The sequence below is a fragment of the Pseudomonas sp. SDO5271_S396 genome (assembly GCF_054071795.1).
Window position 1 is genome coordinate 1 of record NZ_JBSVWB010000025.1, and the last position, 57,271, is coordinate 57,271.

Annotated in this window: 51 protein-coding genes (1 of these 51 cut by a window edge); 16 read left to right on the plus strand and 35 right to left on the minus strand. The window is 61.9% G+C overall.

The annotated features are described in order from the left end of the window. Positions 1-71 precede the first annotated feature (71 nt). On the minus strand, positions 72-1,040 hold the full coding sequence (locus ACW9IN_RS17430) for a LysR family transcriptional regulator (RefSeq protein ID WP_457367049.1): 969 nt from the start codon (positions 1,038-1,040) through the stop codon (positions 72-74). 181 nt (positions 1,041-1,221) lie between these two features. Here ACW9IN_RS17430 and ACW9IN_RS17435 point away from each other — a divergent pair, with 181 nt between their 5' ends. From ACW9IN_RS17435 to ACW9IN_RS17450, 4 genes are read left to right on the plus strand one after another with little or no spacing between them, the layout of a single operon-like run. Beyond that, entirely contained in the window at positions 1,222-2,733 is a 1,512-nt protein-coding gene (locus tag ACW9IN_RS17435; RefSeq protein ID WP_457367050.1) for an efflux transporter outer membrane subunit, read from the plus strand. A gap of 10 nt (positions 2,734-2,743) precedes the next feature. Then, positions 2,744-4,921: an FUSC family protein gene (locus ACW9IN_RS17440; RefSeq protein WP_457367051.1), complete on the plus strand. Its 2,178-nt coding sequence runs from the start codon at positions 2,744-2,746 to the stop codon at positions 4,919-4,921. Next, positions 4,911-5,111, plus strand: a complete 201-nt coding sequence (locus ACW9IN_RS17445) for a DUF1656 domain-containing protein (RefSeq protein ID WP_457367052.1) — start codon at positions 4,911-4,913, stop codon at positions 5,109-5,111. The genes ACW9IN_RS17440 and ACW9IN_RS17445 overlap by 11 nt, the downstream gene beginning before the upstream one ends. 10 nt (positions 5,112-5,121) lie before the next feature. Beyond that, positions 5,122-5,982 (plus strand): efflux RND transporter periplasmic adaptor subunit, encoded by an 861-nt coding sequence (locus tag ACW9IN_RS17450; RefSeq protein ID WP_457367053.1) that lies wholly within the window; start codon positions 5,122-5,124, stop codon positions 5,980-5,982. 151 nt (positions 5,983-6,133) lie between these two features. Here the strand turns inward: ACW9IN_RS17450 and ACW9IN_RS17455 are convergent, their stop codons facing one another. The 15 genes from ACW9IN_RS17455 to yaaA form a co-directional block, all read right to left on the minus strand. After that, positions 6,134-6,949, minus strand: coding sequence for an SDR family oxidoreductase (locus ACW9IN_RS17455; protein ID WP_457367054.1), 816 nt, complete (start codon positions 6,947-6,949; stop codon positions 6,134-6,136). Between the two features lie 14 nt (positions 6,950-6,963). Then, on the minus strand, positions 6,964-7,428 hold the full coding sequence (locus tag ACW9IN_RS17460) for a multidrug transporter (protein WP_457367055.1): 465 nt from the start codon (positions 7,426-7,428) through the stop codon (positions 6,964-6,966). Between the two features lie 274 nt (positions 7,429-7,702). Further along, positions 7,703-9,154, minus strand: coding sequence for a mannose-1-phosphate guanylyltransferase/mannose-6-phosphate isomerase (locus tag ACW9IN_RS17465; protein ID WP_176995007.1), 1,452 nt, complete (start codon positions 9,152-9,154; stop codon positions 7,703-7,705). Positions 9,155-9,364: 210 nt separating this feature from the next. After that, a complete protein-coding gene (locus tag ACW9IN_RS17470; RefSeq protein WP_457367056.1) occupies positions 9,365-10,021 on the minus strand; it encodes an alginate O-acetyltransferase AlgF in 657 nt (218 codons plus the stop codon). Positions 10,022-10,037: 16 nt separating this feature from the next. Next, positions 10,038-11,210 carry an alginate O-acetyltransferase gene (locus ACW9IN_RS17475; protein WP_457367057.1) on the minus strand — a complete coding sequence of 391 codons (1,173 nt, stop codon included), beginning with the start codon at positions 11,208-11,210 and terminating at the stop codon, positions 10,038-10,040. Between the two features lie 11 nt (positions 11,211-11,221). Further along, a complete protein-coding gene (locus tag ACW9IN_RS17480; RefSeq protein WP_457367058.1) occupies positions 11,222-12,754 on the minus strand; it encodes an MBOAT family O-acyltransferase in 1,533 nt (510 codons plus the stop codon). 251 nt (positions 12,755-13,005) lie between these two features. After that, entirely contained in the window at positions 13,006-14,115 is a 1,110-nt protein-coding gene (locus tag ACW9IN_RS17485; protein WP_457367059.1) for a mannuronate-specific alginate lyase, read from the minus strand. Positions 14,116-14,123: 8 nt separating this feature from the next. Then, a complete protein-coding gene (locus ACW9IN_RS17490; protein WP_457367060.1) occupies positions 14,124-15,572 on the minus strand; it encodes an alginate O-acetyltransferase in 1,449 nt (482 codons plus the stop codon). An 11-nt stretch (positions 15,573-15,583) separates the two neighbouring features. Beyond that, a complete protein-coding gene (gene algG / locus ACW9IN_RS17495) occupies positions 15,584-17,173 on the minus strand; it encodes a mannuronan 5-epimerase AlgG (RefSeq protein ID WP_457367061.1) in 1,590 nt (529 codons plus the stop codon). After that, on the minus strand, positions 17,173-18,660 hold the full coding sequence (locus ACW9IN_RS17500) for an alginate export family protein (protein ID WP_457367062.1): 1,488 nt from the start codon (positions 18,658-18,660) through the stop codon (positions 17,173-17,175). Before ACW9IN_RS17500 ends, algG begins: the two co-directional genes overlap by 1 nt. Continuing rightward, on the minus strand, positions 18,657-20,171 hold the full coding sequence (algK, locus tag ACW9IN_RS17505) for an alginate biosynthesis TPR repeat lipoprotein AlgK (protein WP_457367063.1): 1,515 nt from the start codon (positions 20,169-20,171) through the stop codon (positions 18,657-18,659). The genes ACW9IN_RS17500 and algK overlap by 4 nt, the downstream gene beginning before the upstream one ends. A gap of 18 nt (positions 20,172-20,189) precedes the next feature. After that, positions 20,190-21,356, minus strand: coding sequence for a PilZ domain-containing protein (locus tag ACW9IN_RS17510; protein WP_457367123.1), 1,167 nt, complete (start codon positions 21,354-21,356; stop codon positions 20,190-20,192). A 48-nt stretch (positions 21,357-21,404) separates the two neighbouring features. Beyond that, the gene (alg8, locus tag ACW9IN_RS17515; RefSeq protein WP_457367064.1) at positions 21,405-22,886 is read right to left on the minus strand and encodes a mannuronan synthase; all 1,482 of its coding nucleotides are present in this window, start codon (positions 22,884-22,886) and stop codon (positions 21,405-21,407) included. A gap of 81 nt (positions 22,887-22,967) precedes the next feature. Continuing rightward, the gene (locus ACW9IN_RS17520; RefSeq protein ID WP_457367065.1) at positions 22,968-24,284 is read right to left on the minus strand and encodes a nucleotide sugar dehydrogenase; all 1,317 of its coding nucleotides are present in this window, start codon (positions 24,282-24,284) and stop codon (positions 22,968-22,970) included. 890 nt (positions 24,285-25,174) lie between these two features. After that, positions 25,175-25,954, minus strand: coding sequence for a peroxide stress protein YaaA (yaaA, locus tag ACW9IN_RS17525; protein WP_457367066.1), 780 nt, complete (start codon positions 25,952-25,954; stop codon positions 25,175-25,177). A 119-nt stretch (positions 25,955-26,073) separates the two neighbouring features. On the opposite strand from yaaA, the gene ACW9IN_RS17530 reads away from it, so the two are divergent. Then, a complete protein-coding gene (locus ACW9IN_RS17530; protein WP_457367067.1) occupies positions 26,074-27,198 on the plus strand; it encodes a polysaccharide deacetylase family protein in 1,125 nt (374 codons plus the stop codon). Positions 27,199-27,546: 348 nt separating this feature from the next. Then, positions 27,547-28,941 carry a PhoH family protein gene (locus ACW9IN_RS17535; protein WP_457367068.1) on the plus strand — a complete coding sequence of 465 codons (1,395 nt, stop codon included), beginning with the start codon at positions 27,547-27,549 and terminating at the stop codon, positions 28,939-28,941. A gap of 54 nt (positions 28,942-28,995) precedes the next feature. Here the strand turns inward: ACW9IN_RS17535 and ACW9IN_RS17540 are convergent, their stop codons facing one another. Genes ACW9IN_RS17540 through ACW9IN_RS17550 form a run of 3 tightly spaced genes read right to left on the minus strand, consistent with a single transcriptional unit; the run spans position 28,996 to position 33,641 of the window. After that, on the minus strand, positions 28,996-32,058 hold the full coding sequence (locus ACW9IN_RS17540) for a MexW/MexI family multidrug efflux RND transporter permease subunit (RefSeq protein WP_457367069.1): 3,063 nt from the start codon (positions 32,056-32,058) through the stop codon (positions 28,996-28,998). Next, positions 32,055-33,206 (minus strand): efflux RND transporter periplasmic adaptor subunit, encoded by a 1,152-nt coding sequence (locus ACW9IN_RS17545; RefSeq protein WP_457367070.1) that lies wholly within the window; start codon positions 33,204-33,206, stop codon positions 32,055-32,057. Before ACW9IN_RS17545 ends, ACW9IN_RS17540 begins: the two co-directional genes overlap by 4 nt. A gap of 21 nt (positions 33,207-33,227) precedes the next feature. After that, positions 33,228-33,641 carry a VOC family protein gene (locus ACW9IN_RS17550; RefSeq protein ID WP_457367071.1) on the minus strand — a complete coding sequence of 138 codons (414 nt, stop codon included), beginning with the start codon at positions 33,639-33,641 and terminating at the stop codon, positions 33,228-33,230. Between the two features lie 47 nt (positions 33,642-33,688). Between ACW9IN_RS17550 and ACW9IN_RS17555 the strand changes: the two genes are divergently transcribed. Then, positions 33,689-34,615, plus strand: a complete 927-nt coding sequence (locus tag ACW9IN_RS17555) for a LysR family transcriptional regulator (protein WP_457367072.1) — start codon at positions 33,689-33,691, stop codon at positions 34,613-34,615. On the opposite strand, the gene ribD is transcribed toward ACW9IN_RS17555, so the two are convergent. From ribD to ACW9IN_RS17585, 6 genes are all read right to left on the minus strand, one after another. Continuing rightward, on the minus strand, positions 34,594-35,700 hold the full coding sequence (gene ribD, locus ACW9IN_RS17560; RefSeq protein ID WP_457367073.1) for a bifunctional diaminohydroxyphosphoribosylaminopyrimidine deaminase/5-amino-6-(5-phosphoribosylamino)uracil reductase RibD: 1,107 nt from the start codon (positions 35,698-35,700) through the stop codon (positions 34,594-34,596). The two genes, ACW9IN_RS17555 and ribD, sit on opposite strands and share 22 nt — an antisense overlap. Then, complete coding sequence (locus ACW9IN_RS17565; protein ID WP_457367074.1) at positions 35,697-37,400, minus strand: WD40 repeat domain-containing protein; 1,704 nt, start codon at positions 37,398-37,400, stop codon at positions 35,697-35,699. Before ACW9IN_RS17565 ends, ribD begins: the two co-directional genes overlap by 4 nt. A 55-nt stretch (positions 37,401-37,455) precedes the next feature. Beyond that, complete coding sequence (locus ACW9IN_RS17570) at positions 37,456-38,055, minus strand: GTP cyclohydrolase II (RefSeq protein WP_457367075.1); 600 nt, start codon at positions 38,053-38,055, stop codon at positions 37,456-37,458. 62 nt (positions 38,056-38,117) lie between these two features. Continuing rightward, positions 38,118-39,125, minus strand: coding sequence for a formylglycine-generating enzyme family protein (locus ACW9IN_RS17575; protein WP_457367076.1), 1,008 nt, complete (start codon positions 39,123-39,125; stop codon positions 38,118-38,120). A 60-nt stretch (positions 39,126-39,185) separates the two neighbouring features. Then, entirely contained in the window at positions 39,186-39,926 is a 741-nt protein-coding gene (locus tag ACW9IN_RS17580; RefSeq protein WP_457367077.1) for a class I SAM-dependent methyltransferase, read from the minus strand. Positions 39,927-40,013: 87 nt separating this feature from the next. Next, the gene (locus tag ACW9IN_RS17585) at positions 40,014-40,460 is read right to left on the minus strand and encodes a DMT family transporter (protein ID WP_457367078.1); all 447 of its coding nucleotides are present in this window, start codon (positions 40,458-40,460) and stop codon (positions 40,014-40,016) included. 197 nt (positions 40,461-40,657) lie between these two features. Between ACW9IN_RS17585 and moaC the strand changes: the two genes are divergently transcribed. Genes moaC through moaE form a run of 3 tightly spaced genes read left to right on the plus strand, consistent with a single transcriptional unit; the run spans position 40,658 to position 41,822 of the window. After that, complete coding sequence (gene moaC, locus ACW9IN_RS17590; RefSeq protein WP_457367079.1) at positions 40,658-41,131, plus strand: cyclic pyranopterin monophosphate synthase MoaC; 474 nt, start codon at positions 40,658-40,660, stop codon at positions 41,129-41,131. Next, the gene (locus ACW9IN_RS17595; RefSeq protein WP_457367080.1) at positions 41,128-41,370 is read left to right on the plus strand and encodes a MoaD/ThiS family protein; all 243 of its coding nucleotides are present in this window, start codon (positions 41,128-41,130) and stop codon (positions 41,368-41,370) included. Before moaC ends, ACW9IN_RS17595 begins: the two co-directional genes overlap by 4 nt. A gap of 2 nt (positions 41,371-41,372) precedes the next feature. Next, entirely contained in the window at positions 41,373-41,822 is a 450-nt protein-coding gene (gene moaE / locus ACW9IN_RS17600; protein WP_457367081.1) for a molybdopterin synthase catalytic subunit MoaE, read from the plus strand. On the opposite strand, the gene ACW9IN_RS17605 is transcribed toward moaE, so the two are convergent. The 3 genes from ACW9IN_RS17605 to ACW9IN_RS17615 form a co-directional block, all read right to left on the minus strand. Then, positions 41,823-42,950 carry an NAD(P)/FAD-dependent oxidoreductase gene (locus ACW9IN_RS17605; protein ID WP_457367082.1) on the minus strand — a complete coding sequence of 376 codons (1,128 nt, stop codon included), beginning with the start codon at positions 42,948-42,950 and terminating at the stop codon, positions 41,823-41,825. 624 nt (positions 42,951-43,574) lie between these two features. Beyond that, positions 43,575-45,047, minus strand: a complete 1,473-nt coding sequence (rhlB, locus tag ACW9IN_RS17610) for an ATP-dependent RNA helicase RhlB (RefSeq protein ID WP_457367124.1) — start codon at positions 45,045-45,047, stop codon at positions 43,575-43,577. A 95-nt stretch (positions 45,048-45,142) separates the two neighbouring features. Beyond that, entirely contained in the window at positions 45,143-45,799 is a 657-nt protein-coding gene (locus tag ACW9IN_RS17615; RefSeq protein ID WP_457367083.1) for an alpha/beta hydrolase, read from the minus strand. Positions 45,800-46,144: 345 nt separating this feature from the next. On the opposite strand from ACW9IN_RS17615, the gene ACW9IN_RS17620 reads away from it, so the two are divergent. The 4 genes from ACW9IN_RS17620 to ACW9IN_RS17635 all read left to right on the plus strand — a co-directional run bounded on the left by ACW9IN_RS17620 (position 46,145) and on the right by ACW9IN_RS17635 (position 50,313). After that, the gene (locus ACW9IN_RS17620) at positions 46,145-47,176 is read left to right on the plus strand and encodes an amino acid ABC transporter substrate-binding protein (protein WP_457367084.1); all 1,032 of its coding nucleotides are present in this window, start codon (positions 46,145-46,147) and stop codon (positions 47,174-47,176) included. Positions 47,177-47,247: 71 nt separating this feature from the next. Continuing rightward, entirely contained in the window at positions 47,248-48,429 is a 1,182-nt protein-coding gene (locus tag ACW9IN_RS17625) for an amino acid ABC transporter permease (RefSeq protein ID WP_457367085.1), read from the plus strand. 10 nt (positions 48,430-48,439) lie between these two features. Next, positions 48,440-49,537: an amino acid ABC transporter permease gene (locus ACW9IN_RS17630; protein WP_457367086.1), complete on the plus strand. Its 1,098-nt coding sequence runs from the start codon at positions 48,440-48,442 to the stop codon at positions 49,535-49,537. Positions 49,538-49,548: 11 nt separating this feature from the next. Then, entirely contained in the window at positions 49,549-50,313 is a 765-nt protein-coding gene (locus tag ACW9IN_RS17635) for an amino acid ABC transporter ATP-binding protein (RefSeq protein ID WP_003221897.1), read from the plus strand. 57 nt (positions 50,314-50,370) lie between these two features. Here ACW9IN_RS17635 and ACW9IN_RS17640 read toward each other — a convergent pair whose 3' ends face one another. Together ACW9IN_RS17640 and ACW9IN_RS17645 are read right to left on the minus strand one after the other, a co-directional pair. Continuing rightward, positions 50,371-50,859, minus strand: coding sequence for a type II toxin-antitoxin system MqsA family antitoxin (locus ACW9IN_RS17640; protein ID WP_457367087.1), 489 nt, complete (start codon positions 50,857-50,859; stop codon positions 50,371-50,373). Next, positions 50,856-51,167: a type II toxin-antitoxin system MqsR family toxin gene (locus ACW9IN_RS17645; RefSeq protein ID WP_457367088.1), complete on the minus strand. Its 312-nt coding sequence runs from the start codon at positions 51,165-51,167 to the stop codon at positions 50,856-50,858. Before ACW9IN_RS17645 ends, ACW9IN_RS17640 begins: the two co-directional genes overlap by 4 nt. Before the next feature lie 159 nt (positions 51,168-51,326). Here ACW9IN_RS17645 and ACW9IN_RS17650 point away from each other — a divergent pair, with 159 nt between their 5' ends. Both ACW9IN_RS17650 and ACW9IN_RS17655 read left to right on the plus strand, forming a co-directional pair. Further along, positions 51,327-51,986 (plus strand): FadR/GntR family transcriptional regulator, encoded by a 660-nt coding sequence (locus tag ACW9IN_RS17650; protein ID WP_457367089.1) that lies wholly within the window; start codon positions 51,327-51,329, stop codon positions 51,984-51,986. After that, entirely contained in the window at positions 51,976-53,229 is a 1,254-nt protein-coding gene (locus ACW9IN_RS17655) for a CynX/NimT family MFS transporter (RefSeq protein WP_457367090.1), read from the plus strand. Before ACW9IN_RS17650 ends, ACW9IN_RS17655 begins: the two co-directional genes overlap by 11 nt. Here ACW9IN_RS17655 and ACW9IN_RS17660 read toward each other — a convergent pair. The 5 genes from ACW9IN_RS17660 to ACW9IN_RS17680 form a co-directional block, all read right to left on the minus strand. Continuing rightward, on the minus strand, positions 53,226-53,849 hold the full coding sequence (locus ACW9IN_RS17660) for a DUF1120 domain-containing protein (RefSeq protein ID WP_457367091.1): 624 nt from the start codon (positions 53,847-53,849) through the stop codon (positions 53,226-53,228). The genes ACW9IN_RS17655 and ACW9IN_RS17660 overlap by 4 nt on opposite strands. Positions 53,850-54,021: 172 nt before the next feature. Beyond that, positions 54,022-54,642 carry a DUF1120 domain-containing protein gene (locus ACW9IN_RS17665; protein WP_457367092.1) on the minus strand — a complete coding sequence of 207 codons (621 nt, stop codon included), beginning with the start codon at positions 54,640-54,642 and terminating at the stop codon, positions 54,022-54,024. 35 nt (positions 54,643-54,677) lie between these two features. Further along, positions 54,678-55,313: a DUF1120 domain-containing protein gene (locus tag ACW9IN_RS17670; RefSeq protein WP_176994980.1), complete on the minus strand. Its 636-nt coding sequence runs from the start codon at positions 55,311-55,313 to the stop codon at positions 54,678-54,680. A gap of 10 nt (positions 55,314-55,323) precedes the next feature. Next, positions 55,324-56,451 carry a DUF1120 domain-containing protein gene (locus tag ACW9IN_RS17675; RefSeq protein ID WP_457367093.1) on the minus strand — a complete coding sequence of 376 codons (1,128 nt, stop codon included), beginning with the start codon at positions 56,449-56,451 and terminating at the stop codon, positions 55,324-55,326. A gap of 11 nt (positions 56,452-56,462) precedes the next feature. Beyond that, positions 56,463-57,271, minus strand: the 3' end of a protein-coding gene (locus tag ACW9IN_RS17680; RefSeq protein WP_457367094.1) for a fimbria/pilus outer membrane usher protein. Its footprint extends 1,627 nt past the window's final position; the window shows 809 of its 2,436 coding nt (coding positions 1,628-2,436); its start codon lies off the right edge, out of view; its stop codon occupies positions 56,463-56,465.

Here is a 57,271-nt window from a genome sequence, read left to right on the forward strand (position 1 = left end):
GCGGTTTGCCTGATACACCGCTATCGCAGGCAAGCCAGCTCCCACAGTTGATCTCGGTTGTCTGGCAGGAATCAGTTCGCCAGACGCACGCCGCCGACGCTTCCGCTCAGTTCATACGCCGCCAACTCCGCCTGGTGCGCCGCGAGGATTTCCGGCAGCGAACCGCGCAGGTATTCCACCCAGGTCTTGATCTTCGCATCCAGGTATTGGCGCGAGGGGTAGATGGCGTACAGGTTCAGCTCCTGGGAACGGTAGGTCGGCATCACCCGCACCAGCGTGCCGTTGCGCAGGCCTTCGATGGCCGCATACACCGGCAACAGGCCGACGCCCATGCCGCTGGTGATCGCGGTTTTCATCGCATCGGCGGAGTTCACCAGGAACGGCGAGGTGTTGATGGCCACGCTTTCCTGGCCTTCAGGGCCGTTGAAGGTCCACTTGTCCAACTGGATCACCGGGCTGACCAAGCGCAGGCAGGCGTGGTTGAGCAAGTCCTGCGGGCGTTGCGCGCAGCCCTTGGCCTTGACGTAGTCCGGTGAGGCACAGGCGATGCTGTAGGTGATGCCCAGGCGCTGGGACACGAAACCCGAGTCCGGCAGTTCGCTGGCCAGCACGATGGACACATCGTAGCCCTCATCCAGCAGGTCGGGCACGCGGTTGGCCAGGGTCAGGTCGAAGGTCACGTCCGGGTGGGTGCGGCGGTAGCGGGCGATGGCGTCGATAACGAAATGCTGGCCGATACCGGTCATGGTGTGCACTTTCAACTGCCCGGCGGGTCGGGCATGGGCGTCGCTGGCTTCGGCCTCGGCTTCTTCGACGTAGGCCAGGATCTGTTCGCAGCGCAGCAAATAGCGTTTGCCGGCTTCGGTCAGCGCGATGCGTCGGGTGGTACGGTTGAGCAGGCGGGTTTGCAGGTGGGCCTCGAGGTTGGAGACCGCGCGCGAGACGTTGGCGGTGGTAGTGTCCAGTTGCACGGCGGCGGCGGTGAAACTGCCGGCTTCGGCCACGCAACTGAAGGCGCGCATGTTTTGCAAAGTGTCCATGGAGTGTTCTCAGGGGAGATAGCAAATTGTGACAGAAAGTTACGCCGTCCAGTGATCCCTACCAACGGATTATCGCCTGAACGGTAACAAAGATTCACAGGAATGCCAGCTTATCGTCCTCCCTGCCGCCACCTAGAATTGCGCCACCTTTCCCGCTCCACCTCTCAGGAATACGCGTGCCGTGCCGCTTCGCATCAGCAGAGAGCTAAAGACTCTCAGTGTTTTGGCCTTATTGTCAGCAATCAGCGGCTGCATCGGAACCGGAGGAATCGCCCCCCAAGGCCAGGCCCTCAGCGCCAATACCCTCGCCACCGACGAAGCGATCCAGAGCGCCGCCCGTGATGCCCGTTGGCCCACCGCGCAATGGTGGCAAGCCTACGGCGACCCGCAACTGAACCGCTGGGTCGACCTCGCCACGCAAAACAGCCCGAGCCTGGCCATGGCCGCCGCACGAGTACGTGAAGCGCAGGCCATGGCCGGGGTGGCGGAGTCCGCCGAGTCGTTGCAGATCAACGGCGAAACCAGTCTCAAGCGCCACAACTGGCCGAAGGATCAGTTCTACGGCCCCGGCGAGCTGAGCGGTGCCAACACCTGGGACAACAGTGCGTCCCTGGGCCTGAGCTACGCGCTGGATCTGTGGGGCCGCGAAAGTAACACCACCGAGCGCGCCGTGGACCTGGCGCACATGAGCGTCGCCGAAGCGCGCCAGGCCCGGCTCGAACTGCAGAACAACGTGGTGCGCGCCTATATCCAGCTGTCGTTGCACTACGCCAATCGCGACATCGTTGCCGCCACCCTGGCCCAGCAACAGCAGATTCTGGACTTGGCCAACAAACGCCTGAACGCCGGGATCGGCACCCACTTCGACGTCAGCCAGGCCGAAACGCCGCTGCCGGAAACCCATCGCCAACTGGACGCCCTCGACGAAGCCATCGCCCTGAGTCGCAACCAGTTGGCGGCATTGGCCGGCAAAGGTCCGGGGGAGGGCGCGCAGTTGCAGCGCCCGACACTGGCCCTGGCCGCCCCCCTAAAATTGCCGTCGAGCCTGCCCGCGCAATTGCTCGGCCAGCGCCCGGACGTGGTCGCCCGCCGCTGGCAGATCGCGGCCCAGGCCCGTGGCGTCGACGTAGCCCACGCCGGCTTCTATCCCAACGTCGACCTGGCGGGCAGCCTCGGCTACATGGCCACCGGCGGCGGCATGCTGGAGTTTCTGGCCGGCAGGAAATTCAACTACAACGTCGGCCCGGCGATCACCTTGCCGATCTTCGACGGCGGCCGCCTGCGCGCGCAGTTGGGCGAGGCCAGCGCGGGTTATGACATTGCCGTGGCCAAGTACAACCAGACTTTGATCAATGCGCTCAAAGGCATCAGCGACCAATTGATCCGCCGCGAGTCGATGGACAAGCAATCCGTCTTCGCCGCGCAATCAGTGGCCTCGGCGCAGAAAACCTACGACATCGCGATGATCGCCTATCAGCGTGGCCTGACCGATTACCTCAACGTGCTCAACGCCCAGACCTTGCTGTTTCATCAGCAACAGATCGAGCAGCACGTACAAGCCGCGCGCCTGAGTGCCCATGCCGAACTGGTCACCGCCCTGGGCGGCGGCCTGGGTGCTGGCGACGATGTCCCGCGGCCTGCCAAGACCCTCCCGAGCAAGACCCCGGCGGCGCTGGCCGTGTTTGATCACTGAGCAGGTTTCGATGACTCACTTGTCTGCACCGCTGCGCTGGCTGCACGCCCTTGAGTGGCGCCGCGGTTTTTTCGACTGGGCCCGCAGTGACGGCGTGACCTGGGTGTATATCTTCAAAGTGCTGATCGCCGCGTTTCTCACGCTGTGGCTGGCCATGCGCCTGGAGTTGCCGCAACCACGCACGGCGATGATCACCGTGTTTATCGTGATGCAACCCCAGAGCGGACAAGTATTCGCCAAGAGCTTCTATCGCTTCCTCGGCACCCTGGCAGGGTCGACAGTGATGGTGTTGTTGATCGCCTTGTTTGCGCAGAACACCGAATTGTTCCTCGGCGTGTTGGCGATCTGGGTGGGGCTCTGCACGGCTGGCGCCACGCGCAACCGCAACTTCCGCGCCTATGGTTTTGTGCTGGCAGGCTACACGGCGGCAATGGTCGGCTTGCCGGCGCTGGCCCATCCGGACGGTGCCTTTATGGCGGCGGTGTGGCGCGTGCTGGAAATTTCCCTGGGGATTCTGTGCGCCACGCTGGTCAGCGCCGCGATCCTGCCGCAAACCTCCAGCGCCGCGATGCGCAACGCGCTGTACCAGCGTTTTGGCGTGTTCGCGCTGTTCGTCACCGACGGACTGCGTGGCCGCAGTCAGCGCGAGGGTTTCGAGGCCAGCAACGTGCGCTTCATCGCTGAAGCCGTGGGGCTGGAAGGGCTGCGCAGCGTCACGGTGTTCGAAGACCCGCACATGCGTCGGCGCAATGGCCGGCTCAGCCGCTTGAACAGCGAATTCATGAGCATCACCACACGCTTCAATGCCTTGCACCAGTTGCTCGAACGCCTGCGAGCCGATGCCGCGGACCACGTGGTCGCCGCGATCAAGCCTGGCCTGCAGGACCTGGCCGAAAGGCTCGATGGTTTCTCTGGGCGGGCCCTCACCAGTCCCGATGCTGCAAGGCTGGTGGCGCAGCTCACCACCTACAAAGACGGCCTGCCCGCCAAGGTCCGTGCCTTGCGCGCGACCTTCCAGGAAGGCGACCCCAGCGAAGCCGAGCAGTTGGATTTCCACACCGCTTACGAGCTGCTTTACCGCTTTGTCGACGACTTGCACAACTACGCGCAAACCCACGCATCACTGGCCGATCACAGCCACGAACGCGAGCGGTGGGACGAAACCTTTATCCCCAAGACCAACTGGCTGGCCTGCGCTGCGTCGGGCATTCGCGCGTCCTTCATTCTTGTTGTGCTCGGCAGTTATTGGGTGGCCACGGCCTGGCCCAGCGGCGCAACCATGACCCTGATCGCCGCCGCGACTGTAGGGCTTTCCGCCGCCACGCCCAACCCGAAACGCATGGCCTTCCAGATGGCCTGCGGCACGTTGATCGGGGCGCTGGTGGGCTTTGTCGAAATGTTCTTCGTGTTCCCCTGGATCGATGGCTTCCCGCTGCTGTGTGTGATGCTTGCGCCGGTGATCATCTTCGGTGCGTTCCTGGCGTCGCGTCCGCAATACGCGGGCGTGGGCATCGGCCTGCTGATTTTTTTCAGCACCGGCTCGGTGCCCGACAACCTCACGGTCTACAACCCTTACACCTTCATCAACGACTACATCGCCATGGTCCTCGGCATGCTGGTATGCGCGGCGGCGGGGGCGATCATCCTGCCGCCGAACAGCCGCTGGCTGTGGCGCCGGTTGGAGCAGGACCTGCGTGAGCAGGTGGTGTATGCGATCAGCGGCAGGCTCAAGGGCCTGGCGTCAAGCTTCGAAAGCCGCACCCGCGACCTGTTGCACCAGGCTTATGGCCTGGCGGTCGGCCAGCCGCAGGTGCAACGCGACCTGCTGTGCTGGATGTTCGTGGTGCTGGAAGTCGGTCACGCAATCATCGAGTTGCGCAAGGAACAGGCGATGCTGCCGGTGCATCCAGCGTATGCAGAGTCCCAGCCGTGGCGCCAGGCGATCCGCGCGATGGGCCGCTCGCTGGTGCGGTTGTTCCTGCAACCCAGCGCCAGCAACCTGGAGCGCGGCCTGATTGCCGTGGACCACGCCATCAGCCGTGTGCAAGCCACCGACGAACCCTTCGCCCCGCACTTCGATACCTCGGCCCTGCGCCGGGTGAAGAGCTACCTGCACTTTATCCGCACCTCGTTGCTCGACCCGCAATCGCCACTGGCGGCCCTCAAAGGAGCCCCGCATGCCCCGTGAAATCGCCTTCCACGGCGTGTACATGCCGACCATGACCCTGATGTTTCTGATCGCAGCCGGGCTTGCCTGGGCGCTGGACCGCTTCCTGGCCGGGTACGACCTGTACCGTTTTTTCTGGCACCCGGCGCTGTTGCGCCTGAGCCTGTTCGTTTGTCTGTTCGGCGCGCTGGCGCTGACCGTCTACCGTTGAGAATGCCGCGATGAAAAAGTTTTTCAGCCTGCTCGCCACCTTGCTGGTCCTGGCGTTGGCGATCTGGATTGGCCGTACGCTGTGGGTGCACTACATGGATACCCCGTGGACCCGCGATGGCCGCGTGCGCGCCGACATCATCAACGTCGCCGCCGACGTCACCGGTGAGGTGGTGGACGTGCCGGTGCGCGATAACCAGTTGGTCAAGAAGGGCGACCTGCTGATGCAGATCGACCCCGAGCATTACCGCATCGCGGTCAAGCAAGCCCAGTCACTGGTGGCTTCACGCAAAGCCACCTGGGAAATGCGCAAGGTCAACGCCCACCGCCGCGCCGACCTCGACGCCCTGGTGATCTCCAGGGAAAACCGCGACGACGCCAGCAACATCGCCGACTCGGCCCTGGCCGATTACCAGCACGCGCTGGCGCAACTGGAAGCGGCTGAGTTGAACCTCAAGCGCACCCAAGTGGTGGCGGCGGTGGACGGTTATGTCACCAACCTGAATGTGCATCGCGGTGACTACGCCCGTATCGGCGAAGCCAAGATGGCCGTGGTGGATATGAACTCGTTCTGGGTGTATGGCTTCTTCGAAGAAACCAAGTTGCCCCATGTGAAGGTGGGCGATAAAGCGGACATGCAGCTGATGAGCGGCGAGACCTTGAAGGGCCATGTGGAAAGTATCTCGCGGGGCATCTACGACCGCGACAACCCCGAGAGCCGCGAGCTGGTGGCCGATGTGAACCCGACTTTCAACTGGGTGCGGTTGGCCCAGCGCGTGCCGGTGCGGATTCGCATTGATGAAGTGCCGGAGGGCGTGTTGTTGGCGGCCGGTATCACCTGCACCGTTATCGTCAATCCATCACAAAACTAGCGGGTGAGCACCGATTTGTGTGGGAGCGGGCTTGCCTGCGATAGCGGACTGTCCGTCGAACGCTGTGTTGCTGACCCAACGCCATCGCAGGCAAGCCAGCTCCCACATTTTTGGGCGCGTCAGGCCTTGATGAAGTATTCGTTGCAGTCGGTCATTGCAAATCCCTGTTCAGCCCGAAGCGCTTCTTCAACACCCTCTCCAGCAACCCTTTGGGCAACAGCGCCGCCATCAGCGGCAACGCCCGGCTGCCATTGCCCGCGCGCAGCAGGCGCGGTGGGGTGGATTGTTGGACGGCCTTGAGCACCTCGGCGGCAAATACCGCTGCCGGGGTCGGTTTGTCCTGGGAGGCCTGGCTGCGTGCGCGGATGCCGTCGCGCAACGGCCACCAGGGTGATTGTTCGTTGATCAGCAATTCGGCCTGGGCGCCGGCGTTTTTCGCGAAGCTCGTGTTAATCGCGCCGGGCTGCACTTCCATGACCCGCACGCCAAACGGCGCCAGTTCCATGCGCAGCGCGTCGCTCAAGGCGTGCACGGCGGCTTTCGAGGCGCAGTAGGCGCCGGCGAACGGCGTGACCAATACGCCGGAAACACTGCCGATATTCACCACCAGCCCTTTGCTGCGGCGCAGGGCGGGGAACAGCGCCTGGGTCACGCCGACGAGGGAAAATACATTGGTTTCGAATTGGCGCTGCATCGCCTCGGTGCCGCCGTCGAGCAACGGGCCCATGGCGCCGTAGCCGGCGTTGTTGATCAGCACGTCCAGTTCGTCGATGTGAGCGGCCAGGGTTTGCAGCGCGGCGCTGTCGTTCACATCCAGCAGCACGGCGTGGAAACCGGCGTCGTTGAGGGCGATCACATCCGCTTCGCGGCGGGCGCTGGTCAGCACGTGATAGCCGGCCGTCTTGAAGGCATCCGCGAGGGCGCGGCCAATGCCGCTGGAGCAGCCGGTGATAAGCACATTAGGCATGGATCAATCCTTTGTCAGTCCGAGAAACTGCCTTGCAGGTGTTCGGCACGAAATTCCAGGGTTTGCGGGCGATAACCGGGGCGCAGCGGGGGCGCGGGCAGGCAGTCATCCCAGGTAGCGCCGGCCTGCAGCTCGCCGGGGCCGCGGTAGCGCGGGGCGGCGTAGACATTGTCGGCGAGGTTGACCGTGTCGCCCGGCGCATAGGCGGCGACGCGCCAGCGCAGTTCGGTGAGAGGCACGTCGTTGCCGTTGTTCAGGGTCAGCTTCAGCGGGCGGTCGGCGGGGCAGTCTTCGGGGGCATAGCTGATGCGCAGTTCCAGGCGCGCCAGTTGCGAGGCTTCACGGTTATCCAGCCACACCACCCAGACCGCCACGAAGCCCAGGCCCACGGCGGCGGCCAGCGACACCGGCAATGCCCTGGCCGGGTAGCGCAGCAGCAGGATCAGCCAGGTGATGATCAGGAGAACGCCGAAGAACATGGAGGCCACCTCGAGTTGGGAACGAGCATCCTAACTCAAGCTTGGGTGGGATTGGTCAGCTTGAGATAAGTGTTGATTCGTCGGGCCTCATCGCAGGCAAGCCAGCTCCCACAGTTAACCGCATTCCAAAGGATGTACTCGGTCAACTGTGGGAGCTGGCTTGCCTGCGATGGGGCCTTCAGCGTCACTGCAAAACCCAAGGAAAAAGCCCCCGCCCAACCGGCTGCGGATAGGGGACGCAGTCGGCTGGGCGAGGGCTTCTTGTACGACTGTTTTACTGCGCGATAGTTTTCACCGACACGCCACGTTCAACCGGCGTGGAACGACCGTAGATATCTTCGAAACGCTCGATATCGTCTTCGCCCAGGTAGCTGCCCGATTGCACTTCGATGATCTCCAGCGGGATCTTGCCCGGGTTGCGCAGGCGGTGCACCGAGGCGATCGGGATGTAGGTGGACTGGTTTTCGGTGAGCAGAAACACGTTCTCGTCACAGGTGACTTCGGCGGTGCCGCTGACCACGATCCAGTGTTCCGCGCGGTGGTGGTGCATCTGCAACGACAGGCAGGCGCCCGGCTTGACCGAAATGTGCTTGACCTGGAAGCGGCCGCCCATGTCCACCGAGTCGTAGGAGCCCCATGGGCGATAGACTTCGCAGTGGTTCTGGGTTTCGCTGCGGCCTTGTTCGTTGAGGGTGTTGACCATCTGCTTGACGCCCTGGACCTTGTCCTTGTGGGCAATCATCATCGCGTCCTTGGTTTCCACCACCACGATGTTTTCCAGGCCGATCACCGACACCAGCTTGCCGTTGCCGTGGATCATGCAGTTCTTGCTGTCCTGGATCACCACGTCGCCCTTGCTCACGTTGCCGTTGGCGTCTTTATCGTTGACGGCCCACAGCGATGCCCAGCAACCCACGTCGCTCCAGCCGGCGCTCAGCGGCACCACGCAGGCGCGCTGGGTCTTTTCCATCACGGCGTAGTCGATGGAGTTGTCGGGGCAGCAGGCAAAGGTGGCTTCGTCGAACGACACGGTGTCGGCGGTCTGCTCACTGCGCTCCAGGGTCAGCAGGCAGGTGTCGTAGATGTCCGGATCATGCTTTTTCAGCTCTTCGAGGAAGCGGCTGGCGCGGAACAGGAACATGCCGCTGTTCCAGAAGTAACCGCCGCTTTTGACGAACTCGACGGCGCGTTTTTCATTGGGTTTTTCCACGAACTGTTCGACACGGCTCACGCCTTCGGGCAGCAGCGAATCGTTGGTGGACTTGATGTAGCCATAACCGGTTTCCGGGCGGGTCGCCGGCACGCCGAACAGCACCATCTCGCCGCGCTCGGCGGCCACGGTGGCCAGGGCCAGGGCGCGTTGCAGGGCTTTCTGGTCGTCGATCACGTGGTCGGCGGGCAGCACCAGCATCAGCTCGTCGCGGCCTTCGTTGACCAGCATCATCGCGGTCAGGGCCACGGCGGGCGCGGTGTTGCGGCCGAATGGCTCCATCAGGATGCGCTGGCTTTCCAGCTTGCGCGCGCTCAGTTGCTCGTTGACGATGAAACGATGGTCCTTGTTGCAGACCACGATCGGGGTGTCCATGCCTTCGAACACCAGGCGCTCCAGGGTTTGCTGGAACAGCGTGTGCTCGCCGGTCAGGGCCAGGAATTGTTTCGGGAACTGTTTACGGGAAAGCGGCCAAAGACGTGAGCCGCTACCACCGGAAAGGATTACTGGGATCATGGGTGTTTCTCCTTGAATCGATATGGGTCAGAGCTACGAAGGTTTGTCGTTTCACTCTTGTTTTTGTCTCGGTCCGACCGGACTCCTCGGTCCCTGTGGGAGCCGGGCTTGCCCGCGATGCAGACGACTCGGTTTGTCAGGGACACCGAGGTGATGCCATCGCAGGCAAGCCAGCTCCCACAGGGGAGCGGAGCCAGGCCGAAAATCTAATCAGCGGGTCGACACGGGGCGTTTCACCCAGACTGGCGAGAGGCTCGAACCGGAGCCCGTCACATACAGCACCGCCGCTTCACCACGTTCCAGGGCCACCGGCTTCACATCGCCGACTTTCTTGTCACCGTCATACAACGCCAGGCTTACCTTCACCGGGTTGATTTCACGCTCGCCACGGCCCTTGGCCGCCACCGACTTGACCACATCGGTCTTGCCATCGGCGGTTTTCAGGGTCAGGGCCTTGTCGCTGAGGTTCTGCACGCGCACCAGGGATTTCTGTTTGTTCTTGAACGGTGGCTCTTCAATCAGTTGTGGCTGGCCGCTGCCGCTGCTGACCAGGGTGTAGTAGTGGTCGGCGGCGAGTTTGACCGGCACGGTCTGGCTGCCGATCTTGGCGCTGTAGTCACCGCCGGGCATGAAGCTGAAATCGCTGCTGGCCAGTGGCGCAACTTCGCTCAGGTTGGTGTTGCCCACGGTGGCGCTGACTTCCTGGTTGCCGGCGTTGTACACCCGCACGAAGGTCGAGCCTTTGGGGGCGGTCGGGCCGTAGAGGGCGGCGTCGCCACCGGCGAAGGCGGACATCGATACGAGGCTCATGCCGGCAGCCAGGGCCAGGGTCTTGGCGAGACGACGCGGAGTTGTAGTGAAAGTCATGTGAGTTACCTCTCTTTCAGTTTTGCGCCCGGTCGGGCGTCTCGGATTTTGGGGAGTTGATAGCCATGTTCTGTTGGCGCGAACCGGCTTGTTTAAGCTGCGCAACCCACTGCGGGTCGGCATCACCGATTTCGTTGTTCACGGGCAGATAACGTTCAGGGAATTCCCAGATCAGCACCTGGGGCGGGTTGTTCTTGAAGTCGTCGCTTTTCAGGTAGCTGAGCATCGGCAGGATCGGGCCGTGGCCGTCCTCGGCGTAGCTCACCACGTCGCTGCCCAGGGCTTGCTTGAGGGCGCCGACGAAGTTCCAGTTGGGGTTGGCGCTGTAGCTGGTGCCTACCAGGGCGACCGGGGTTTCGCTGTCGGTGAACAGCGCGTCGTCGCCGGCTTCCTGCGCCAGGTGTGTCACGCGTTTTTCCAGCGGTTCCTTGGGGGGCATCAGGTTTTCGAACAGCGGGTCCAGGGGCAGGAACAGACGCAGGTCGCCTTTGTGCGGCTCGGTCTTCTCGGCCTCGGTGACGAAGCGCTGCGGCTCGCCGCTCAGTGGCGTCTGGTCGGCAATGGTCCGGGCCAGTTGCCTGGCGGCGATTTCGGCACCGTCCGGCGTCCAGTGAGTATCGGTGCGCAGGAACACTTGGGTGCCGCCCAACTTGGCTTGTTGCAGCGGGCCGAGCAGGTCCGGGGCGATGATCTTGTCGGCGGCGACACGGGCGTGGAAATCCTGGTACAGGTTGGCGTGGATGCTCGCCGGCTTCACTTCACCCAGATGCTCCGGGTACAGGCGCACTTTGGCCGGCACGATCGCCATCACCAGCTGAATGCCCTGGGCCTTGAGCTTCTGACGCACGCCTTCGACCAGTGCGTAGTTGCCTTCCAGGTTCTGGTCTTCGTTGACGGCGGGGTTGAACTCCTCGTCGCTGTACAACCAGTGATCGCGGCCCAGCACCACGCCCGGGCGGCCTTCGTTGAACAGCTTGTAATCCAGCGCGGCCCAGAGGTTGGTGCCCAGGCGCTTGATCGGGAACTCGTCGTCGTAGTGGGTCTCGACGGCTTTGGTCCAGCGGCCATTGAGCACAGTGGCGTCGGCGTTGGTGCTGAAGCCGAAGAAACTGCGCATCGACCAGGCGCCCAGGGCCAGCAGCAGCACCAGGAACAGCCCGATATAGAGGACGCGTAATGAACGGGTCATGGTCGGCTCCCTCAGAATTGGAAGTAAAGGAACGGCGAGAAACTCTGCGCCGACAGTTTGAGAATCGACGCCACGAACAGCAGCAGCACCGCCGCGCGCATGGCGTAGCGTGGCCAGTCCGCGGTCCAGTAGGCCGGTTGCACGGCGGCGTCCCGGCCCACGGTGAAACCGGGCTGGTGGATGCTGCCGGGGTTGTCGCCAGGCACGGCCTTGATCAGGCTCGGGTCGGCCGGCTTGGTTTTGTCCGCAGGGCGGTTGGTGTAGAAGTCGCGCAGGCCGAAGAACGCCAGGGTTGCGTACGCCACCACCAGGGTCGCCACTTGCAGGCCGGTGAGGCTGGCGCGGTTGAGTTCCGACAGCGACCACTCGCCAAAGCTGAACATGGCACCGTACATACGCCCGGCCACATGCAGGTTTTCGGCGCGGAAGATCACCCAGCCCATCACCACCAGCAGGAAAGTGAACGCCCAGCGCACCACGTTGAAACTGCGTGGCGAGGTGTTGAGGCCGATGGCTTTTTCAATCGCCAGCCACATACCGTGCCAGGCACCCCAGACGATGTAGGTGATGTTCGCGCCGTGCCACAGGCCACCGAGCAGCATGGTCAGGAACAGGTTGCGGTAGGTGATCAGCGTGCCTTTGCGATTGCCGCCCAGGGTGATGTAGAGGTAGTCGCGCAGCCAGGTGGAGAGGCTGATGTGCCAGCGGCGCCAGAACTCGGTGATCGACTGGCTGATATACGGTTGCTTGAAGTTTTCCATGAAGCGGAAACCCATCATCAAGCCCAGGCCGATGGCCATGTCGCTGTAGCCGGAGAAGTCGAAGTACAGCTGCGCGGTGTAGGCCAGTGCGCCGAGCCAGGCATCGCCCGTGGTGGGGTTTTGCAGGGCGAAGCAATGGTCGGCCACCACCGCGAGGGTGTCGGCGATAAACACCTTCTTGATGAAACCCTGCATGAACCGCGTGCAGCCCTCGGAGAATTTATCGAGGGTGTGCGTGCGGTTGTTGAACTGATCGGCCAGGTCGCGAAAGCGCAGCACGGGGCCGGCGATCAAGTGCGGGAAGATCGCCACGAACGCCGCGAAGTCGATCAGGTTGCGCGTGGCCGGGGTGTCGCCACGGTATACGTCGATGATGTAGCTGATGGACTCGAAAATGTAGAACGAGATACCAATCGGCAGCAGCACGTGGGTCAGGATGAACGGCTCAAGCCCCATGGACTTCATCATCACGTTGATGCTGTCGACGCCGAAGTTGGCGTACTTGAAGTAGCCGAGGATGCACAGGTCGACTGCCACGCCCAACAGAAGCCAGCGCTGGGCCGGCTTGGTGCGCACACCGGCGGCCCCTACCTTGAGGCCAATCCAGTAGTTCCACAGCGTCACCGCAGCGAACAGTGCCAGGAAGTCCACTCGCCACCAGGCGTAGAACACATAGCTGGCAATCAGCAGCAGCAGGTTGCGATAGCGTTGCCCGCTCAAGTAGTACAAGCCGAGAAAGATCGGCAAGAACAGAAACAGGAACACATTGGACGAGAAAACCATCCCGATCTCTCCATGTTTAACCAACAGTCAAGGGCCGGAGCCCCCCCAAACCCCCCCACGGAAATTCGGGGGAGGGCGGTACAACATTCATGCTGACGAAACCGGCTCAAACTGTGGGAGCGGGCTTGTGTGGGAGCCGGGCTTGCCCGCGATTGGATCAACTCGGTGTGTCTTAAGCACCGAGGTGTCTGCATCGCAGGCAAGCCAGCTCCCACACAAGCCAGCTCCCAAACTTGGACCGAGTCCAACCATCAGGAACCTTTGTTGCCTTTTTCATGCGCCGGGTCGTAGACCTTGGTCAGGTCGCCCCCCAGGCGGAATGTCTTGAACGGCTGCATGCCGTGCTTGCGTTCCACCACATCCGGTGCGCAGGTGTAGAGGGTGCAGAACGGTTCGAGCCAGGCGAATTTCATGTCCTCCTTGAGGTCCTTCATGTCCTGTTCCTTGCCGTTCTTCTGTTCGAAGATCTCCGGGTCCTTGACCCCGGCCAGCACCTTGTCGCCCAGGCGCTTGAGCGCGCCGTTGTTTTCCTGGCGCAGGTCCACGCCATTGACCAGGGCAAAACTGGCGATCATCGACAGCGGCGGCAGCGCGTAGTTGTGGTACGACAGGGCGCGTTGCTGACGCTTCAATTCGTTCGGCAAAAAGCCCTGAGCGTCGACCTGGTTCGCGCCGACCTTGTATTCCTTCACCGCCCAATCGAACAGGTCGCGGCGGTTGGTGGCGATGGACGTGGCCATCACCGACCAGGCGGCCCAGTACGAGTGGTTGTTGGTTTTCTCCAGCGGCAGGTTGTCCCAGTCGCTCACCACCTGGTCGGCCAGTTTGTTGAACCAGGCCTCGATCAACTGCGATTCCTGCTGGTGGTTGGCCAGCGGGTGCGAGTCGGAAAACTTCAAGCGCACATAGGCCGACGCCATGCTGCCCAGCGCCCATTTGCGCATGGACTTGCCGGTGTGGTTGAAGTCCTTGGACATCAATGCATCTGCCTTGGCCCAGCTGGTCAGCCAATTCAATGTGCATTCCAGCTGCTCCGGACGCCCGTCGCGCATGAACTGCATCACGCGCTTGCTGGTGTCTTTTTCCAGCTTGGTGATGTCGGCGGTGCTGTCGCGAAAGGCTTTTTCGGATTGCACATTCAGGGTGGCGCGGGCTTTGTCCGAGCCTTCGTACTTGCTGCGAAATTGCAGCGAGCCGGTGTACGGCGCCGGCATGGCGTCGCAGTCATTCTTGAAGTCGCCGGTCTTGAACGCCTCGATCGGGGCGAAATAGCCCTGGGGCGGACGCAATGGTGCGGCGGCGTTGGCTGCGCCGGCGAAGATCGCCAGGCCCAGCAACGATGGAATCAATAACTTCTGCATAGGTAACCTCATTGCCCAAGTTGGGCGGTCTGCTGACCACCGCTTGGGAATACGTTGCGTGTGCAAATTTTCGCTTCAACCTTCTGCGCGGCCTGGCCCGCTTCGGGGCCTTGCACTTCCACGGCCAGCAAGTTCTGCGAGGCCCAGTCTTCATCGGTGCGCAGTTCGAAGGCGAAACGCCCGTCTGTATCGGATGTCTCGGGTTTTTCGATCTTCAGGTCCTCGTGGCGCCCGTTCATGTACCAGAGGGTGGCTTGCAAGGTTTTCACCGACGGGTCGGCGAAGCGGATGTCTATCTGGTGACTGCTGTTGCGCAGGTCTTTGTTCGAACTGTTCACCAGCAATTCGTTCTTGCCGGTTTTCAGTGTGGTGCTGGTGGTCATCTGCGCGGTCTTGCCTTCGCAGCCGTTGTCCAGCAACGCCATCATCTGGCGGTAGATGGTTTCCTGGTCCAGGCGGTACAGCGGCGAGAATTCCCAGATCAGGATTTTCGGCGGGCTCTTCTGGAACTCATCGCTGCCCAGGTACTGGATCATCGAGCCTTCCAGGCCGCCGCCGGGGAAGGCCACGTTGAGGATGTCGGCACCGATTTCCTGCTCCAGGAACCCGGCGAAGTTGTAGTTCTTGCCGCTGTGGCTGGTGCCGACGAGGGTGATCTGCGGGTTGCCCGAGTCACCGAACAGGTCGCCGTCACCGGCTTCGCCCTTGGGCTCGGTGGTGAACTGGTCCATGTACTGGATCGCGTAGCTGGTGCCGCAGAGCTGGCCGGCCATGTTGTGCAGGGTGCCGGTCTTGCCCATGCGCCCGGAGCGCTTGGTCTCGAATTCACGCTTGGGAATGTCGGCGAACTCGGGCATGGCGCGCACTTTCTCGGCGACGATCTTCGCGGTGCGCTGGGCGCCGTACGGGGTCCAGTGCTGGTCGCCACGGAAGTAGAAGTCGTGGGCCGGCAGCTCATCGGGCAGTTGCTCGTTGGTCAGCGGCGACAGGTCCGGCACCACATAGCCCATCTTGGCGAAACGCCCGAGCATGGTTTTGTAGTTGGCCAGAGCCTTGTCGAAATCGAACTTGGCCTTTTCTTCGGGGTTGAGCTTGTTGCGGTTCACCAGGCCACGGGTCGGCTGGTAGACCACCACCAATTCCACGCCCTTGGCCTTGAACGCATCGTGCAGTTGTTGCATGCGTTTGTAGCCGGCCGGGGTGGTGTCGAACTCGGTGCGCAAGTCTTCCTGGGTACGGAACAGCCAGTCGCCCTGGGCCTGCACCAGGGTGGTGAAGTTCTGCTGGTAGCGCGTGGTGTAGTTGCGCGCGTCATGGGCGGCGGGGCACAGGCTGCAGCAGGGCTCGGCGGTGAAGGTCGGCGCCTTGATGTCGTCGGCGCGCACGCCCTGGCTGGCCGCCAGCAGGCCGAGGGTCAGACCCGAGAGGCTCAGCAATTTGATCATGTGTGGGTGCATAAGGGTCATCCTCAGTCCTGCATTTCGGTCTGGCGTTCGACAGGGTCGATCAGCACGGCTTTCTGCTGGCGCACCAGCAGGTCGAGAATCTCTTCCTGGCGATCACCAAGGACGCCGGAGAAGCTGATACCGCTGGATTTGGTCGGTGCCAGCATCGACACGCGGTACAGCTCGATGCTCAAGGGCGAGTCGATGGACAGCGGGCCGCTGCCGTTGCCGGCCAGCTCGCCGCCCACCAGGATCAGCGAGACCTTGGCGTCGAACGGGTCGAGCGCGATGTCGCGGTCGGTGTCGGTCAAGTCCTTGATGTGGCCGTACACGCCGGTCAGGCCGTTGGCCATGGCGGTGTTCTCATACAGCTTGATGTTCACGCTGTTACGCACCCGGATGCCGTGGCGACGGTTGCTGATCACCTTGTTGCCCCACAGCAGGTTGTCGGCACTCTCGTAGAGGGTGATGCCGTCGGTGTGGTTGCGGTAGATCTCGTTGTCGGCGATCAGGTTGTTCACGCTGTTCCGGTCGATCACCAAGCCCGACAGGTGGTTGTCGTAGCTGCGGTTGTTGAAGATGAAGCTGTCGTTCACTTCCCGCGAAATGATGATGCCGTGCTTCTTCTTGGTGCCGTAGACAGTGTTGTCGGCGATGATCAGGCCGTGGGAACGGTCGTGGGGGTCGATGCCATAGACAATGTTGTCCTTGTAGGTATTGCCCTTGATCACGAAGCCCGTGGTTTCGTAGCAGTAAAAGCCGTACCACATGTCCGAGAACTCGGAATCGATGATCCAGCCGGTGGGTTCCGGACGCTTGAGCACCTTGGCCATGTTCGGCGTGTACTGGGAAATACTCACCCCGTACGACTTACTGTTGGCGTAGCCGAAGCTGGCCATCTTGCTGTTGGCCACGTAGGTCTCGGTGCCACCCCAGGCCAGCAGGAACGGACGGAATTCCTTGGGCGACTTGAACAGCGCCGGGCCGTTGGCTTTCTCGCTCCAGCCGGTGATTCTGGTGTCACGCACGAACAGCTGGCCGTCGTTGATCAGGAACGAACCGGCTTCCTGGGACAGGCGCAGTTCCTGGGTTTTCTTGTCGATCTCCAGGATGCCTTTGCGTCCGACCACGATCGGCAACTTGGCCAGGAACACCCCCGGCGAGGTTTCGCTCAGGTACTGCTTGGGCACCTTGCCCAACAGGTCCTTGAGGTTCATGTAGCCGTCGTCGACGAAGATCGCCTGGGGGATGCCGTGCTGGCGCACCACCCATTCGGCCATCTTGTTGTCACCGCCGATGAAGTCTTTGAGGGCGTCTTCCTGCATCATGCGGCGGATGCTGATTTTGCCGGGCTTGCTGCGTACGATCTTTTTTTCCATCGCCGCGGCCGTGTAGCCCGACAGGTCCGGCAGGGCCGGCTTGGCCATTTCCAGCGGCGCCGTCGGCGGGCTGGAAACGGTGTAGGTCTTGGCCTCCTGCAGTTCTTTGGCGATGGTCGGCGCCTTGACCGCAGCGCCTTCGGCAAAGGCCGAAGTGCTGGCAAGCAGCATGGCCGCGACCAACAGGCTGACCGAGCCTTTGAGGGCTTGAGGGTTCATTGCGCAGGCTCCCATCAGAATCGCCAGATCACGTCGACAAAGGCGCGGTGCATGTACGAGTCGACTTGGCTGCCATAGGCGTCGCCCGGTTTGAATACACCTGCACGCAGACGCACCAGGGCCGACGGTTCATCGATCGACTGGCTGAGCGCGGCGGGCAACAGGCCTTTCTTGAAGTACTTGGTGACCACCAGGTCCATCTCCTGGCCCAGGTCTTTCTTGCCGTCTTCCAGCGGCAAGGACGTGCTGGACAGGATCGCGCCGGTCACGTCGTCGGTGTTGTTCTGCACCGCGTCGATGCCGTTGCTGCCCACCGGCTTGTTGCCGTCGACACGCCAGAACTTGTGGTACACCAGGCTCGCGTCGTAGTCCTCGCGCAGCTGCCAGGAACCGAACAGGCTCATGGACTGCATGTTGTTCATCTCGCCGCGGAAGGCTTCGCCGAAGCGATGCACGCGGGACTGGGTGCCGGTCCAGTTCGAGCGGTTGCTTTGCAGGCCGTTCTGTTCGTACTCGGCGCTGGCGCGGGAGTAGGCCGCACCCACTTGCCATTGCGGATCCAGACGCAGGCGCACACCGAGGTCGGTGGCCCAGCCGTTCACGTCATCGCTGCGCTTGGCATTGGTGGGGCGGGTCCCATCGGCGTTCAAGGCGTTGACGGTGTCGCGGTCGCCCTGCATGCCGGTGATGCTGGCCCAGTAGTTGACGGTGTTGGTGTTGCGCCAGTTGTAGGCGTCGCTGTTGGCTTCAAGGCCGAGCCAGGTCAGGTCGCCGTTCTCGCGCTTGTCCAGCGGGTCGGTGGCCACGCCCGGTTCGGCGTAGTCGAGCTTGCCGTCGTCATGGGTGTGGTGGGCGCGCACGCCGATCCACTGGCCCGGCGTCCACTGGTAGGCGGCGTCGGCGTAGAAGTGCTGGCGGTCCTTGTCCTTGGGCGACAGTTCCTTGAGGTCGGTGCGGTATTCGCTGAACCGTTCGGCGGCGCCGACATTGGCCTTGAGCAAGGTGGTGTCGAAGGTCCAGTTCAGCGCTTCGATGTTGGTGTCGCGCCATTGACCGTCGTCATTGCGCAGGCGCTGGCGACCGAACTTGAGGATCTCGCCGGGGTAGGGCGTGAAGCCGCTGTAGCCGACCCAGAATTCGCGCAGGGCCAGGTAATTCTTTTTGGTCTTGCGGTCGTCGTTGCTCGATTGTTCGCTGGCGTCATCGGCGGACTGTTGCAAGGTGTCCGTCTCGATGATGTCGCTGGAGGTCACGGCCTGGCCCATGGCGTAGGCGCTCCAGTTGCCGCTTTCGCCATAGACCCACGGGCGCAGGTCCAGGCCGATACCGTTGACGTCGCCGCCGGGCTTGGTGCCCAGGTCGCGGTCGTCTTCGGACTGGCCGGTGATTTTCACTTCCAGGCCGAAGTTTTTCTGTTCGGTCAGCGCTGCCAGGGTCGGGCACGACCACAACAGGGCGAAGGTCAGGCCAATGCCGGCCTTGACGAATGGATTGAGCTTCATAGGGATTCCTCGCCGTCTTCTTCTTCCAGGGCGTGCAGTTGCAACGTGCTCTGGGCCAAAGTGCCGCGAGCGGCCAGTTCCTGTTGCACCAGGCGTTGACCCTGGGCGCGCTGGTCCGGTGTGAGCGGGGTTTCAAGCTGCGTAGCCAGGTCGTTGGCCTCGGGTGTGTCCTGGGCCTTGGCCAGCTGGCTGAAGACATAGGCGTTCACGGGGTCGGGCTTGGTGCCCTTGCCTTGGGAAAACAATTGGGCGATGGCGAAGTCGGCGCTGTTCTGGCCGTTGCGCGCAGCGGTCAACAGGTGGTCCAGGGCCTTCTGCGGGTAGACCTTGCCCAGGTAGCCACGGCGGTAGATCTGGCCCAGGTAGTAATCGGCGGCCACTTCCTTGCCCACGGCTTTTTCGAAGTGCGCTTCGGCAGCCTTGGCATCGGCGGGCACCCACTTGCCTTCGTAGTAGAGCTTGCCCAGCAACAGTTCGGCGCGGGGCTGGTCGGCGGCGCGGCCGTTGTCCAGGTACTTCATCATCTGGTCGACGTCGCCCAGCTCCGGGAAGTCGTAGAGCAGTTGCGCCAGGCTGACCCAGGACGCGGGGTAACCGGGGGCGATTTTTTCCAGCAGGGCCTGGGCGGTCTTTTCGTCCGGTTTGCCCAGGGTCGAATCGCCCAGGACACGGGCCACGCTGTCGACACGCTGCGCAGTGACGGTGCCACGGCTGTAGCCGGCTTCCATCTGCTTGAGCAGTTCGGCCTGTTTTTCCGGCTCGGCTTTTTTCTGGTAGACCGTGGCCAACTCGACGTAGCAGATATCGGTGCTGTTCAGCGCGGCCTTGCAGATGCGCTCCACGTCATCCAGATGCTGGTCGTAGGTGTCCTGGGTGCGATACAGCAGCACCTGGGCCAGGCCGGCTTCCGGATAACCCGCCGCCTGCCACTTGCTGATCTGCTGCTGGGCGTTCACGTTCGGGAAACTGTGGGGATATTGCAGGTAGAGCATGGCCAGCGGGATCAGGGTATTGCCTTCGCCGTTGGCAAAAGCTTTCTTCAACAGGCCTTCGGCTTCGTGGTGTTCGGCTTCGGTGCTGCCAGGCTTGGCCACCAGCAGGCGACCGAGACGGGCCTGGGCACGCGGCGACGTATCCGCGGCGGCGCGGTAGGTGGCTTCGGCCTGCTTGATCTGCGCCGGGTCGCGGGTGCCGACCTGGATATCGGCCAGGCCTACTTGGGCCTCGCTGTAGCCCAGGTCGGCCAGTTGCTGGTAATTCTGCTGCGCGGTGACGGTGTCGCCGCGCTTGAGCGCTTCATTGGCCAGGCGCTGGTCGGGCAGACCGGCGCAGCCGGCGAGGCTCACGGCCAGTGCCAATGTGCAGAAGGCCAGGACGCAGTGAGATCTGTTTTCTGTGGGAGCTGGCTTGCCTGCGATGCGGGCACCTCGGTGTGTCGGGTGTACCGAGTCGATGCCATCGCGGGCAAGCCCGGCTCCCACAGGGGGCAGCGGTGTTTTTGAGAGAGTCATCACAGGCATGTCCTCTGCTTACAGACCGTTAGCCATGGCTTTGTCGATCAGCCAGTTCAGCGAAGGGCCACGGTCGCTGGTGACTTCCACCGGGCGACCGGCGTAGGTGCTGTCCAGCGGTGCGTCGGGCTTGATCTGCACGCGGATGTCGGAGGACAGGTCGGCGCTGTTCAGGCTGGTGCTGCTGACGATGGTGCCGGTGCGCACTTGTTCTTCGTCGGCCACCTGGAAGCTCACCGGGGTGCCCGGGCGCACGTCGGCGAACTGGCGGTAGGTGAAGCGCGCTTCGACATTGGCCAGGCTGCCGCGTGGCACCAGTTGGAAGATCACGTCGCCCTTGCTGGCGTACTGGCCGTCAGCGACCAGTTGCTGAGCGACCACGCAATCGCAGGGCGACGTCAGGGTGCCGGTCATTTGCTTGCCGAACAGCTCTTCGACCTTGGCCGGTTGCAGTTGGTCTTCGTCCAGATGGCCCTTGAGCACGTCGAGCATGCTGGTGCTGAAGGTTGCCAATGGCGCGCCCTTGGCCGCGACCGCGTCACCTTTGAGCAGGCTTTGCACGGTGCCGTCGCGGGGCATGGTCACGTTCATGCCGGGCACACTCACCAGGCCGGCCTGGGCGTGGCTGACGAAGTACATGCCGTACACCGATTTGAAGATGAAACCGAACGCGGCCAGGCCAACGATAAAAATGCCTGCGCTGAACGTCACCGCACGCAGACGACCGAATGCGGTCATGCCGCTGCCGGTGTCCTTGACCTTGCGCGCCTTGGTGAAGTTGTCCCGTTGCAGGGTCGCCAGCACGTCGCCCATGGTCACGATGTCACCCGACAGGTGCGAGGTGATCAGGTGGCGCAGGGTGGAAATATCCTGGGGTTCGAGGTTCTGGAACTGGCAGCCGGTGCGGCCGCTCTGGCGGTCGTAGGAGCGGATCTGCAACTCCACGTCCATGGCCAGGCCCAGGTTGTCGATCACGAATTGCAGGCGGCCCTTGTGCACTTCGCCGACGGTCAACGGCTGGGTGGAGGTGAAGGCCAGGCCGCCGGCGGACAGGTCGATCACCCGTGCTTCGGTCGGCGTGCGGTCAGTATTGAAGAAGCGCAGCTTGGCCGGGATTTTCACGCGGGCATGTTGGCGCTGGGCTTCGGATTCGTGGACAACGTTGACGTTTGCTTGGCTGTTCATGGTGTTCTGACTCATAGGTGTAGCTCCTAGTTAATTCAGGCTTGGCTGTCAGACCATCATCAGCAACACGGCGACGAAAATGCTGCCGGCGGAGAAGGTCATGGTCCGAGACGACCAGGTGTTGAACCAACGTTGAAAGCTGGCCAAATCGCGGGTCAGTTTGGTGTCCTGGCGGGTCCAGGACTGTTGATCAAGGCGGAAGAACACGTAGATCTTCACCAGTGCGCCCATGATCTGGTTGTAATAGAGAATCATCGGGTAGGCCGGGCCGATCTTGTGGCCGGAGCACGACAGCAACAGGGTGAGGATCAGGCGGGTGATGCCGATCCACAGCAGGTAGGCGAGGATGAACGCACCGCCGTACTTGAAGGTGGCGATGAAGGCCACGGTCAGGCCGAGCAGGGAGGTCCACATCGATACACGCTGGTCGAACAATACGATGCTGGTGAACAGCCCGAGACGGCGCACGCCCAGGCCCAGGGCGCGGGAGTTCTGGCGCAGGTTGTTGCCGTACCAGCGGAACATCAGTTTGCGGCTGGCCTTGATGAAGCTTTTTTCCGGCGGGTGTTCCACGGTGTTGATCGCGGCGTCCGGCACGTAGAAGGTGTCGTAGCCCAGGCGCATCAGGCTGAACCAGCTGGATTTGTCGTCGCCGGTGAGGAACTTGAAGCGGCCCAGGCGCCAGTGTTGCAGCGAGTCGCTTTCCACGTCGGCGATGAAGCCGGGGTCAGTCACTACGCGGGCACGGAACACCGACATGCGGCCGGTCATGGTCAACACGCGCTTGGACAGGGCCATGGAGCACATGTTGATGTGGCGTTGGGCGAAGCGCAGCTTGTGCCATTCGCTCATGATGTAACCGCCGCGCACTTCGCAGAATTCGTTGGTGGTCAGGCCGCCGACGTTGCCGAACAGTTGGAACCACGGCACGGTCTTGCGCACCACGCCTTCGGCGAGCACGGTATCGCCATCGATCACCGCCACCACGGCGCGGTCGTCCGGCAAGTGGCGCGAGATGGCGCGGAAACCGAAAGCCAGGCCGTCGCGCTTGCCGGTACCGGCGATGCGCACGAAGTCGAGGGTCACGCGGTCAGGCGGGGCCATGCGTTCCCACAGGCTTTTCACCAGCAGCTCATCGGACATTTCCACCAGCGAGCAGACCACGGTGGTGGGGAAGCCGCAGTCGATGGCTTCGCGAATCACCGAGCTGTACACCTGGGCGGTGGTCAGTGCATCGATACGAAAGCTGGTGACCATCAGGAACACATGGGACGGGTCGGCGGCCTTGCCCAGCTTGCGCACTTTGCGGCGCAGATGCGGGTAGACCACGTACAGGAACAACATGCCGCGAATGAAATGCGTGGCACCCATCGAGTAGCGCCAGATACCCACGGCGCCAATCAGGAAAATGAAATTCTTCGACTCGGAGTCGAACGTACTCGCCGGCAACAGCAGGGCGAGACCCATCAGCAGGCTGAGGAAGAACAGCCAGCCGGCGGATTGCAGTAGTACGTGTTTTAACTTGGACATAAGCGTCATCCGCAGGTGAAGGAGGTTCCCGGCTGCACGCGCTGGGGAGGTACGCGTGCAGCCCGGAACTAGCCGTCGCTGTTACCAGCAAATACCTTCGGTACGGCTACCGGCACTGGTGGCCTTGGCCATGAAGCCCACCAGGTCGATCACTTGCTTGCCTTGCGGTGCGTTGTGCGCCAGGGCACGGAACTTCTCGTCACGGTTGCCGAGGATGATCACGTCGGAGTTGTTGATCACGTCGTCGAAGTCCGAGTTGAGCAGGGACGACACGTGCGGGATCTTGCCTTCGATGTAGTCTTTGTTCGCACCGTGGACGCGGGCGTACTCGACGTTGCTGTCGTAGATGCTCAGGTCGAAACCCTTGCCGATCAGCATTTCGGCCAATTCCACCAGCGGGCTTTCGCGCAGGTCGTCGGTGCCGGCCTTGAAGCTCAGGCCCAGCAAGGCGACTTTGCGTTTGTCGTGGCTGGAGACGATGTCGAAAGCGTTCTGCACCTGGGATTCGTTGCTGCGCATCAGCGAGTTGAGCAGTGGCGCTTCCACGTCCAGGGAGCCGGCGCGGTAGGTGAGGGCGCGTACGTCTTTCGGCAGGCAGGAGCCACCGAAAGCGAAGCCTGGACGCATGTAGTACTGGGACAGGTTGAGGGTCTTGTCCTGGCACACCACTTCCATCACTTCACGGCCATCGACGCCGACGGCCTTGGCGATGTTGCCGATCTCGTTGGCGAAGGTCACTTTGGTGGCGTGCCACACGTTGCAGGTGTACTTGATCATTTCGGCAACGGCGATGTCCTTGCGGATGATCGGCGCGTCGAGTTCTTCGTACAGCGACTGCAGGACATCGCCGGAGGCTTTGTCGAATTCGCCGATGACGGTCATCGGGGGCAGGTCGTAGTCGGCGATGGCGGTGGATTCACGCAGGAATTCCGGGTTGACCGCCACGCCGAAGTCGACGCCGGCTTTTTTGCCGGAGCAGTCTTCGAGGATCGGGATCACCACGTTGGCCACGGTGCCCGGCAGTACGGTGCTGCGCACGACCACGGTGTGGCGGGTGGCTTTGTCGCGCAGGACAAAACCGATCTCGCGGCACACGGCTTCGATGTAGTCCAGTTCCAGGTCGCCGTTTTTCTTGCTGGGCGTACCGACGCAAATCATCGAGAGGTCGGTGTCGCGGATGGCGTCGGCGAAGTTGGTGGTGCCACGCAGGCGACCGGTCTGGATACCCTGGCTCAACAATTCGCCCAGGCCCGGTTCAACGATCGGCGATTTGCCGGCATTGATCAGGTCAATCTTGTCCTTGGAGATGTCTACGCCGACCACGTCATGGCCACGTGCAGACAGGCAACCGGCACATACTGCGCCAACGTAACCCAGACCAAATATGCTGATGCGCATCGCTTTTACCTCATTGTCACTGAAGACGTTGTTAATCAAGCCAATTATTGGCTGGCGTTAATATTTGCAAGCGTCACTGATGCCGCGAAAGTTGTGCGAATAGACGCCGACTTACCGCGTACAGGCATGTTTAATAGTGAGTGACTAACTATTGCACTCAAGTTGTGCGCAACGTGGCCTTGTTATTGGGGCTTGCCCTCAAATGCAGCCGGTCTCCCTGGGAGGAGGGTCCGACGCCAGTGCCGCAGGGTCTCGATACAGGCGCTAAGCCTTTGAATATCAATGCCCTGGGTGTCATCACTGACACATTTGGGTAAGCGCTGCCTTGGCCTGTAGGGGATAGCAACCAGTCCTTATCGCCGCCCTCAACTCAATCAGTTGATGATGTAACCCGCGAGACAAAGTTGATGGGGGCAACTTCGCTACTTCCTTGGGTCGTTATGTAAGTCATCTCTTACAGAAACAGAGAATTTCGTTACCGGTGGTATGAGCCGCCTGTTTTGGCGAAGTTCCGAGCCGCTCATCCTGTTTCTTGAAATTTTTTGAAATATTGGAAAAGATGGCACTGGCACCATATTGATAGCACTTGCTATTTGGGCCAATAGTTGCGGGGAGTTGAGACGGGTAGATAGTTTTATGCCACTACTGTTTAAAAAAAGTGGTGCCACTACGAAAAAATTTTGGAATTGTCGAGTGAAAGAAACGTTAGAAATGCGTCAGGATATTTTTTGACGTCAAAATAATGGCAGTTTGGCGGGTGGAATGTGATAAAAAATGTGGGAGCTGGCTTGCCTGCGATGGCGGTGGATCAGTTGACACATCTGTCACTGAAATACTGCTATCGCAGGCAAGCCAGCTCCCACATTCGAACATCTGTGCTTTCGAGAGACTTATTCCGGTGCGTGATCGCGCAGGAATACCAGGTTGTCCGGCTTGGACTGCTCCGCATTGAAGCGGTAGCCCTGCACATCGAACTCCTTGAGCCTGGCCGGGTCGTTGATGCGTTCGTCGATGACGAAACGGCTCATCATGCCCCGGGCCTTTTTCGCGTAGAAGCTGATGATCTTGTACTGGCCGTTCTTCAGGTCCTTGAACTCGGTATTGATGATCCGCGCGTTCAGCGCCGTGCGTTTGACCGCCGAGAAGTACTCATTGGATGCCAGGTTGAGCAGCACATCGTCGCCTTGGGCGGCCAGGGCTTCGTTCAGCCATTCGCTGATGCGGGTGCCCCAGAACGCGTAAAGGTCCTTGCCCCGGGCGTTGGCCAGTTTGGTGCCCATCTCCAGGCGATACGGCATCATCAGGTCCAGAGGGCGCAGCAAGCCGTACAGGCCCGATAGCATGCGCAGGTGGTCCTGGGCGTAGCTGAAGTCGGCATCGCTGAAGGTTTCGGCGTTCAGGCCGGTGTACACATCGCCCTTGAACGCCAGCAGCGCCTGCTTGGCGTTGGCCGGGGTGAACGCCGGGGTCCAGCTGCCGAAACGCGCGGCGTTGAGACCGCCGATCTTGTCGGAGACGTGCATCAGTTCGCTGATTTGCGCCGGGCTGAACGTGCGCAGCTGCTCGATCAGTGCCTGGGAATGATCCAGGTACTGCGGCTGGGTAAAGCGCGGGGTCACAGGCGCGGTCTCGAAATCGAGGGTCTTGGCGGGGGAAATCACCATCAGCATGCAGTCGTCTCCTGTAATAGTGGGGCGATTCTAGGGGCTGGGGCGTTTTGACTCCACCTATGATGGTGATAGACACGATCCGCTATGATGGCCGACGACTCTGGAGAGGGAGACCCCGTGTGCGAATAGCGCTTTTGTTGTCGGCTTGCCTGCTATGCCTGAATGCCCACGCGGCGCCGGTGGATGTGGCCAGCCTGGACCGTGGCACCTGGCCCGAAAAACTCGCCAGCCCGGCGCTGTTCGACGTGGCCTCACGCGCCGAAATCCTCATGTTCGCCCACAGCCTGCTGGCCAGTGAAAATCAGGATGAGGCAGCGCTCAAGCAGCGCCTGGGCCTGAAGATCATCAACCTGTCCGCCATCGACGACCTGCGTCGCCAGCTTTGGCAACGGTTGCTGGAGAACTACACCTTCGCCCAGCAGAGCTGCGAGGAAGACGCCTCGTTCTGCTACCTGGTGGAAAGCATGGACGACCTGCGCGAGCAGGCCGGCAAGTTCGAGGTCAGCGAGAACTCTTTCTATATAGGCTGGGCGGGCCCCAGCCACGTGTTTCATGAGCGGTATCTGGACGAATTGCTGCGCAAGGCCGCGCTGTTCCCGCAGATCAGCAGCGAAGTCGCGCGGTTCGGCGACCACGAGCGTAATGGCGACGAATTCAACGACCGCCTGTTTCTGCTGACCTTCGACGGCGGCCCCGCCCCGCTCAGCGGCAATACCGACTGGCTCACCGACTACCTGCGCAAGCAGAAAATGAACGCCACTTTCTTTGTGCTCGGCAGCAGTTTGCAGACCCGCGTGGAGCGCAGTTCCGCCGCCGATGTGCAGGCGTTGTACCAGGGCCAGTGCGTGGGCACCCAGGGCTGGCAGTATCGCTCCCACAGCCATTGGGTGGAGTGGCAGAGCTCGATTACCCGCAGCGCAATGCTGGCGCAGAACCTGATGCCGGAAAACTACGTGCCGCTGTTCCGCCCGCCCTACGGCCAGCGCCGCGCGGACAGCCAGGGTTTTTTCCAGTCTCAGGGTTTGCAGGTGGCGTTGTGGGACATCGACTCCCAGGACGAACCGGGCAAGCTCAAGGCCGATGAGTCGGCACAGCGCGTGCTGACGCTGATGCTGTTGTGGCGCAAAGGGGTGATTGTATTTCACGACACCCAGGACAAGGCGCGGGTCGCGTTGCCGATCCTGATGCAGGCTACGGCACAAAGTGGCCTGGGCTGGCAGGACTGCCGGGAAGCATTTCGTTAAAAAGGCGAAGTGCCCGGCCCTGTTGGGGATGAGGCATTTTTGGGGTGAATTATTGCGACAGTTCGATGCAGGCGGACTTCCGACTTTAACGGGGACGCTGGCACACGGCTAGTGCTATTCGTCATCCTGAAAAATAAACTTCAAAAAAGCGTCAAAGTGCTTTTTCCTGTCACAGGTTTTGCGGTATTACGAAGTCAGATCGCCGAAACCTGCAGCACAGGTGGCGTCTTCCAAGACTCCTTCGGTGGGCCCCGCACTTGACGTCACTCAGGTGCATTCGGCGGTCGATTCGAGGCGCAGCACCGCCCAGGTATTGCGTCGACTGGCTCCCACAAAAGGTGACCGAGTATGGATGATCATGGACGTAACCCTTCTTCCGACCAGCCAATCCTTTATGTGCTTGATACCAACGTATTGATCCACGATCCAAACGCACTGCTCAACTTCGAAGAACACCACGTCGCCATCCCGATGATCGTGCTTGAGGAGCTCGACAAACTCAAAAGCGGGCACCACAGCGTGGCCGCCGAATGTCGCCAGGCGATCCGCCTGATCGACAAGACCCTGGGCGAAGCTTCGCCCGAGGACGTTGAGCTCGGCGTGCCGATCCAGCGTGGCAAGGGCGGGCCCAAGGGGTTGCTGTCGATTCTGATGAGCAAGCACCACGAGCCCAACAGCCTGCTGCCGGAAAACCTGAACGACAACAAGATCATCAACCAATTGATCGACCTGCACGCGCGCGACAAGGACCTGCGTCTCGTGCTGGTGACCAAAGACATCAATATGCGCCTCAAGGCCCGAGCGTGTGGGATCGCGGCCGAGGACTACAGCACCGACCAACTGGTCGACGACGTGTCGATGCTGTCCCGGGGTTATCACATGATGACCGGCTCGTTCTGGGACCGCGTGAGCAAGGTCGAAACCCGCCAGGACCATGGCCGCACCTGGCACCAGGTGCAGCTGATCGACAACCTGCCGGCGGTGCATATCAATGAGTTCATCGTCGACGAACAGGGCTTCGTCGGCTGGATCAAAGAGATCCAGATCGACAAGCTGCTGATCCTCGACCTGCATCAGGAACCCCTGTTGCACCAGGAAGCCTGGGGCCTGAAACCGCGTGATATCTACCAGAGCCTGGCGCTGTACGCGCTGCTCGACCCGGACATCCACCTGGTCAACCTGACCGGTGCCGCAGGCTCGGGGAAAACCATCCTCGCCTTGGCCGCCGCCATCGAACAGACCATGGTGACCAAGCGCTATCGCCGCATCATCGCCACCCGCAGCGTGCAGGGCCTGGACCAGGAAATCGGTTTCCTGCCCGGCACCGAAGCGGAAAAAATGGAGCCGTGGCTGGGGGCGATCACCGACAACCTCGAAGCCTTGCACATGGATGACGAAAACACCCATGGCAGCGTCGACTACATCCTCAGCAAAGTGCCGTTGCAGTTCAAATCCCTCAACTACATACGGGGTCGCAGCTTCCAGCAGAGCCTGATTCTGATCGATGAATGCCAGAACCTCACGCCGCACCAGATGAAAACCATCATCACCCGGGCCGGCGCCGGTTCCAAAGTGGTGTGCCTGGGCAACCTGGCACAGATCGACACCCCTTACCTGTCCGCGACCAGCTCCGGGCTGACCTACCTGACGGAACGCTTCAAGGACTTTCCGAACGGCGTGCACATCGCCTTGCAGGGCGTCCCTCGTTCGATTCTGGCCGAATACGCCGAATCCCATCTCTAAGCTTCAAGCACAAAAAAACGGGCGCCCCGGGGCGCCCGTTTTTGTTTCCAGCCGTCAGCCTTGCTGCTCGACCAGTGCCCAGTCGACGGCGGGTTTGTGCGCCCGCGACATCAGCGTGTACACCGATGGCAACACGAACAGGGTGAACAGCGTGCCGACCAGCATGCCGATCACGATCACCAGGCCCAGGCCGAAGCGGCTGCTGGCGCCGGCACCCGAGGAAAACAGCAAGGGCACCAGACCGACGACCATGGCCGCCGTGGTCATCAGGATCGGCCGCAGGCGAATGCGCGCCGCGCGGATGATCGCCTGGGCCGGGGTGCAGCGGTGCAGCACCTGCAACTCGTTGGCGAACTCGACCATCAGGATGCCGTGCTTGCTGATCAGGCCGATCAGTGTCACCAGGCCGATCTGCGTGTAGATATTGACCGTCGCCAGGCCCAGCGCCAGCGGGATCAACGCGCCGCAGATCGACAGCGGTACGGTGATCAGGATGATCAGCGGGTCGGTCAGGCTCTCGTACTGGGCGGCCAGCACCATGTAGATCACGATCAGGGCAAACAAAAAGGTCAACAGCAGGGCGTTGCCCTCGTGAATGAACTGCCGCGAGTCGGCCTGCCAGTCATGGCTGAAACTCACCGGCAAGGCACGGCTGTGTTCCTGCAAAAACGCCACCGCCTGGCCCAGGCTGACCCCGGGTGCCGGGATGCCCTGGAAGGTGGCGCTGTTCTGCTGGTTGAACTGCGTGAGTTTGTTCGGCTCGATCACGTTATGCAGGCTGACCACGGTAGACAACGGCACCTGGCGGCCGGAGTCGGTGTCCAGGTAGAAGTCGTTCAAGTCCTGGGGCGTCAGGCGGCGCGACGCCTGGCTTTGCGGGATCACATCATAGGAGCGGCCTTGCAGGCCGAACCGGTTGGTGTAGTTCTCGCCGATCAGCACCGCCAGGGTGCTGCCGATGTCACGCATGCGGATGCCCAGGCTGTTGGCCTTGCTGCGGTCGATACGCACCTGGACCACCGGGTTGTTGAACGCCAGGTCGCTGTCGACCACCGCAAACAGGCCGCTGGCCCGGGCCTGGGTCTTGAGGTCTTCCATGGCCTGGTACAACGAGCGGTAGTCCTCGGTGCTGCGAATCACCATCTGCACCGGCAGGCCGCCCGTCGAGGCGGGCAGCGGCGGCAGTTGGAACACGAAAATCGAGTTGCCTTCCACCGCGTCCACGCGCTGCTGCAGCTCGCTCTGGATCGCGGCGGCGCTGCGTTCACGCTGGGCCCATTCAGTGAAGTTGACGCCGGCAAAACTGGAGGCCACGCCGTCGTTGCCATTGATGATCCAGGTGCTGACCGCTTCCGGCAGCTCACCGAGGATTTCGCTCAACTGGTAGGCGTAACGCTCGACGTAATCGAGGTTGGCGTGTTGCGGAGACTTGATGGCCAGCAACAGGTTGCCCTGGTCTTCGTTGGGCGCCAGCTCCTTGCTGGCGTGCCCGTACAGCCACGGCAGGCTGAGCAGCACCAGCGCGCCCAATAGCAGCATGGCCCCACGCACGCGCAGTGAACCCACCAAAGCGCGCTGGTACATGCGCGACAAACGATGGAAGAAGCCCTCGGCCAGCCGCCCCATGGTGCTTTCGCTCTCCTGGGTGGGCAGGAGCTTGGCGCACATCACCGGGGTCAGGGTCAGGGCGATGACCCCGGACACCACCACCGAGCCGGCCAGGGTCAGGGCGAACTCCTTGAACAGCGCGCCGGTCAGGCCGTTCATCAGGCCGATGGGCATGTACACCGCCGCCAGGGTGATGGTCATGGCGATCACCGGCGAGGCGATCTCGCGGGCGCCGAACAGCGCCGCTTGCAGCGTACTGCGGCCCTCTTTGACATGACGGTGGATGTTCTCCATGACCACGATGGCATCGTCCACCACCAACCCGATCGCCAGCACCATTGCCAGCAGCGTCAGCAGGTTGATGCTGAAGCCGAACAGCGTCATCAGCCCCATGGCGCCGAGTATGGACAAGGGAATGCTGACCACCGGGATGATCACGCTGCGCACCGAGCCCAGACACAGGTAGATGATCACCACCACGATCAGGATGGCTTCCACCAGCGTCTCGATCACTTCGATGATCGAGGCTTCGATGAAGTGCGCGGTTTCAAAGGCCAGCGCCACCTTGACCCCCGGAGGCAGGGTTTTCTCGATGCCCGGCAACAGACGCTTGATATCGGCCACGATCAGCAGCGGGTTGCCCTTGGGCGTCGCGTACAAGCCCAGGTGCACGGCCGGTTTGGCGTCCATCAGTGCACTGGTTTCATAGGCGGCGGAGCCCAGCTCGACGGTGGCGACGTCCCGCAGGCGGACCAGGTGATCACCGTCATTGCGGATAACCATGTCGCGGAAGTCTTCGAGGCTGATCAGGTCGGTGTTGACCTGGATCGACGCGATCACGTACTGGCCCTTGATCTGCCCGGGGGCGGCCTGGAAGTTGTTGTCGCGGATCGCCTGCTCGACCTGCGCGGCGCTGATGCCGTGGCCGGCCATGCGCTGCGGATCGAGCCACAGGCGCATGGCCAGGCGCTGGCCGCCGAAGGTCTCGACCTTGGCCACGCCGTCGATGGTGGCGAACAGCGGCTGCACCACGCGGCTGAGGTAGTCGCTCAGGGCCGAGGCCGACAAGCTGTCGCTGGAAAAGCCTACGTAAGCCACAGCGGTGGCATCGCCCGCCGAGCGTTCGATGACCGGATCGTAGGCCTGCTCGGGCAGGCGGTATTTGACCTGGTTGACCTTGGCGATCACATCGCTCAAGGCCTTGCTGGAGTCCTGGTTGAGGGCCATGCGCAGGGTAATCAGGCTGCGGCCCTGGACCGACGAGGAACTGACATAGTCCACGCCCTCCACGGAGGCCAGCGACTGGCTGATCGGTTGGGTCACGAAACCCTGCATCAGTTCGGCAGGCGCGCCGGGGTAGTCGGTGGTCACGGTGATCACCGAGCTTTCCAGCAACGGGTACTGACGCACCGGCAGGCCCAGGTAGGCCTTGAGGCCCGCCAGCATGATCAACAGGCTGACCACCAGCGCCAGCACCGGACGGCGCACGAAGAGATCGGTGAGTTTCACTGGTTTTCCCCGGCCATGGTCATGCCCGAGGGGCTGTTGCGCTCGTTCAATACGCTGTGTTCCAACGGTTCGATGGTGGCGCCGTCACTGAGCTTGATCTGGCCGGAAATCACTACCTGTTCACCGGGATGCAGCCCCTCGTCAATCACCACCCGGCCATCGCGGCGCTCGCCGGTCTTGACCAGCACGCGGCGCACGGTAGGCGCCGCGCCGGCTTCGGCGGGCGGCTGCAACACGAACAGGTCTTCGCCATAGGCGTTATAGGTCACGGCGGTTTCCGGCACGGTCAGGGTGTCGGCCGGCAATGTCTGGGGCAGGCGCACTTTGGCGAACATCCTTGGCAAGGCATTCTGGGTGGGCGCCTGGAGCTTCGCCTGGACACTCAAGGTGCGCGAGCGGTCCAGAAACGGGTCGATGGCACTGACCCGCGCGGTGAAGGTCTGCCCGGGCAGGGCGTCGAGCACGACTTGCAGGTCGCTGCCGACTTCCACTTGCCCCAGGGCTTTTTCCGGCACGTTGAAGTTGACGTACAAACCCTGGTCGCCCACCAGGTTGATCAGGCTGTCGCCCGGGTTGACGTACTGGCCCAGGTGCACCTTGCGGATGCCGACGGTGCCGGCAAACGGCGCGCGGATGGTGTGTTGGTCGATCTGCGCCTTGAGCTCCTGCAAGGCGCCCCGGGCGGTGGTGTATTCGGTCTGGGCATTGTCGAAGGCTTCGCGCGAGGTGGCGTTGACGCTCACCAGCCGACGCGAGCGCTCCAGCTTGACCCGGGCGTTCTCCACTTCACCCTGCAATCGCACGAGGGTGCCTTGCAGCGGCGCATCGTTGAGCTTGACCAGTACCTGATCGCGCTCCACCCGTTGCCCCGACTGGATCGGCAATTGCACGATGCGTCCGCCGACTTCGGCAGGCACGCTGACTTGTTGCACCGCCTCCAGTTCGCCGATCGCTTCGAGGTAACGGGTGAACGGGGCGCTGCTGGCGGGAGCGATGGCGACCTTGATCGGCGCAGCGCGGCTGGCGGCGACCGCCGGGTGGCTCCACTGCCACAGGCCCCACGCGAGGCCCAGCAGCAGAACGATGGCGATCAGCAGTGCGCCGGTGGTCCGAGAAACAACACGTCGTGGATGGCTGACGTGGCGCATAAGCGTCATTCCTTGCAGAGGTCAGTAGATGGGCCAGCAGCCCGGGGTCAACAGTTCGACGAGGTTGGCGTCCGGATCGCGGAAATAAACGCTGGAACCGCCCTTGGGCCACTCGGTGCGCCCCTCGATCTCGATGTGCGCTTCGTGCAGGCGTTGTTCCCATTCGGGCATGTCCTGTTTGTCCACGGCAAAACAGATATGGATCCGCCCGCTGGCATCGTGGGGCGGTATTTCTCCACCGCTCAGGTATTTGGTGTGCACGGAGGCGCCCCGTTTGAACAGCAAGAGAGTATTCTGCTGACCAACGTTCATTGCGACGAGTACGTTGCTCTCGACCATGGTCTCCAGTTGCAGGTGTTCGGTATAGAACCTCTTGGCCCGGTCCAGGTCATCTACGTACAACGCGGTTTCAATGATTCGTCTGAGTTGAGGCATGGGTCGCTCCTTGTGGGATGTCGCTCCCTGAAATGGAATTCAAAAAAATGGTCACAGTGTTATTGCGCAACATCGATTTGAACCTGTTGGTGGTGCTTGACGCACTGCTCACCGAAAAACACGTGACGCGCACCGGCACGCGCTTGCACCTCAGCCAGCCGGCGATCAGTCACTCGTTGAGCAAATTGCGGGTGTTGCTCGATGATCCGATCCTGATCCGCGAAGGCAACGAAGTCGCGCTGAGCGCCCTGGCGCAGAACATCCAGGGACCTTTGCGCGAGATTCTGAGCCAGGTCGAAACGCTGTTCGGCAAGTCCATCGACTTCGACCCCGCCAGCTCCCAGCGCACCTTTCATATGGCGATGTCCGATTACGGCGCCGCGATTGTGCTGCCGCGCCTGCTGGAGCGGTTGCGCCGCTATGCACCGAACACCACGCTGATGGTCACCCAGGGCAGCCGCCATGCGATGTTCGAACAGGTGGCACAGGGCAAGATCGACCTGGCGCTGGGGGTGTTCCCGCAGTTGACCACCGACGTGTCCATGGAGGTGCTGTTCGAAGAAAGCTTCTCCTGCCTCATGGACCGGCGCACGCTGCCCAAGGACGGTCTGTTGCGCCTGGAGAGTTACCTGGAACGTCCGCATATCCAGGTGTCGATGGACGGTGGCACCAATGGCGAGGTCGACAACCTGCTGCGGGCCGAGGGCCTGCGTCGACGTATCGTGGTGAGTGTGCCGCACTGGCGTACGGCACCGAGCATGTTGCACAACACCGACCTGATCCTCACCGTGGCCACCCGCACCCTGGATGAGGCACGGCACAACCCCGACCTGGTGCAATTGCCGCCGCCGTTTCATATCCCGCGCTTTCCGTTCGTGCAGATCTGGCATCAACGTTTCCGTGACGATCAGGCCCATAACTGGTTGCGCGAGCAGGTCAGGCAGGTGGTGACTCATACCGCATCCGCAAGTTGATCGGGGCGCAACCGCAGGCGTAGGTCGGGGCCCAGCTGGGTCACGTCGTAGAGGATGAAGTCCACGGAGTGCGCCAGGTTGTCCAGCGCCGGAAAGTGCACCAGCGGACGCGCCAGATCGCCCAGCAGACGTGGCGCCATGTACAGCAGCAACTCGTCCACCAGTCCGGCGCGCAGCAGGTTGCCGGCCAGCGTCGGCCCGGCTTCGACCATCACATCGTGCAGGCCGCGGGCGCTGAGCTGTTCCATCAGCGCATGCAGGTCCAGGCCCTGTTGGTCGCCTTGCAGGCGCAGTACACGTTCGTCGGACATGCCTTCCGGCGCGTGCCGTTCGTGCACCACATGCAGGCTTGGCGCCTGATCGTCGAACACCCGGGCGGTGGCCGGCACCCGGCCCTGGCTGTCGAGAATGACCCGCACCGGGGCGATGGCCTCGGCACTGGCCAGCTCACGTACGGTCAGGGATGGGTTGTCCGCCAGCACCGTGCCGCTGCCGGTCAGGATCGCAGCGCTGCGCGCACGCCAGTACTGCACATCGGCGCGCGCGCGAGCGCTGGTGATCCACTGCGACTGGCCATTCTGCAGCGCAGTGCGGCCGTCCAGGCTCATGCCCATTTTCAACTGCACCCAGGGCCGCTGGCGCTTGACCGAGGACAGAAACCCCCGGTTCAGCTCCCTGGCCGCGGCACTGAGCAGCCCCACCTTGACGTCGATGCCGGCCTCGCGCAGTTGCGCGATGCCTTTGCCGTCGACCTGTTTGAACGGGTCTTCGTGGGCGACCACGACACTGGCGATGCCGGCGTCGATCAGTGCCTGGTGACAGGCGCCGGTGCGACCGACATGGCTGCACGGTTCCAGCGTCACGTAGGCGGTGGCGCCCTTGGCCAGTGCGCCGGCCTGCCGCAGCGCGAACACCTCGGCGTGCGGACCGCCCGCACGCCGATGCCAGCCTTCGCCGACGATGTGCCGCCCGTGGGCGATCACGCACCCGACCCGAGGATTGGGCCAGGTGGAGTGACTGCCGCGTTCGGCCAACGACAATGCATGGTGCATGTGTTGAAAGTCGACTTCGCTGAAGTGGGTCATGGCAGCTGACGCCGTGCCGAAGCTCCTGTCGCGATCGGGTAGATGCGACCGTCATAGGCGCTGGCCAGGAACCCGCTGCCTTCGGCGTCGTGGGTCAGGCAGGAAATGCCGCTGGCGGTGATTTTCTCCACCGTGGTCCAGCAGCGCTTGGCCAGGTCGAACACCGCGACGGTGCCGCCGTAGCTGCCGGTGGCGATCAATTGCTGATCCTTGGAAATCGCGATGCACTTGATCGAGTGGGTATGCGGCGTGTCGTAGACCTCGTTGAACCCTTCCTGCCACAGACGCAGTTTCAAGTCGCGGCCGATGCTGGCAAAGCCGCCCTGGATTTGCGTGCAACCGTTGGAAATACGGTCATGGGCCTTGTCGAGGTAGGCCTCCAGCTCGAAGTCTTCGATACGGCAGAACGCCGCCGCCGCCGTGGCGCAGACGCTGAACAGGTATTTCTCGTCGGCGGCAATGCCCTTGATCGCGTTTTCGTGCATGCGCACTTCACGCAGAAACTGTGGGGTTTGCCCGTCCAGGTTGAAGATCAGGGCTTCGCCGGTGTAGGTGCCGATCGCCGCATGCAACTGGCCGTTGCGGGTAAAGGTGGTGCCGCAGTTCAGCGGTGAACGGTGCTGGTACAGGGTGTCGCCGGTCTTGGCGTCGAACACCGTGCCCATCTGGCCACCGGTCAGCACGCTGTCACCGAATGGCAGCAGGAAGTTGCACAGGCTGCCGGCACGGGTACTCGCCTGGCCGTTGATTTGCAGAATGCCGGCGTCGCCGATGCTGTAGATGTCGTTGCCCACCACGGCCACGGCGTTCAGGCTGATCGCCGGTTCGATGCCTGTCACATCCCATTGCTGGGTGCTGAAATCCCAGGTGGCGTAGCTGGAACCGAAGGTCACGAAGGCAATGCGGCTGTTGCCCAGCAGGGCGCAGCTGCGTGGCCAGATGATGCTGGGCAGCGAGGTCTGGGCCGTTTTCACCAGTTGGTTATCGGCGGTCAGTTGCCACAGCATCACGCAGCGGTCGTAGCTCAGGCTGACCAGCAGGCGTTGTGCGTCGTTCCAGACGATGCGTTTGATACCGGCGGCATGGGCGGGTTGCAGGTGGGTGCCCTGACGGCTGATGACCGAGATCTTGCCCTCGTCGTCACCGGCAAAGATGGTGCCTTCCTGGGAGATGGCGATGGTGTCGGTTTCCACGCCACCCAGGTCGATGGTTTCCAGTTGCTCGCCGGTGGCGGCATTCCAGCGACGAATGGTGCCGTCGTCGCTGCTGGAGACCAGGCTGTCGCCATCGGCCGCCCAGCACACGGAAATGACATCGGCTTCATGGCCGGTCAGGATCCGTTGAACCTGGCCGCTGAGGTTGAACAGGCGAATGGTGTGGTCACGGGAGCAGGTCGCGATGGTTTGCCCGTCCGGAGAAAAGGCGGCCATTTCGATGTCGTCGTCATGTCCGACCAGCACGCTTTTCAGGCGCAGCGACGGGATTTCCCAGACGCGGGCGGTGTAGTCGCTGCTGGCGCTGACCAGCAACGTACCGGTGGCGTTGAAGGCGCACTGGTTGGCCAGGTGGTCGTGGAGGACCCGCTGGATCGGCGTCTTGGTCTGGGCATCCCAGAGGATGACCTGATTGTCGTAGCCGGCGGTGGCGACATAACGATCGTTGAACGTTGCGATACCACTGATAGGGCCAAAGTGTCTCATGGTTCATTATCCTTAATGCAGAAGTGGGCGGTGGAAGTTGAACGGGGCCGCCGCATTACTTGATCAGGTTAATCAGGTGGTTTTTCTTGTCGACTTTTGCTTTTAGATAGTGAGTGTTATGCCGGGTGACAAACACGCCGGTCGGAATGACGTCGTCGACAATAATGTCGTTGTCTTGCAGCGCTTTGACTTTGTCCGGGTTGTTGGTGATGAGTTTGCAATGATGCACGCCCAACGCTTTCAACATATTGGCGGCCATTGAAAAGTCACGGTCATCTTCCGGGAAGTTGAGGTGCGTATTGGCCTCGAATGTATCCATGCCGGTATCTTGCAGGCGATAGGCATCCAACTTCGCATACAAACCGATGCCCCGGCCTTCCTGGCGCAAGTAGATCAAGTAACCGCCACTTTCCTGCATGCGCAAGATGGACTCGTTCAATTGCGGGCCGCAATCGCAACGCTGGGAGCTGAACACGTCACCGGTCAGGCATTCCGAATGAATGCGCACCAGCGGGCTGTTTTTATTCGGCGGGCCGAGTTTGATCACAATATGTTCGTGCTCGGTCTCTAAACCGCTGAAGGTATAAAAAGTGCCAGGGCAGGAACTATCGTCCAACGGGATATCAACATGGTTGCGTACACTAAGGCTATTCATCGCAATTCCTTCCACCCCTTAAAGGAGTGTGTGTTTGTTTTGAATGAGGGAACAAGCTGTCGTTACAGGGTTTGCGCGAGACGGAAACCCATGACGTAAATCTCGCGCGGGTACTTACCGTGGCGTCGACAATTGCGGGTCAGGTCTCGAAAACGGGTGAAGCTGCCACCGCGCGCAATGCGGTGGGTGCCGACAACGGTAACCAGGTCGTCGGTAATGGCATCGCCTCCGGGGTAGGGGGCGTAGTCATTGGCGACGTATTCTTCGACGTTCCCCGCCATGTCCAGGCAGCCGAACGGTGAGGCGCCTTCCACCAGCAACCCCACCGGGGTCGTGCTGAACAGGCCCATTTCGGCAGTGTTGGCGTGGCCCGGCAGGAAGTGCGGGCCCCAGGGGAACTCCAGGTTGTCAGGGCCTGCCGCAGCGAACTCCCACTCGGCTTCGGTCGGCAGGCGGAATGCCTTGCCGCTCGCTTTGGCCAACCAGGCGACGTAGGCGTCGGCATCGTCGGCGCTGATCCCGTAGACCGGATGGTTGGAGCGCTCGTGGGGGAATTGCCCGAACGCCCAGCTTTCGGGAATGCGTACCTGATCGGTGGCTTCCAGAAAGGCTCGGTATTCCAGGTTGGTCACCGGGTATTTACCGATGGCATAGGGGGCCAGTTGCACGGCGTGGCGCGGGACTTCCTTGGCGATCCAGTCGCGATCGAGCCCCAACCCGCGCATCTCGTGCATCACGCGGTCGACTTCGGCGCCTGCGAGGCCGATCTGCACGGCGCCACCCCGGATGCGAATCATCGGTGGGTTGAGCACGTCGATCCGCGGGTCGGCCGTCTGGGCCAGCAACTGCGCGGCGGCGTAGCGCCAGGCCAGGCTGCACGTGGGGTTTTCCACTCGGCTGGCCAACTGCTCGGCGGACTCTTCGGCGACCTGGCGCCAGGACGACAGCGGTAATTTCAGGTTAAGGCTTTCCTGAAAGTGCTCCGGCAGGCCCATCAAGAAGCGGTCTGTCATGTCGGCGGTCAGGAGACCCTCAAACGTGGGCCAATGATTGAAGCCATTGGGGTTCATAGCGCAGGTTCCGGCAGGTGAACGGAGGAGGCGGGCGCGGGGTGACGCGCCCCGCCGTCTTTAGAGGGTGCAGACCAATCCGGTCTGCAGGCAGTTACGTTCGAAATCGTCCCAGTAGCCTTCGGCGTAACGGGCGCGCTCGGCTTCGCTGATGAGCGGTTTCTGCCATTGCAGGCGAGAGAAACCGGCTTTCATGATGGCGTGCTCGTAGAGCTCGCGGCTCCAGCGATGGAAGGTGAAGGCGCTGGGCGGCTGGGTGACGAATTCGGCGTGGTGGCGGAAGCCGCCTTCGTGGGGTTCTTCGGTCAGCACGTGCACGCCGTACTTGGTGAAGTTGCCGCGCTTCAGTTCGAAAGTCGGCTCTACGGTGTAGGCCACGACCCGGCCACCGGGTGCCAGGTTTTGCGCGGCGACCTTGAACATCTTGTCCAGCTCGGCCGGCGACTGTGCGTAGTTGAACAGCCAGGCCGCGGTGATCAGGTCGAACTTGCCGATCTGGCCCAGTTCGCTGATGTCGCTGACGTGGTATTCGATGGCCTCGTTGTTGCGCGCCGATTCCTTGCGGGCCAGGTCGATCATGGACGCTGAAATGTCCACGCCCACCACTTTGCTGGCGCCCTGGCGATACAGCTCACGCCCGAAAAAACCGAAGCCGCAGGCCAGGTCCAGAACGGACTTGTTTTTAACGTCGCCCACCATGTGGAAGAACGTCGCGGTTTCCACGGAACGTTGGGAGGCGGTGTCGGTAAAGGCTTCGAAACGCTCGCCAATGGAATCGTAAGTTGCAGTTTGAGTTGTCATTTTCCACCTATGAAAGTTGAAACGTTCGTCAATCCCTGACTCGGGAACAGGAAGCGGGCTTCTGTGTCGGTGCCCCGTATTGCTTTGTTAACTGCGTGTGGTGATCAAAAAGCCGCCGATCACCACAATGGCGCCAATCAACTTGTTCAAGTTGAACGGCTGACGCGGGAAACCCATCAAGCCGAAATAGTCAATCAGCATGGAGATGATAAGTTGCCCAACTAATACGGCCATGATGAAGTTCAACGCACCGAGGCGAGGCGCCATCAATAACGCGACCGTGATATAGAACACACCCGCCACACCCCCCATCCATATCCACCAGGGGCCTTCTTGTGCCGTCGAAATATTGGGGCGCGGTGCCTTCACGACGGTAATAACGACGATAAGAACCAGCAGGCTGACCAATAATGAAACAGCGGTGGCCCACAGCGGGTGCCCAAGCAAGTTACCCAACTTGGCGTTGGTGCCGGCTTGAAGAGGAACTGCAAAACCGGCGAGCAAACTGAGCAGGATGAAATAGAAGATGGACATGAAGTGGGGTTCCTTTTTTTGGAAAGTTTTACGGAGATTGTGTTTTTGGCGCCAATTCTTTGTTCTGATGGGTTGTATTCGCGACACTGATCAACCCCAAGTTGTGGCTATTGGCTATCCACGCTCAGGCCCCGACTTGAACGTGTGCAATCTGACCATCGGGTTTACAATCGGCGCTCCTGATCAGGAGTACCGCTGTGCTGACCCATCTCGATTCCCAAGGACGCGCCCACATGGTCGACGTCACCGACAAGGCCGTGACGTTCCGTGAGGCGGTGGCCGAAGCGCGCGTGCGCATGCTGCCCGAGACCCTGAAAATGATCGTCGACGGCGCCCATCCCAAGGGCGACGTGTTCGCCGTGGCGCGCATTGCCGGTATCCAGGCCGCCAAGAAAACCAGTGACCTGATTCCCCTGTGCCACCCGCTGATGCTGACTGGCGTGAAAGTCGAACTCAGTGCCGACGGGGCCGATGCCGTGCACATCCTGGCGCGCTGCAAATTGTCCGGCCAGACCGGCGTGGAGATGGAAGCCCTGACCGCGGCCAGCGTCGCGGCACTGACGATCTACGACATGTGCAAGGCCGTGGACCGTGGCATGACCATCGAAACCATTCGCCTGCTGGAAAAGCTTGGCGGCAAGAGCGGACACTTCAAGGCGGACCAGCCATGAGCATCAACGTATTGTTTTTTGCGCGTTACAGCGAAGCCATCGGTTTGGATTCTTTGGAGATGGAGGGCGAATTCGCCACCGTCGATGCGGTACGCCTGGCGCTGGCCAGTGACCCGGATTTCCAGGTGCTGAACGAGACCAGCCTGATGTGCGCGCGCAACCAGGAGCTGTGCGGCCTGGATGAGCCACTGCTCGCCGGCGACGAAGTGGCGTTCTTCCCGCCCGTGACCGGAGGCTGACCATGGCCATTCGGGTGCAGATCCAGGCGTTCGACCCAGGTGCGGAGGTCAACGCGATGCACGCGGCGAATGTCGGCGTGGGCGCGGTGGTGAGTTTTGTTGGCTATGTGCGCGACTTCAACGACGGTCGCGACGTGGCGGGGATGTTCCTCGAGCATTATCCCGGCATGACCGAAAAGGCCCTGGCCAAAATCGCCGTCGAAGCCGAGCAGCGCTGGCCCTTGCTCAAGCTGGACGTGCTGCACCGCATCGGCGCCCTGGAGCCGGGCGAGCCCATCGTGTTTGTCGGCGCCGCCAGTGCTCATCGCCAGGCGGCGTTCGATGCCTGCGCCTTCGTGATGGATTATTTGAAGACTCGCGCGCCGTTCTGGAAGAAGGAAATCACCCCCGAAGGCCCGCGCTGGGTCGAAGGGCGCGACAGTGATCACGCTGCCGCGGATCGCTGGAAGTAACTACCCCAGTCGCCCGGGAGAGAGCATTGCCTCGGTCAAGCCCAGTGCGCCCAACGCGCCGGGCAATGGCTCACCGCGCACCAGCGCCGCGCTGGCCTGGCCCATGGCCGGTGAGGTCTGGATGCCGTAACCGCCCTGGGCGGCGATCCAGAACAGGCCCTCCACGTGTGGATCGAACCCGCACACCAGGTCGCCATCGCGGACGAAACTGCGCAACCCCGCCCAGGTACGGGTCGGGCGGCGAATGGTCAGGGTGGTGGCTTCTTCGATCTGATAAATACCCATGGCGATGTCCAGCTCTTCGGGCTGTACGTCATGGGGGGCTACCGGGTCGGCGTTGGCGGGCGAGCCGAGGAACATGCCGGCGTCAGGTTTCATGTAGAACGAGCCGTCCAGCGCTGCCAGTTCGGGCCAGTTCCGAATGTCCACATCGGGCGGCGGAGGAAAGGTGAAGGCGCTGCGGCGCTTGGGTTGCAGGCCGATTCCACGTGAGCCGGCCAGGGCGCCGATGCGATCGGCCCAGGCGCCGGCGGCGTTGAGGATGACCGGTGCGCCGAACGGCTGTTGCGACGTCTCGACATGCCATACGCCCTGACTGTCACGCGTCAGTTGCCGCACTTCGCTGTCGGTATGGATCTCTCCGCCGTTGCGGCGAATGCCACGCAGGTAGCCTTGGTACACGGCGTCGGTGTCGATGTCGCAGACGGTGGGATCAAAGATCGCGCCGTGGATCTTCTCCGGGCGCAGGATCGGCATCATCGTCATGGCTTCATCGGCGTCGAGCAGGCTGGCCTCGGGCGCCATCGCGCGGATGTTCAGGTACTGGCGCTGCAACTCATCGCGGTCGCCGATGAAGTCCACCAGCAGCTCGCCCCGTGGCGTGAGCAAGGGGTGTTCACTGAACCCGGCGGGCGGTTGGTCGAAGAAGGCACGGCTGCCTAGGGTCAGGGCGCGCACCTGGGGCGTACCGTAGGCGGCGATGTACAGTGCTGCCGAGCGCCCGGTGGAGTGATAGCCCGGTATCGATTCACGCTCCAGCACGATGACGCGTGCGTGCTGCGACAGCCAGTAGCCGGCGGATGCACCGGCAATGCCGCCGCCGATGATGATGTAGTCGGCGTGATTCATGGTTCCTCCTGGAATCCTCATTTCAAAGCACCGCCAAACAAGTGTGAGACCTGACTTGCCTGTGATTCAAACACCCCGGTGTGTCAGTGACACCGCAGTGATGCTATCGCAGGCAAGCCAGCTCCCACATTGGATCTCTATCGCAGGTCAGCAAAGTGCCCGGCATGATGGCGCTGTTGACAGGGGCTTTCCAGACACTGCAGTCCTCTGTGGGAGCTGACTTGCCTGTGATTCAAACACCCCGGTGTGTCAGTGACACCGCAGTGATGCTATCGCAGGCAAGCCAGCTCCCACATTGGATCTCTATCGCAGGTCAGCAAAGTGCCCGGCATGATGGCGCTGTTGACAGGGGCTTTCCAGACACTGCAGTCCTCTGTGGGAGCTGACTTGCCTGTGATTCAAACACCCCGGTGTGTCAGTGACACCGCAGTGATGCTATCGCAGGCAAGCCAGCTCCCACATTGGATCTCTATCGCAGGTCAGCAAAGTGCCCGGCATGATGGTGCTGTTGACAGGGGCTTTCCAGACACTGCAGTCCTCTGTGGGAGCTGTCGAGCCCCGGCGAGGCTGCGAAAGCGGTGGCTCAGGCGGCCCGACAAGCCAGCTCCCACACGTCTACTGCTTTCAGCCTTGAGGGCGTTTGCGCTCCACGGCGCGCAACAGGTGCGTCGGCGGCGTTTCACAGCTGATCTTGCGGCCCAGCAGCGCTTCGATCGACGGCAACTGGTACGAGTCATCTTCACCGGCAAAGCTGATGGACACGCCTGCGGCGCCCGCGCGACCGGTACGGCCAATGCGGTGCACGTAGTCGTCCGGCACTTCCGGCAGGGTGAAGTTGATCACGTGGCTGATGCCGTCGATGTGAATGCCGCGGCCGGCCACATCGGTGGCCACCAGCACACGGATCTTGCCTTCGCGGAAGCCTTCCAGGGTCTTGATCCGCTTGTGTTGCGGTACGTCACCGGACAGCTGCGCGGCGTTCACACCGTCGCGCACCAGGCGTTCCTCGATGCGGCGCACTTCGTCCTTGCGGTTGGCGAACACCATCACGCGCTCCCAGCCGTTGTCGTTGACCAGGTTGTAGAGCAGCTTGTACTTGTCGGCACCGGCGACGGCATAGATGTGTTGTTCGACGTTCTCGCTGGCGACGTTTTCCGCCTCGATCTCCACGATGGCCGGGTCGGTGGTCCACTGGCGGGCCAGGTTCATCACGTCATCGGTGAAGGTTGCGGAAAACAGCAGGGTCTGGCGTTCGCTTTTTGGTGGCGTCTGGCGAATGATCTGGCGCACTTGCGGGATGAAGCCCATGTCGAGCATGCGGTCGGCTTCGTCCAGCACCATCACTTCGACCATGTCCAGGTGCACGTCGCCGCGCTGGTTGAAGTCGAGCAGACGGCCCGGCGTGGCCACCAGGATGTCGCAGTGACGCGCTTCCAGGTGCTTGAGTTGCTTGTCGAAGTCCATGCCGCCCACGAACGTCATCACGTTGAGGCCGGTGTACTTGGTGAGGTCGGCGGCGTCCTTGGCGATCTGCACCACCAACTCCCGAGTGGGCGCGATGATCAGCGCGCGGGGCTCACCCATGTAGCGCTCTTTCGGCGGTGGCGTCTGCAGCAGCTGAGTGATGGTCGAGATCAGGAACGCGGCGGTCTTGCCGGTACCGGTCTGGGCGCGACCGATGGCATCTTTGCCCGCGAGGGTAAAGCCCAGCACCTGGGCCTGGATCGGGGTGCAATACGGGAACCCCAGGTCCTGGATGGCGTGCATCAGTTCCGGGGCAAGTTTGAAGTCGTGGAAGCGGGTCTTGCCTTCCTGGGGTTCGACGACGAACTCTTCGAGCTTCCAGGGTTTGGCCGGTGGCTTGGGTGCGCGTTCCCGGCGTGGCTTGGCAGCCGGTGCGGGGGCGGCTTGCGCTGGCTTGGCCTGTTCGGGCGCGGTCGTCGGCGGCTTCGCGGGCTCGGCGGCAGGTGCGGTCCGGCCTGGCTGTTTACCGTCATTGCGGCTGCCGGGCGTGGGGACAGGGGCACTGGGAACAGGCGCGAGCGGCTCAGCCTCGCTTTTACCGAACATCTTCTTGAGTGCTTTGAGCACGGTGATCTCATTAATTGGTTAAGGAATGTACGCCGGCCAGTGTAATGCAAGAATCGGGCGCGGCGTAGTGTGTCTGTCAGTTGGCTACATAAACGCGGGTTTCAGCCCAGGCGAGCGCTCAACCACGCACCTATGTCACGTATCTCTTCGGGTAACACTTCGTGGCCCATTGGGTAGTCTTGCCATGTCACGGTGACACCACGGTGTTTCAAATGCTCATAGGCGCTGCGTCCCATGGCGTTCTGGACCACATCGTCGTACTGGCCGTGCAGGCACAACGTCGGAATGCGTTGTTGGCTGGCGGACAATTCCAGTTCTTCACTGAACGTGGGGGCGTAGGTGGAGAGGGCGATCACGCCACCCAAAGGGCCTTCCCAATTCAAAAACGCGGTATGGAAAACCACCGCGCCGCCCTGGGAAAAACCGGCGAGAAAAATCCGCGAAGCGTCTATTCCGGTTCTCTTCTGTGCCTCGATCAGATCCGTGACGGTCTTCGCCGACACTTCCAGCTCTTCCAGACTGATGGAGCGGGCCGGGCTCATGGCCTTGATGTCATACCAGCTGGGCATCTCGTAACCGCCGTTGATGGTGACGGGGCGGGTCGGTGCCTGAGGCAAAACGAAGCGGGTGGACAACAGGGTTTCCTGCAGGGCTTCGGCCACCGGCAGAAAGTCGTAGCGATCGGCACCCAGGCCATGCAACCAGATAACGCAGGCGTCTGCGGTCTTGGCGGGCTGAAGAATCAGGGGTTCGGTCATGTCTGCTCCATAAAAGTGCGCTCGCTCCGATTGGGTGCGTCGGAACGGTGCGCAATAGGTTTATCTGTTAAGAGAATGTCGCACGGTTGAATCTTTTTCTATTGACCACCGTGTGAATTGACTCGGCCTGCACTCTGGTACGGGCCTTGCTATGTGTTGTTCGATGTCAGAACTATCGCGTGACGGTAACACTATCAGTGACGGCCGCTTGTGGGATAGCCACTGGAATTACTGCGAAAACCTCATGTCGCTTGACCTAAAAAAAGCCAACACAGGTCAATACCGCCTCAAAAGGGTGCGCTGGGGTTCGAGCTCCGACACAACAAGAGCAAACTGGAGGTTTGAATGAAGGTATTGAAATCCACCCTGGCCATCGTTTCCGCGGCGGCAGTGCTGGGTGTCAGCGGTTTCGCCCATGCCGGCGCCACCCTGGACGCCGTGCAGAAGAAAGGTTTCGTGCAATGTGGCGTGAGTGACGGTCTGCCGGGTTTCTCGGTACCGGATGCCAGCGGCAAGATCCTGGGGATCGACGCTGACGTGTGCCGCGCTGTCGCTGCCGCCGTGTTCGGTGACGCGACCAAAGTCAAATTCAGCCAGTTGAATGCCAAGGAGCGCTTCACCGCGCTGCAATCCGGCGAAGTTGACATCCTGTCGCGCAACACCACCATGACCAGCTCCCGCGATGCCGGCATGGGCCTGAAATTCCCGGGCTTCATCACCTACTTCGACGGTGTTGGCTTCCTGGTGAACAACAAGCTGGGCGTGAAGAGTGCCAAGGAGCTGGACGGTGCGACCATCTGCATCCAGGCCGGTACCACCACCGAGCTGAACGTCTCCGACTACTTCCGCGCCAACAACCTCAAATACACCCCGATCACCTTCGATACCTCCGATGAAAGCGCCAAGTCGCTGGAATCCGGTCGTTGCGACGTGCTGACTTCCGACAAGTCCCAGCTCTACGCACAGCGCAGCAAGCTGGCCTCGCCGAAGGACTACGTGGTACTGCCGGAAACCATTTCCAAGGAGCCTCTGGGCCCAGTGGTACGTAACGGTGACGACGAGTGGCTGGCCATCGTGCGCTGGGTAGGCTACGCGCTGCTCAACGCCGAAGAAGCCGGCATCACTTCGAAAAACGTCGAAGCTGAAGCCAAGTCCACCAAGAACCCGGACGTTGCCCGTCTGCTGGGTGCTGACGGCGAATACGGCAAAGACCTGAAAGTGAAGAAAGACTGGGTCGTGCAGATCGTCAAGCAAGTGGGTAACTACGGTGAAATCTTCGAGAAAAACCTCGGCAAGAGCACCCCGCTGGAAATCGACCGCGGCCTGAACGCGCTGTGGAACAACGGCGGCATTCAATACGCACCGCCTGTGCGCTGATCGCTGATGGTTCTGTCACCCGGTGGTCAGCCACCGGGTGATGTTCTGTTCCATTATTTTCGGGGCAATCCATGCAAAATCAAATCAGCGCACCCAAGCAGAAGCTCAGCTTCAGCGATCCCAAAGTGCGTGCGTGGCTCTTCCAGATCATCACGATCGTGGCAGTGGTCTCGCTGGGCTGGTACTTGTTCAATAACACCCAGACCAACCTGCAACACCGGGGCATTACCTCGGGTTTCGACTTTCTTGAGCGCAGTGCCGGCTTTGGCATCGCGCAGCACCTGATCGACTACACCGAATCGGACAGCTATGCCCGGGTCTTCGTGATCGGCTTGCTCAATACCTTGCTGGTGACGTTCATCGGCGTGATCCTGGCGACCCTGCTCGGGTTCGTCATCGGCGTGGCGCGGCTGTCGCCCAACTGGATGATCAACAAGCTGGCGACGGTGTACGTGGAAGTGTTCCGCAACATCCCGCCGTTGCTGCAGATCCTGTTCTGGTATTTCGCGGTGTTCCTGACCATGCCGGGGCCGCGTAACAGCCATAACTTCGGTGACACCTTCTTTGTCAGCAGCCGTGGCCTGAACATGCCGGCAGCGATTGCCGCCGACGGGTTCTGGCCATTCGTGGTCAGCGTGGTGGTGGCCATCGTCGCGATCGTGCTGATGGCGCGCTGGGCCAACAAGCGGTTTGATGCCACTGGCGTACCCTTCCACAAATTCTGGGCGGGCCTGGCGCTGTTCATCGTGATTCCGGCGTTGTGCGCCTTGATCTTCGGTGCGCCGCTGCATTGGGAAATGCCCAAGTTGCAGGGCTTCAACTTTGTCGGCGGCTGGGTACTGATCCCGGAGCTGCTGGCACTGACCCTGGCGCTTACGGTGTACACCGCCGCATTCATCGCCGAGATCGTGCGCTCGGGCATCAAGTCCGTCAGCCACGGCCAGACCGAGGCCGCGCGCTCCCTGGGCCTGCGCTCGGGCCCGACGTTGCGCAAGGTCATCATCCCGCAAGCGCTGCGCGTGATCATTCCGCCACTGACCAGCCAATACCTGAACCTGGCGAAAAACTCGTCGCTGGCCGCCGGTATCGGTTACCCGGAAATGGTTTCGCTGTTTGCCGGCACGGTACTCAACCAGACCGGCCAGGCCATCGAGGTCATTGCCATCACCATGAGCGTGTACCTGGCGATCAGCATCAGCATTTCCCTGCTGATGAACTGGTACAACAAGCGCATTGCGCTGATCGAGCGGTGAGGAAACCTGCATGACTTCACATACTTTCAAACCTGACATGCCGCCGCCGACCAAAGTCTTCGGCCCGGTGGCGTGGATGCGCACCAACCTGTTCTCCAGCTGGCTCAACACCCTGCTGACCCTGTTGGCGATCTACCTGGTGTACCTGGTGGTGCCGCCGATCCTGCATTGGGCCATCCTCGATGCCAACTGGGTGGGCACCACCCGTGCCGACTGCACCAAGGAGGGCGCCTGCTGGGTGTTCATCCAACAGCGTTTCGGGCAGTTCATGTACGGCTACTACCCTGGCGAGTTGCGCTGGCGCGTGGACCTGACCGTGTGGCTGGCCATCGTCGGTGTGGCGCCGTTGTTCATTTCGCGTTTTCAACGCAAGGCGGTCTACGGCCTGAGCTTCCTGGTGCTGTACCCGATCATTGCGTACTTCCTGCTGCACGGCGGTCTGTTCGGCCTGAGCACCGTGGCGACCAGTCAATGGGGCGGCCTGATGCTGACCCTGGTGATCGCCACGGTCGGCATTGCCGGTGCGTTGCCGCTGGGGATCGTGCTGGCCCTGGGGCGGCGCTCGAACCTGCCGGCGATCCGTGTGATCTGCGTGACGTTCATCGAGTTCTGGCGGGGTGTGCCGTTGATCACCGTGCTGTTCATGTCCTCGGTGATGCTGCCGCTGTTCCTGCCCGAAGGCATGAACTTCGACAAGCTGCTGCGGGCGCTCATCGGTGTGATCCTGTTCCAGTCGGCCTACGTGGCCGAAGTGGTGCGCGGTGGTCTGCAAGCCATTCCCAAAGGGCAGTACGAAGCCGCCGCCGCGATGGGCCTGGGCTACTGGCGCAGCATGGGCCTGGTGATTCTGCCGCAAGCCCTGAAGCTGGTGATTCCGGGCATCGTCAACACGTTTATTGCGCTGTTCAAGGACACGAGCCTGGTGATCATCATCGGCCTGTTCGACCTGCTCAACAGCGTCAAGCAAGCGGCTGCCGACCCGAAATGGCTGGGCATGGCCACCGAAGGCTATGTGTTCGCCGCCCTGGTGTTCTGGATTTTCTGTTTTGGTATGTCGCGCTATTCCATGCATCTGGAACGCAAGCTCGACACAGGCCACAAGCGTTAGGAGTTTTTCTGATGAGTGAAGCAATCAAAAAGCCTGTGGGCCCTGAAGGCATTATCCAGATGCAGGGCGTCAACAAGTGGTACGGCCAGTTCCACGTGTTGAAAGATATCAACCTCAACGTCAAGCAGGGCGAGCGTATCGTGCTGTGTGGCCCGTCGGGTTCGGGCAAGTCCACCACCATCCGCTGCCTCAACCGCCTGGAAGAGCACCAGCAAGGCCGCATCGTGGTCGATGGCGTGGAGCTGACCAACGACCTCAAGCAGATCGAAGCGATCCGCCGTGAAGTCGGCATGGTGTTCCAGCACTTCAACCTGTTCCCGCACCTGACCATCCTGCAGAACTGCACGCTGGCGCCGATGTGGGTACGCAAGATGCCCAAGCGCAAGGCCGAAGAAATCGCCATGCATTACCTGGAGCGCGTGCGCATCCCGGAGCAGGCCCACAAGTTTCCGGGGCAGCTGTCCGGCGGCCAGCAACAGCGTGTGGCGATTGCCCGCGCGCTGTGCATGAAGCCGAAGATCATGCTGTTCGATGAGCCGACTTCGGCACTCGACCCGGAGATGGTGAAGGAAGTGCTCGACACCATGATCGGCCTGGCCGAAGACGGCATGACCATGTTGTGCGTGACCCACGAAATGGGCTTTGCCCGCACCGTGGCCAACCGCGTGATCTTCATGGACAAGGGCGAAATTGTGGAGCAGGCGGCGCCGAATGATTTCTTCGACAACCCGCAGAATGACCGGACCAAGTTGTTCTTGAGCCAGATTCTGCATTGATCGAAGCGTGAATAAATAAACCCGGCCCGGTGCCGGGTTTATTTTTGCCTGTTGTTTTCAGGAGGCTTGCGCTGCGAGCTGTTGCGCGTCTTTCGCGATGAGCAGGCGGTTCAGGTCATCACCGACAGCAAGGGCTTCTACCTCGGCCAGCAGGTGCGGATGTTTATCCAGCAGGCGCATCAATGTGAGCAACGGCTCCGGAGGAAAAATCTCAGCCCGTTCGTAGCGAGAGAATGCATTGTGTCCGCGGACGGTGAAGAGCCTCACTGCGTCTTTTTGGGTCAAATGCAGTTTGCGGCGGATGCGCTTCATCTCGGCGGCGATGATTTTACGCGCGTCGATCAACAGCAGATCGGAGGCCTTGCAATAACGCTCTGCACTGTCGTCGTCGTGATCGAATTCAACTTCATGGCAGACCTTACACTCCCAGCCCGCAATGTCGGGAATATCCCGAATCATCCCCCTTGTATTGATCGTAAAGGTGCGACCTTCGAAATGCTGCATTCCGTCATGGGTTCCGCAGCTCATGCATTGCTGGGTTCTCATAGGGTTTTCTCCTTGAAGGAGATTACGGGAGGACCACCGCCTGGGCGGTAAGTGACCTTGATGTAAATCTCCGTGTCGTAAATCTTGATCAGATAGACGTCTTGCCATACACGATGGTCTGCATAAGTCGTCATTGATTTGTACAACATGCGGTGCTCAAGGGCGCAGACCACGTGCTGCATCTGGTCAGGGCTAAGCTCCATTTTTCGAGCATCCTGCCGTGCGGTGGCAGTGAATGCTGCGTAGCCCAAGCGAACAACCTCTTTTTTCACCAAGGCCAAATCGTAATGAGGTGTGTACTTTTCCATAAGACACCTGAGTCCAATAATTACCCTCAAAGGGTAATTTTACCAATCGAAAATTCGGTTCCTTTCCCTGCCTGAAAACCCTAGTGCGTTGCCTTTGTAGGCAACTCCGAATACGCTGTAGGAAAATTCATCCTATGATTGGACGAAAGTACAAACCTCATGACAGACATCGCCCCCCTGATAAAACGCTCCCTGGTCGACCAGGCGCTGGAGCAGTTGCGCCTGCGCATCAGCCAGGGCGTATGGGCCATTGGTGAACGCCTGCCCACCGAGCCTGAGCTGTCCGCCGAATTGGGCATCAGCCGCAATACCGTGCGCGAGGCCATGCGTGTGTTGGCGTTTTCCGGGTTGATTGAAATCCGCCAGGGCGACGGCAGTTACCTGCGCTCGATGACTGACCCGCTGGGCACGCTGCGGGCGTTGTCCCACTGCACCCTGGAGCAGGCGCAAGAGACGCGGCAGATTCTGGAAGTGGAGGCGATCAGCCTCGCGGCATTGCGTCGAACCGAGGAAGACCTCAACGGTTTGCGCGAAGCGCTTGAAGCCAGCGGCGAGCTGTATCACGGTGACCTCGAGGCCTACATCAGCGCCGATCTGGTCTTCCATAAACGCCTGGTGGACGCGGCGCACAACCCGGCCCTGAGCGAGTTGTACCAGTACTTTTCCGCCATCGTCGGCGCCCAGTTGCGTCAGACCTTGAACATCACCCCGCGTCGCCAGGCAGTGTTCGACCTGCATATCGCCTTGCTCGAAGCCGTCGAAAACCAAGACCCGGAACGCGCCAAATCCCTCTGCCGGCAGTTGATCAATGAACCCTGAAACCAAACTCGAAGAACTGTTGATCGACGCCGAAGCCGACGACGAGGTGGTGCAACACACCCCGCCCGCCATGAGCCGCCCCTGGTTGCTGATCCTGGGGCTGGTCCTGGTGGCGATGAACCTGCGCCCGGCGCTGTCGAGCCTGTCACCGTTGCTCAATGACGTCTCGGCCAGCCTGGGCCTGTCGGCAGCCAAGGCCGGTCTGCTGACCACCTTGCCGGTGATGTGCCTGGGCCTGTTCGCGCCATTGGCGCCGATCCTGGCCCGGCGTTTTGGCGCCGAGCGGGTGGTGCTGGGGATTTTGCTGACGCTGGCCGGCGGCATCATCCTGCGCAGTTCGTTCGGCGAGGCCGGGCTGTTCACCGGCAGCCTGATCGCCGGCGCCAGCATTGGCATCATCGGCGTGCTGCTGCCGGGCATCGTCAAGCGTGACTTCGCCAAACAGGCCGGGACCATGACCGGTGTCTACACCATGGCACTGTGCCTGGGCGCGGCGCTGGCGGCGGGGGCCACGGTGCCGCTGAGTCATTTCTTCGGCGACAGCTGGACCTTCGGCCTGGGGTTCTGGATCGTGCCCGCGCTGGTCGCAGCGTTGTTCTGGTTGCCACAGGTGGGGCAGAAGCACGGCGCCCATCAAGTGGCGTACAAGGTGAAGGGGCTGCTGCGCGATCCGCTGGCCTGGCAAGTGACCTTGTACATGGGCCTGCAATCATCCCTGGCCTACATCGTGTTCGGCTGGGTGCCATCGATCCTGATCAGCCGCGGCTTGAGCGCCACCGAAGCCGGCTTGCTGCTGTCCGGTTCGATCATCGTGCAACTGCTCAGCGCGCTGACCGCGCCGTGGCTGGCCACCCGGGGCAAGGACCAGCGCCTGGCCATTGTGGTAGTGATGCTGTTGACCCTGGGCGGGCTGTTTGGCTGCCTGTTTGCGCCGTTGGACGGGTTGTGGGGCTGGGCAATTCTGTTGGGCTTGGGCCAGGGCGGTACGTTCAGCCTGGCGCTGACCTTGATCGTGCTGCGCTCGCGGGATTCCCACGTGGCGGCCAACCTGTCGGGCATGGCCCAGGGCATCGGGTACACGCTGGCCTCATTGGGCCCGCTGGCGGTCGGTGTGTTGCATGACTGGACCGGTGGCTGGGGCGCCACCGGCTGGGTGTTCGGCGTGATCGGCCTGGGCGCGATCATCGCCGGGTTGGGGGCTGGTCGTGCCCTGTATGTCGAGGTGACCAGCCAGAAGGTTTAGAGGTAGTACATCGTCAGCGTACCCGAACCGTCGATGGGGACTTCTTCAGTGAGGGTCAGGCTGTTGGCGGGGGCTATCGTGACGGTCACCATCATTTCGGCGGTCACCGACTGCACCGGGATCGGCGCAAACGTGGCGTTGTCGGAGAACGAGGTGATGCGGTTCGGTCCCAACGCGTCGTGATACCACCAGCTTTTGCCCCCGTCGAGTGAATCGGTGCCTCTGCGGGGCACGCCATCGGCGATCACTTTGTCCAGAAGCGCCGACATCGAGCCGAGCTTTTCGTTGCCGTTGATCAGCCCCAGGCCGAAATAGGAAGGTTCATCCATGTAGTTCGACCCCGCACGGTTGTCCTTTGCCGCAATGGCAATCAGGGTAGGGGCCTCACAGGTGAGGGTGAATTGGGTGACAAAATCGCCCAGCCATGTGGGGCGGTCGGGCTTCAGATCCTTGGCGGAAATCTTGCCCACGTCGAAGCTCCCGCTGTTGCCGAGGCTGGGTGAGCACGCGCTCGGAGTGATAGTGCCGCGTACGGTCAGATCGACGCTGGAGGCTGCGAAGCCGGTGCTGCTGGCAGCGAACATCAGGCCCGCAATCAGGGTTTTCAGGGAGTTGCTCACAGTGTTGCTCCTATCTAGGGAAGGGATCGTTCAGGGTGTTACAGGTACACAACGTCCAACGTGGCGGACCCGTCCATCGGCGTTTTCACGCTGAGCGTCCAGGTTCTGTCGGGCGTTGTGTGGCTTCCAGCTTCAGGCGGCTGGTCAGCGTCTAGGGGATTGGCGACAAGGTTCAGAGGTAACGCACGGTCAGGGTGGCCGAGCCGTCGATGGGCACTTCTTCGGTGAGGGTCAGGCCGCTGGTGGGGGCGATGATCGGGGTCAGGCTCATTCTGGCGGAGAACGCCTGTACGGGAATGGGGGTAAGGGTCCCGACATTGGCAACCGAGGTGATGCGGTCCGGACCGATGGAGAAGTGTCGCTCCCAGGTTGTACCGCCATCCAGCGAGTCAATCGCACGGCTGGCCACACCATCTGCCATGACCTGCTCCAGAAGAATCGAGAGAGAGCCAAGTTTTTCGTCACCATTGATCAAGCCGAGGCCAAAGTAGACCGGCTCGCCCATGGCTTCTGAACCTGCCCGGTTGTCCCTTGGCTCAATAGCCATGAGTGTCGGTGCCTCGCAGGTAACGGTGACTTGCGTGAAGTGGTCACTGAGAATGGTGTAGTCGTTGACCTTGAGGTCCTTGGCGGCAATCTTGCCCACTTCAAACTGCCCGCCATTACCCAGGGCTGGTGTGCAAGCGCTTGGAGTGATCGTGCCTTTGACGCTCAGGTCGACGCTGGACGCGGCGAGCGCATGGCCTGCGCTCATCATCAACGCGGCGACCAACAGGTTACGGGTAATGCTCATGGTATTGCTCCTACAGGGTTGGGAAAAAACGCGAATTACAGGTACACAACTTCCAACGTGGCCGACCCGTCCATCGGCGTTTCCACGCTGAGGTCCAGGTTTTGCCGGGCGTTGAGCGTGGCTTCCAGCTTCAGGGTGCTGGTCAGCGTCTGGATGGCCGAGGGGCCGGCAGTGCTGCCGACCACATCGGTGAAACCGAGCAGGCTGCGCGAGCCGACATCGATGGGGTTGAGGTTGGCGGTGCGCCAGGCCAGGCCGCCGGTGGTGGATTCGGTGCCGTACACCACGGCCAGGTTGTCGACCACGGTCTGCCTGGGGTCGAAGCTCACCGAGTACACGCCGATCTTGTTGCCGCTGGTGTCCAGCCCCAGGCCGTAGAAAATCTCGCTGTTGACGTGGGCCGTGCCGTCGCGGTTGTCACGCATGCGCAGGGCGAAGCGGCCGGGCGCGTTGCAGTTGACGGTGAGGGTCAGGTACTTGTGGGGCAGGCGCGTACCGTTGGTGAGGTTGAGGTCATTGCGCGAGATCTTGCCGAAGTCCACCAGCCCGCCGCCGGACAGCAGCGGCGTGCAGGCCATGGGCGTGATCAGGCCGGTGACGGCCAGGTCAACGGTGGAGGCGGCGTGTGCGCTGCCCGACACGAATGCCAAGGCAATCAGAAGGTGCTTCATGGGAAGGCTCCTAGAGGTAGTTGAGTTCGAGGGTGGCGGCGCCGTCGAGGCGCACTTCGCTGCCCAGGTCCAGCGTGCCCAGCGGTGCGATCACCGCTTCCAGGCTCGTGGTGGCGCTGAGTTGTTGAATCGGCACGGGGCCACTGGTGTTGCCGACGCTGGTGCTGAACCCCAGGAAACGGCTGGCGCCAATCGCCAGCGGGTTGGCGCTCGCGCTGCTCCAGGGCGCGGTGCCGGTGGGGGAGTCGGTTCGGTAGAGCCCGGGGAAACTGTCGGCGGTGGTGCGCGCAGGGTCGAAGACCAACCGGTAGCGGCCAATTTTTTGTTGCTGCGCGTCGAGCCCCAGGCCGTAGGTGCTGTCGTCTCCCGGGCCGGTGGCCGAGCCTTGGCGGTTGTCCTGCAGGCGCAGGCTGAACGCGGTCGGTGCGTCGCAGGCCACGTTGACCACCAGTGGTCGTGCGGGCAGGGCCGTCTCTTTGTCGACACTCAGATCCATCACCGATAACTTGCCGAAGGCCACCGTGCCGCCGTTGGACAGGCTTGGCGTACAGGCCGCAGGGGCGAAGCGGGCTTGCAGGCGCAACTCCCGCGAGCGTCCCGTGTGGATGGCATCGACGACGCCGCTGGTGTCCCAGGTGACGGTATCGCTGACGCGCAGGGCGTCTTGCCTGGCCCAGGCGCTGACCTCCAGTTGCAACGACAAGCTGCGCCCGCTGACCGGCACGCCGGCGCGCATCGGCACGATGCCGTGTTCAGGACGCCAGCGCAGGGCTGCGGCGCTGCTCATCGGCGGCTGGCCGCTGCCGGGCACCAGGCCCAACTCCACGGGCTGGCCGTCGAGCAGTGCGTCGCTCGCCCGCAGGCTGTAGCTGCCACGGCTGGTGAATTGGTAGCGCTCGGTGCCGGCTGCCAGCCCGCGATAGAACAGGCTCAAGTCAGTGGGCGTGGGGCAGTTCAGCGTCAGGCTCAGGCGCCGTTCGCCCAATAGGTGCTCGGCCACGGCTACCGGCGACACCGCCCGGTTCACCAGGCCGAAATCCACGGCGGTTTCGCTCAGGTTCAACTGGCACTCATCCGTGCCCCAGGCGTTAGCGCCCAGCAACAGGCTGGCGGACAACAAGGCAGGTTTCAGGCCCATGGTTAAGTTCCTCATGGTTGGCACCGTGCCGGTGCGGTTTCGTAATACACCTCGGGATCGCCGCGTTCGGGCAGGTCGAAGTCCAGGCGGCAACGGGGCTGGCCGGGGGCGCTGACCCACAATTCGCGGCGGTCCAATACGTCCGGCAAGAACACCTGGCTGCCGTCCTGAATCAGGGTTACGAACTCACCGTCGGCGGTGCTGACGGCGGCGCCGCGGGGGAGAGGCTGGCCGTTGGCGTCGGTTACGCTCAACAGGGCCCGGCGTGTGAGCGCCACGCCGAACTCGACTTTGTCTACGGCGCCACGTCCGGCCGACAGCACGGCCAGGCCATTGCTGATGTCGGCGTTGCGCGGCAACGAGCGGGTTTGCACTTCCACCGGGCTGCGGCCGTACGGGCTGAGCTGCGACACCACGGCCTGGCCTTGCCAGTCGGTCCATACCGGGCCGCTGGGGGTGCTGACCTTGATGCCGGCCATATCGCCCACCGACATCAGCGCAAAGGTCTCGCGTACCGGGTAGGGCGAAAAAGTCAGCCCATCGCCGTGCAACACCACGCCACCGCGTGCGCCACCTTGATAGCTGGAACGTTCCTGATTGTTGCGGGTGTAGTTGAAGTCCAACTGGCTGTAATACGGCAGCGTCGAGACACCGATGGATGACTCCACCTCACGGTCACGGCTGTCGCGTTCAACGCTTGCCTGGTAGCTCAACTGGTCGTTGATCTGTTCGCTGACCCCGGCCCCGATGCGGTGATCGCCTCCGGCATTGCGCGCCCAGGCACGACCGCGGCGGCTTTCGCCCAGGGGCACGCTGATGT

Coding starts and splice junctions, on each gene's coding strand:
- ACW9IN_RS17620 (WP_457367084.1), top strand. CDS start 46,145: ATGAAGGTATTGAAATCCACCCTGGCCATCGTTTCCGCGGCGGCAGTG.
- moaE (WP_457367081.1), top strand. CDS start 41,373: ATGGCCATTCGGGTGCAGATCCAGGCGTTCGACCCAGGTGCGGAGGTC.
- ACW9IN_RS17595 (WP_457367080.1), top strand. CDS start 41,128: ATGAGCATCAACGTATTGTTTTTTGCGCGTTACAGCGAAGCCATCGGT.
- algK (WP_457367063.1), bottom strand. CDS start 20,171: ATGACTCTCTCAAAAACACCGCTGCCCCCTGTGGGAGCCGGGCTTGCC.
- ACW9IN_RS17655 (WP_457367090.1), top strand. CDS start 51,976: ATGAACCCTGAAACCAAACTCGAAGAACTGTTGATCGACGCCGAAGCC.
- ACW9IN_RS17580 (WP_457367077.1), bottom strand. CDS start 39,926: ATGACAACTCAAACTGCAACTTACGATTCCATTGGCGAGCGTTTCGAA.
- ACW9IN_RS17445 (WP_457367052.1), top strand. CDS start 4,911: ATGCCCCGTGAAATCGCCTTCCACGGCGTGTACATGCCGACCATGACC.
- ACW9IN_RS17630 (WP_457367086.1), top strand. CDS start 48,440: ATGACTTCACATACTTTCAAACCTGACATGCCGCCGCCGACCAAAGTC.
- ACW9IN_RS17670 (WP_176994980.1), bottom strand. CDS start 55,313: ATGAAGCACCTTCTGATTGCCTTGGCATTCGTGTCGGGCAGCGCACAC.
- ACW9IN_RS17500 (WP_457367062.1), bottom strand. CDS start 18,660: ATGAAGCTCAATCCATTCGTCAAGGCCGGCATTGGCCTGACCTTCGCC.
- ACW9IN_RS17430 (WP_457367049.1), bottom strand. CDS start 1,040: ATGGACACTTTGCAAAACATGCGCGCCTTCAGTTGCGTGGCCGAAGCC.
- ACW9IN_RS17450 (WP_457367053.1), top strand. CDS start 5,122: ATGAAAAAGTTTTTCAGCCTGCTCGCCACCTTGCTGGTCCTGGCGTTG.
- ACW9IN_RS17490 (WP_457367060.1), bottom strand. CDS start 15,572: ATGCACCCACACATGATCAAATTGCTGAGCCTCTCGGGTCTGACCCTC.
- alg8 (WP_457367064.1), bottom strand. CDS start 22,886: ATGTCCAAGTTAAAACACGTACTACTGCAATCCGCCGGCTGGCTGTTC.
- ribD (WP_457367073.1), bottom strand. CDS start 35,700: ATGACCCACTTCAGCGAAGTCGACTTTCAACACATGCACCATGCATTG.
- ACW9IN_RS17535 (WP_457367068.1), top strand. CDS start 27,547: ATGGATGATCATGGACGTAACCCTTCTTCCGACCAGCCAATCCTTTAT.
- ACW9IN_RS17545 (WP_457367070.1), bottom strand. CDS start 33,206: ATGCGCCACGTCAGCCATCCACGACGTGTTGTTTCTCGGACCACCGGC.
- ACW9IN_RS17615 (WP_457367083.1), bottom strand. CDS start 45,799: ATGACCGAACCCCTGATTCTTCAGCCCGCCAAGACCGCAGACGCCTGC.
- ACW9IN_RS17625 (WP_457367085.1), top strand. CDS start 47,248: ATGCAAAATCAAATCAGCGCACCCAAGCAGAAGCTCAGCTTCAGCGAT.
- ACW9IN_RS17465 (WP_176995007.1), bottom strand. CDS start 9,154: ATGATCCCAGTAATCCTTTCCGGTGGTAGCGGCTCACGTCTTTGGCCG.
- ACW9IN_RS17675 (WP_457367093.1), bottom strand. CDS start 56,451: ATGGGCCTGAAACCTGCCTTGTTGTCCGCCAGCCTGTTGCTGGGCGCT.
- ACW9IN_RS17605 (WP_457367082.1), bottom strand. CDS start 42,950: ATGAATCACGCCGACTACATCATCATCGGCGGCGGCATTGCCGGTGCA.
- ACW9IN_RS17635 (WP_003221897.1), top strand. CDS start 49,549: ATGAGTGAAGCAATCAAAAAGCCTGTGGGCCCTGAAGGCATTATCCAG.
- ACW9IN_RS17510 (WP_457367123.1), bottom strand. CDS start 21,356: ATGAACAGCCAAGCAAACGTCAACGTTGTCCACGAATCCGAAGCCCAG.
- ACW9IN_RS17520 (WP_457367065.1), bottom strand. CDS start 24,284: ATGCGCATCAGCATATTTGGTCTGGGTTACGTTGGCGCAGTATGTGCC.
- ACW9IN_RS17475 (WP_457367057.1), bottom strand. CDS start 11,210: ATGACCCGTTCATTACGCGTCCTCTATATCGGGCTGTTCCTGGTGCTG.
- ACW9IN_RS17470 (WP_457367056.1), bottom strand. CDS start 10,021: ATGACTTTCACTACAACTCCGCGTCGTCTCGCCAAGACCCTGGCCCTG.
- ACW9IN_RS17480 (WP_457367058.1), bottom strand. CDS start 12,754: ATGGTTTTCTCGTCCAATGTGTTCCTGTTTCTGTTCTTGCCGATCTTT.
- ACW9IN_RS17585 (WP_457367078.1), bottom strand. CDS start 40,460: ATGTCCATCTTCTATTTCATCCTGCTCAGTTTGCTCGCCGGTTTTGCA.
- ACW9IN_RS17460 (WP_457367055.1), bottom strand. CDS start 7,428: ATGTTCTTCGGCGTTCTCCTGATCATCACCTGGCTGATCCTGCTGCTG.
- ACW9IN_RS17440 (WP_457367051.1), top strand. CDS start 2,744: ATGACTCACTTGTCTGCACCGCTGCGCTGGCTGCACGCCCTTGAGTGG.
- ACW9IN_RS17550 (WP_457367071.1), bottom strand. CDS start 33,641: ATGCCTCAACTCAGACGAATCATTGAAACCGCGTTGTACGTAGATGAC.
- algG (WP_457367061.1), bottom strand. CDS start 17,173: ATGGGAGCCTGCGCAATGAACCCTCAAGCCCTCAAAGGCTCGGTCAGC.
- ACW9IN_RS17650 (WP_457367089.1), top strand. CDS start 51,327: ATGACAGACATCGCCCCCCTGATAAAACGCTCCCTGGTCGACCAGGCG.
- ACW9IN_RS17645 (WP_457367088.1), bottom strand. CDS start 51,167: ATGGAAAAGTACACACCTCATTACGATTTGGCCTTGGTGAAAAAAGAG.
- ACW9IN_RS17555 (WP_457367072.1), top strand. CDS start 33,689: ATGGTCACAGTGTTATTGCGCAACATCGATTTGAACCTGTTGGTGGTG.
- ACW9IN_RS17640 (WP_457367087.1), bottom strand. CDS start 50,859: ATGAGAACCCAGCAATGCATGAGCTGCGGAACCCATGACGGAATGCAG.
- ACW9IN_RS17665 (WP_457367092.1), bottom strand. CDS start 54,642: ATGAGCATTACCCGTAACCTGTTGGTCGCCGCGTTGATGATGAGCGCA.
- ACW9IN_RS17570 (WP_457367075.1), bottom strand. CDS start 38,055: ATGAATAGCCTTAGTGTACGCAACCATGTTGATATCCCGTTGGACGAT.
- ACW9IN_RS17485 (WP_457367059.1), bottom strand. CDS start 14,115: ATGCAGAAGTTATTGATTCCATCGTTGCTGGGCCTGGCGATCTTCGCC.
- ACW9IN_RS17575 (WP_457367076.1), bottom strand. CDS start 39,125: ATGAACCCCAATGGCTTCAATCATTGGCCCACGTTTGAGGGTCTCCTG.
- ACW9IN_RS17455 (WP_457367054.1), bottom strand. CDS start 6,949: ATGCCTAATGTGCTTATCACCGGCTGCTCCAGCGGCATTGGCCGCGCC.
- ACW9IN_RS17565 (WP_457367074.1), bottom strand. CDS start 37,400: ATGAGACACTTTGGCCCTATCAGTGGTATCGCAACGTTCAACGATCGT.
- yaaA (WP_457367066.1), bottom strand. CDS start 25,954: ATGCTGATGGTGATTTCCCCCGCCAAGACCCTCGATTTCGAGACCGCG.